Raw genomic sequence first — 57671 nt, forward strand, 5'->3', positions numbered from 1 at the left:
CCCCGGTGCGGCTCGACGTCTCGGGCCTGCTGCTCACCGCCGACGGCAAGGTCCGCTCCGACGACGACTTCATCTTCTACAACCAGCCCTCCGGCCCCGGCGTGACGTACCGCTCGGGCGGCGGCTCCGCGCCCGACGCGATCGTCGTGGACACCTCCGCGGTCCCGCCGGGCATCGAGAAGATCGTCGTCACCGCGAGCCCCGACGCCGCGGGCCAGACCTTCCAGGGGGTCGAGCCGACCGCGACGGTGCGCAACGCGGACGACGGCAGCGCGCTCGCCACCTTCACCCCGCCCCAGCTGGGCGCGGAGACGGCGCTGGTGGTCATCGAGATCTATCTGCGCAACGGCGCCTGGAAGGCACGCGCCGTCGGCCAGGGCTACACGAACGGCCTGGCCGGCATCGCCACGGACTTCGGCGTGTCGGTGGAGGAGCCGGCAGCGCCCGCCGCACCGGTCGCGCCCCCCTCACCGGCGCAACCGCGGAACGTTCAGCCTGCTCCGCCCGCTCCCCCGGTGCACACCCCCGTGGACCCGCGGATCGCTCCGCCCGCCCCGCCGGCCCCGCCGGCCGCCGCACCGGCTCCCGCCGCCTCCGGCAAGATCAACCTCGACAAGGGCCGGATCAGCCTCCAGAAGAACCAGACAGTATCCCTGGTCAAGGGCGGCAAGCCGCTGCTGTCCCAGGTCAAGATGGGCCTCGGCTGGGAGCCCGCGTTCCGTGGCAAGGACATCGACCTCGACGCCTCGGTGATCGCTTTCGGCCCCAACCGCAACCACCTGGAGAGCTGCTACTTCGGCAAGCTCTCCATCCTCAACGGCGCGATCCAGCACTCCGGCGACAACCTCACGGGTGAGGGCGCGGGTGACGACGAGGTGATCGTCGTGGACCTCGGGCGGATCCCCGCCGACGCGACCGGTCTGGTCTTCACGGTCAACTCGTTCACGGGCCAGAAGTTCACCGAGGTCGCCAAGGCCTACTGCCGGCTGATCGACGCGGCGACCGGCGAGGAGCTGGTCCGCTTCGACCTGACGGGTGCGGAGCCGCAGACCGGCGTGATGATGGCCAAGCTGATCAAGCAGTTCACCGGCGAGTGGGAGATGACCGGCATGGGCGAGTTCGTGAAGTCGCGGACCGTTCGCGGCATGGTGAAGCCCGCCGCGAAGGCGCTGTAGGCCGCAGCCGCCCGCGTACCCCTGGAACGGCTTCCGGGGCACCCGACGGATTTCTCCTCAGGTGCCCCGGATCCGGAGAGTATCCGGTCGGACGCTGTAGGTGCTCGTCCTCCTTCTCAGAGCTTGGTCAGCTTGGAGTACGGGCTCAGGATCCTCCCCTGTCGCCCCGAGAAGTCGATGAGCACTGCGTCGTTGTCGCCCTCGACAGCAAGGACTCGGCCGAGTCCGAACTGGTCATGCGACACCCTGTCGCCCACATCGAAGCATTCGACCGGTGGGGCCGCCTGGGCCGGGCGGTTGAAGGGACTGGAAGGCAGGTGACGCCGGGATCCGGCTGACTGTTTCATTACGTTGAGTATGCGCCTTGGGAGCGCCCGACGCCATGCCCGACCACTCCCGGGGCCGCAGTAGTGCCGGATTCGTAATCAGCCGTTCCAGGGCCAGTCGGCGCTCCTGCCCGCTTCCAGCAGGGGCACCATGCGGAATGCCGCGTCGGAAAGACCCCCGAAGGTGTGGCGGTTATCGCTCCCCGAAGGGCCGTGCCCGATCCGGTACCCGGCGAGGTTCCAGGTGTAGACCGGAACGGTCGGCGGGATCCCCTCGGCGACGTCCCCGTAGTACGTGAACGAGGCCTGCTCATCGGTGACGATCAGCACCCTGTCGTGCTTCCTGTAGTGCCTGCGCACGGCCTCCACGGTGTTGGTTCCGCCCAGGCTGTGGAAGCGCTCCAGGATCTTCAGGACCGACTCGCCGCTGCGGTGGCGCACCGGCGCGCTGCTCGTGCCGAACTCCACCAGGTCGGCATCTGCGGCCCGCAGCGCGAGCGCCGCACCGAAGACGGCCGCGGCGTCGGCCCGGTTCAGCTGCGAGCGGTCCGAGAGCCGCGCCCACATGGAACCGGAACGGTCGACGAGGATCAGGGTGCGGCCGGGCAGTGCCGGAATGTTCGCCAGCGAGTGCCCGAGCGCCTGCTCCAGCGGGTAGGCCCAGCGCAGCGAGGGCGCGTGCTGGTAGGCCGCGAGGTAGCGGAAGGGGAACTGCCGGGAGGCCTTGACCGCCACCGGGTCGGAGATCCTCGCTGCCACCTCGGCCGCGACCGCGTCGGAGACCCCGGCCTCGTCGAAGTTGCGGAGGTTGCGTACGAGCGCCATCGCCCCCATGGAGGGAATGACCGCTTCCCAGACCGCGGCGTCCATCGGACCCTGCAGCCAGCCCGCGAGTGCCTCCCAGGTCATGCCTGCGGCGGCCAGCCGGTCCGCTCCACCGGGTCCTGTGACGACGGCGCGACGCTCGGCGACCGGCAGGTCCATCAGCGCCCGGTGGGCGGTCAGGGTCCGGTTCGAGACGGGCGGCACGGCGTCCTCGGGGTGGTGCCTGCGGTCCAGCGCGTACCGGAACAGCTCGCCCTGCCAGGCCTTGGCCGGGTCGGGCGCGGCGTGCACCAGGTTGAGGATGTCGCCGAAGCGGTACCCCTTGGACGCGGTGTCGTACTTCAGCAGCGCCTTGCCGTTGTAGAGCCGGCGTACGGCGTCGGCGATGCCGCGCTTGACGGGCTTGGGCACGGCACGGCCGTACTGGGAGGTCCAGTAGCCGAGCAGCTCACCGGGCTCGTCCGCACGCAGCAGCACCGAGTCCACGACCTGCCGGTTGGACGGGCCGTCCACGGTGCCCGCGTCGAGCCGGGCCTTCACGTACTCGGCGGCGCCGACGATCGACGCCGTACGCATCCCGCCCTCGCGGCGCAGCCAGTGCAGCAGCCCCGCGGTCCACTGCGGGTCCTCGACGGCGAGCTCCCGCACCAGCGCCGCGAACCGGCTGTCGCGCTCGTCGCCTCCCTCGTGGAAGGTCTGCTGCGACACGAAGTTCGCGACCGCGAGGAGGAAGAGCTCGGAGCGGCTGTCCCGGACATGTCCGACGGCGCCCTGGTGGTTGCGCGCGGTGCGCCCGGTGGACTTCACGGGCGAGGTGACGCGGGGCCTGCTGAGACGGGTATTGAAGCGTGCCATGTGAATTCCCCCCGAATTCGTGGGAGAAGGCACAGCGAATGGGGTGCCCGAGATCAGGAGTCGGCGACGGGCTCATGTCTGATGCTCTGTCCGATTGAGCTACCGGCCGTGGCCGGACGGGATTCGAACCCGCAACCTTCGGATCCGGGAAGTATCCGTTGCCTGCGCACCGGGCACCCCGACGCTTGTGCCTCCCGAGGTCAGGACGGCTGCGGCGTGATTTCTGGAAAGGAAGTAGCCGCTGCCTTCGCACCGGGAGGTGCATGGCCCTGACTCTAGGAGAACAACTGCGCGGCACGCGAGGGAATTTCCCTCGCGTGCCGCGCACCGGGCGGATGTCAGTGCCGGTTCGGCTGGCGCTTCCACGGGCCCGTGATGGCGAGCATGATTCCGGGCGACTGGATATTGGCGAACAGTGTCCTGCCGTCCGGCGAGAAGGTGACACCGGTGAATTCGCTGTACGAGGGGTCGTCCTCGGTGCCCGCGTTCAGGTCGTTGCGTGCGATCGCGTACGTACGACCGCTGTCCGTGGCACCGAAGAGGTGCTGGATGCCTTCGCCGTCCTCGGAGATGACCAGACCGCCGTACGGGGACACGGTGATGTTGTCCGGGCCGTCGAGGGCGCCGTCCTTGGACGGGTCGGGGTTGACGCCGAGGAGCACCTTCAGGGTGAGCGTGCGGCGCTTGGGGTCGTAGAACCAGACCTGGCCGTCGTGCTGGGCGGGGCTCTCGCTCCGGGCGAACGAGGAGACGAGGTAGGCACCGCCGTCTCCCCACCACATGCCCTCGAGCTTGCGGGCGCGGGTGACCTGGGTGGCGTCGAACTGCTTGCGCACGGGGACGGTCCTCGCGTCACGGTCGGGTACGTCGACCCAGTCCACGCCGTAGACCGTGCCGATCTTCGTGGCCCGGGCCAGGTCGTCGACGAACGCGCCGTTCTTGTCGAAGCACTTGGTGGCCTGCAGGACACCCGCGTCGTCGGCGAGGGTACGCAGCTTGCCGCGGCCGTGCTCGAAGCCGTGCGGCGGGACCCAGCGGTAGAGCAGGCCGTTGGGGCCCGACGCGTCCTCCGTCAGATAGGCGTGGCCCCGCTTGGGGTCGATGACGACGGCCTCGTGGGCGTACCGGCCGAACGCCTTGATCGGGCGCGGGTCGCGGTTGGCGCGCCTGTCGTAGGGGTCGACCTCGAAGACGTAGCCGTGGTCCTTGAGCAGACCGTTCTTGCCGGCCTTGTCCTCGGTCTCCTCACAGGTGAGCCAGGTGCCCCAGGAGGTGCTGCCGCCCGCGCAGTTGGTCGACGTGCCGGCGATGCCGACCCACTCGGCGGTGCGTCCGTCGCGGCGGGTCTCCACGACGGTGCAGCCACCGGCCGCGACCGGGTCGTAGACGTAGCCCTCGATGAGCGGGACGGGGTGCTCCCAGCCGGCCCTGGTACCGCTCAGCTCATGGTTGTTGACGAGGAGGGTGACACCGCGCGGGCCCTCGAAGGCAGCGGTGCCGTCGTGGTTGGAGGGGGTGGACTCGCCGGTCTCCAGCTTGGTGACACCGCTGTGCGTGACGATGCGGTACGAGAATCCGGCGGGCAGCGCGAGGATGCCCTTCGGGTCGGGGAGCAGTGGGCCGTAGCCCAGCTCCTTGCTGTGTCCGTGCCCGTGGTCGTGGTCGTCGTGGTCGTTCCCGTGTCCGTGCCGTGCGTCCTCGGCGGCCAGGGCACCCGGTGCGGTGGCCAGCGCGCCGACGGTGCCGGTGAGAGCGATACCGGCACCGGTGAGGGCGGACTGTCTGGTGAATTCCCTGCGAGTGAACGACATCACGGACTCCTGGTGCGACGTGGCCGGGTGGTTGGCGCGATCACACTCCCGCCCTCGCACCAACACCAGTTGAACGCCGCACGACTTCGAGCGGGCCCTGACGCCAAGCCCGTACGGCGTTTAAGGACGAACCCGGCATCCGGCCGTATCCCGGCCGCTCTCCGCTGGCCGAAAAGGCTCCCGCTCAGCTCCTGCCGCGCGACCGCGCCTTGAAGGCGGCCTTGCGTGCGGCCTTCGCTGTCCTCCTGTCGCGGTGCAGCCGTCCGATCGCCTCGAGCACATCGGCCGTCGCCGGGTGTTCCACCCGCCACGCCTCGTCGAAGAAGCCGCTGTGCTGACCGGAGAGCCCCTCTACCAGTTCCTGGAGCTCGTCCATGTCGCCGTCGGCGTCCAGTTGCGCGGCGATCGTGTCGACGGCGAGCCAGAAGATCATCGACTCCGGCGGGGCGGGCACGTCGGCCGCGCCCCGTTCGGCGAGCCAGACCCGGGCCAGCCCGCCGAGCTCCGGGTCGCCGAGCACCGCGCGCACCGCGGGTTCGGCCTCCGGGCCCACCAGGGCGAGGGCCTGCTGGCAGTGGAGCCTGCGCAGCGGGCCGCCCTGGTCCGCGCCGCGCGCCGCGACCAGCAGCTCGGCCGCGGCGGCCACCGCTCCGTCCGCTCCGTGCCGGCCGAGCCACAGCCCGACCTCGGCCAGGAAGGCGCCCTCGGGGTAGTACGCGATGCCGTCGAGGAGCGCGTCGGCACCCTTGTCCGCGAGGTCACCGACCGCGGGTGCGTCCACTCCGGCCTCCAGCATCCGCTCCCGGATGCCGTAGAAGCCGAGCGGCGTCAGTTTCACCAGCCCGTACCGGGTGACGTCCTCGTCGTCGGCGGGCGGCTCCGCCTCCTCGCCCTCCTCTGCCAGCAACGCCTCGTCCACCGGCCGGTATTCGACGATCCCGATGGGCTCGAGCAGCCGGAACTGGTCGTCCAGCCGCATCATCACCTCCGACACCTGTTCAAGGACGTCGTCGGTGGGCTCGCCCATGTCGTCGGGCACGACCATCGAAGCGGCGAGGGCGGGCAACGGCACGGGGCGCTCGCCCGGTCCACCGTCGGAGAGGCTGAGCAGGTACAGGTTGCCGAGCACCCCGTCGAGGAATTCGGCCTCGACGTCCGGGTCCCAGTCCAGGGCCTCGAAGTCGACGCTGCCGTCCTCACGGATGAGATCGGCGAAGTCGTCGAACGCCGGCGCGGTGGCGTCCGCGTGCACGGCCTCCAGACCGTCGAGCCAGATCGCGAGGACGTCCTGCGGGGATCCGGCGGTCAGCAGCGCCAGGTTCTCTCCGGCGGTGACGGTGCCCTCCGCTCCGTCGTCCGGCTCGCCGTCCTCGTCCTGCGGGTCCTCGACGTCCACGAGCCCGGCGTCGACAGCGAGGCGCCACGCCTCGCTGGCGGACGCGGCCCCGTCCTCGTCGTCGGTCAGACCGAGGTGCTCGGCCGCCGCGGGCAGCTGCGCTTCGACGAGCTCGCCACCGGCGCCGACCCGGGTCGCGGGTCCGGCCCAGCGGGCGAGCCGGACGGCGCGGGCGAGCAGCGGAGCGGCCAGCGCGTCCCGTGCCAGCTCGGCCTCGGTGTGCAGCCGCACCGGCGGCAGGGAGGGGCGCTCTGCGGACATCTGGGGGTTCTCCTCGGGCGTGCTCGGGACAGGTGCGGGGCGGAGCCGTTGCGCGGGCCCGGACCCGTTGCGCCGGGCCCCCGTGCGTACGGGCGGATCCCGTTGCGCACGGCGCGGGCCCTTGCGTACGGGCCTGGCGCCGCAGCCCCAGCGTAGACGCATTTCGTCCCGAGCCGCCCGGTTCTGCTACAGGCCCGCTCCGAGGCTGAGCACCGGGGTGTAGCGGTGCACACCGCCGCCGCTCGTACCCGGGTAGTTCCGGACCCGCTGCCACTGCGGTGTCGGGGACCCGACGCCCTCACCGGCCGAGGCGAGCGCGTCCACGTGGGCCTGCGCCGTCTCCCACTCGGCGTAGTTGAGCACGCGGTCGCCCCCCGTACCGAGGTGGAAGTACGCCGCGATGCCGCCGGGTGCCGGGGCCGGATCGGTGCCCAGTGCCTCGAACACCGCGTCCACCCAGGCCCGTTGGCGGGCCGGGTCCGGTCCGTCGAACTCGACGTCGACGATCACCACGCAGCCCGGCTCTCGGGTGTCGCCCTCCGTGACCCCCGAGCGGTACAGCTCGAACGTGCGCGGCCCGAGCCGTTCGATACCGGGGACGGCCGCGTCGATCTCTGCGTTGCGCGCGTCACGGCCGCCGCGCACGAAGTCCTGGTAGGCCTCCTCACCGGTCCACTGCGAGTAGTGGAGCAGCGTCCTGCCGTCCTCCCCGGTGTGCACGGTGTACGAGAGCAGGCCCGGGTGCGGCCAGTCACGGCCGGCCCATGCCGAGCGCACGGCTTCGACCGTCTGCCGCTGCCGCTCGGGGGAACCGACGTCCCAGGTGCTGACGTTGACGAGGCCCGAGTCGGAACGCCGGATCTCAGGGCGGGAGTTGAACTGCGTGGACGGCATGACGGTGCTCCTCTCCGCGCGCACTCCTTCGGTGCGCCGCCGGTTCACCCTCGTACGTCAAGCGCGCTCGAGGTCAAGGGCGGCGGGCCCTCGGCCGGGTGCTCGTGCCAGACTGCGCACCTGTGAACCTCCGACCGGCGACGCGCCACGATCTCCCTGCCGTTCTCGCACTCCTCGCGGACGAGGACCGGGTGGTGGACCCGGCGTCGGTCGTCGTCGACGCGGCCTACGAGACGGCCTTCGCGGCCATCGACAGCGATCCCAGGAACGAGATGCTGGTCCTGGCAGACGGCAACGGCGTCCTGGGGTGCCTGCAGATGACGTACATCCCCGGTCTCGGGAAGCACGGAGCCGAGCGTGCGCTGGTCGAGGCGGTGCGGATCAGGGCCGACCTGCGGGGCGGCGGTCTGGGGCGTGACCTCATGCGGCAGGCCGTGGAGCGAGCCCGGCTGCGGGGCTGCGCGCTCGTGCAGCTGACGAGCAACAGACAGCGGACGGACGCCCACAGGTTCTACGAGTCACTGGGCTTCGCCCGCAGCCACGAGGGCTTCAAGCTCCCTCTCTGACTCCGGCCGTCCCCCGGCTCATTCCGGCAGTTCGGTGCGCCACGCCGTCGTGTTCAGCTCGTCCATCAGGCGCAGGTCGTGGCCCTCCAGCGGGAAGACCCGGGCTCCCGTGTCGGGGGCGGGAGCGATCTCCAGGGCGTACCCCTCGATGAGGTCGCCGCCCTCCTTGGTGGAGACCCAGGCCAGGATCGACCTGACGGTTCCGCCCGGCTTCAGGGTGACGCCCTTCGCTCCCTGGTCGTTGCCGAACATCGAGCCGCCCGCGTTCACGGGGACGGGAATCCGCTCGCCGTCCTCACCCAGCGCCCGGACGGACGGATAGCCGTTCACGCGGTAGGGCTTCGTACCGCAGTTCACGAGCGTGAGGGGGACGGCCCGGTGGAACATCGCGGTCTGCACGGGGCCCACGTCGACCCGGACCCCGGAGGCGGGGCAGTCCGCCGTCGACTCGGCAGGGCTCGGAGCACCCTGGGCGGGTACGTCCGCCGTGACGGAGGGCGTGGGAAACGGCTCGGCGCGCACCCCGCCCGCGCCGGCCTGCGCGCTTCCGGTGCCCGCCGCGCTCGACGTCGGGCCGGGCTCCCCCTCGCCCGCGGGGACGAGGAAGCCGGAACAGCCGGAAAGCGCCAGCGCACCGGCCATGATCACTACCGCCGACATCGTTTTCCGTACCCGCATACCCGTGTACCCCCACCCCTGGAACGGTCTGCCGCCTGTCTGTTCGATCATGCCAGACGGTGAGTTCAGCATCTCTTCACCATCACTCCAAGCAGAACTAAGTGGACCTGTACGGACAGCCGCCCGGACACTTCCGGCATGACAGAAACCCCGGCCAGGCCCTTCGGCCGCGCCCTCTGCGCCATGATCACTCCGTTCGCGGCCGCCGGTGACCTGGACCTGGCCACCGCCCGCGAACACGCTCTGCGCCTGATCGGGGAAGGCTGCGACGGACTCGTACTGAGCGGCACCACGGGCGAGTCCCCGACCACCACCGACGAGGAGAAGACCGCCCTGCTGCGGGCGGTCCGCGAGGCGGTCGGCGACAGCGTCCCGCTCCTCGCGGGGGTCGGGAGTTCCGACACCCGGCACACCGTCCGGCTGGCCCAGGAGGCGGAGGCAGCCGGCGCGGACGGGCTGCTGGTGGTCACCCCGTACTACAGCCGCCCCCCGCAGGCCGCCGTGGAAGCGCACTTCCTCCGGGTCGCGGAGGCCACGGGCATTCCCCTGATGCTGTACGACATCCCGGGCCGCACGGGAACGAGGATCGAACCGCGGACCCTGCTGCGGCTGGCGGAGCACCCGCGCATCGTGGCGGTCAAGGACTGCGCGTACGACCTGCTCGGGGCGACGAAGGTGATGGCACGCACCCGGCTGGCCTACTACTCGGGCTGCGAGGAGATGAACCTTCCGCTGTACGCGGTCGGCGGCGCCGGCTACGTCAGTACGGTGGCGAACGTGGTGCCGCGCCGGATGCGGGCCGTCCTGGACGCCTTCGACGCCGGTGACACCGCGGAGGCGGCCCGCCTGAACGCGCTCACCATCGGCCTGATCGAGGCCATGATGGCCTCCGGTCTGCCCGGCACGGTCACGGCGAAGGCACTGCTCGACGCGGGCCCGGTCCGGGAACCGCTGCAGCCCGCCGGCCGCGAGGCGACCGACGGGCTGCGCAGGGTGTACGAGGAACTTCTCGCCGTTACCGGTTAGTTGTGGCTGTGCAGTACGTCGTTGAGGCCGCCCCAGACCGCGTTGTTCGGACGGGCCTCGACGGCGCCGGAGACCGAGTTGCGGCGGAAGAGGATGTTCGAAGCACCGGAGAGCTCCCGGGCCTTGACGACCTGCCCGTCCGGCAGCGTGACCCGCGTGCCGGCCGTGACGTACAGCCCGGCCTCCACGACGCACTCGTCGCCGAGCGCGATCCCGATGCCGGCCTCGGCGCCGATGAGGCAGCGCTGTCCGATGACGATGCGCTCCTTGCCGCCGCCCGACAGGGTGCCCATGGTGGACGCGCCGCCGCCGATGTCGGAGCCGTCACCGACGACGACGCCCGCGGAGATGCGGCCCTCGACCATGGAGGTGCCGAGCGTGCCCGCGTTGAAGTTGACGAAGCCCTCGTGCATCACGGTCGTGCCGGCGGCCAGGTGCGCCCCGAGGCGGACCCGGTCGGCGTCGGCGATCCGTACACCCTTGGGCGCGACGTAGTCCGTCATCCGGGGGAACTTGTCCACCGAGGTGACCTGGAGGTGCAGGCCCTCCGCGCGGGCGTTGAGCCGCACCTTCTCCAGGTCGTCGACGGCCACGGGGCCGAGCGAGGTCCAGGCGACGTTGGCGAGGAAGCCGAAGATGCCGTCGAGGTTCTGCCCGTGGGGCTGGACGAGGCGGTGCGAGAGCAGGTGCAGCCGCAGGTAGGTGTCGTGCGCGTCGAGCGGCTTGTCGTCGAGCGAGGAGATGACCGTGGCGACGGCGACGACCTCCACCCCCCGACGGGCGTCCACACCGATGGCCCTGGCCGCGCCCTCGCCGAGCCGGTTCACCGCCTCGTCTGCGCCGAGGCGCTGCGTGCCTGCCGGCCCGGGGTCGGCGACGAGCTCGGGGGCGGGGAACCAGGTGTCGAGGACGGTGCCGTCACCGGCGATGGTGGCGAGGCCGGCGGCGACGGCGCCGGTGGTGCGGGCGGAGCCCTGGGAAGTCGTGTCGGTCATGAACAGAACCTAACCGCCCGGGCGGTGCGCGGGCGAACCGGTCTCAGGACGGGGAGGCCGCCCGTCCGGTCCCGGCGCACGCTAGGCCGACGGGGTCGCCGCCCCCGGCAGGCCGGTGGGCGGACAGGTGCGCGGCGTCGTGGAGGCGCGGCTTGCGGGGGCCGCCCGCCGTGCCGCCAGCACGGCCACCCCCGCACCGCACGCCACGGCTGCGCAGACCGGCCGGAGCAGGGCGGGCGAGGCCACGCAGAGCGCGCCACCGCGACGCGGCGCCAGGACCTGGCCGCTGATGGACGCACCCCCGTACAGGCTCTGGAAGCGGCCCTGCGCGTGGGCGGGTGCCTGGTCGGCGGCCGTCCGGCGGCGGTGATCAGCGCGCGGCACCGTCCACGATCCTGGCCAGCATCTCCCGGGCGTACTCCGGATCGAAGTCGCTCCCGGTAAGGAGCACCTGCAGGCTGATCCCGTCCAGCAGGGCGACCACGGCCCGCGCGGTGGCCGGGTCGGTGCGGTCGGCCAGCAGGCGGCTCACGCCGTCGGTCCACTCCGCGGCGACGGGCCGCAGGGCAGGCCTTCGCAGGGCGGCCAGATACAGCTCGTACTCCAGCTCCAGCGGGCCGCGGCCGCCCTCGAAGCACTCCGTCAGCAACCGTGTCAGCTCGTCGGCGAGATCGGCGTCCGGGTCCGCGAGGTACGCACTCTCCCTCGCGACGCGGGCGAAGTCGTCGTTGCACCGGCGCAGCGCCGCGATCAGCAGTTCGTCGAGCGAGGCGAAGTGGTAGGTCGTCGAGCCGAGCGGCACGTCGGCCTCGGCGGCCACGGAGCGGTGGCTGAGGCCCGCGATACCCCGGTCCGCGACGACACGGATCGCCGCGTCGATGATGCGGTCGCGCCGCTCGGGGTCGTAACGGCGCACCATCAGTGGGCACCGCCGAGGTTGAGCACCACGACCCCCGCGATGACGAGCGCGATGCCGGCCAGCTTGGCGGCCCCCGCGGACTCGCCCATCCACAGGATCCCGATGGCGGCGACGGCCGCCGTGCCCGCACCCGCCCAGATGGCATAGGCGGTGCCGACGGAGAGCGTCTTGAGGGTCTGGGCGAGCAGCACGAACGCCAGCACGTAGCCCACGACCGTGATGAGCGAGGGCCACAACCGGGTGAATCCTTCGCTGTACTTCATGGCCGTCGTCCCGGCCACCTCGGCCGCGATCGCGACGGCCAGCAGTCCGTATCCCATGCGTACGAGTGTACACATCGTTGTGTACGACCGTACACAACAGCTGGGGTGTCCTCCCCGGACGCACTGTCGTCACGGGACGCTACGGTGTCCCGACCGGTCGTACCGGATGATGAATGCACGACAACAACACAACGGAGTAGCAGTGGCGCAGGACGCAGGGTGGGGCGGCGGCGCGCACGGGGGCGCACCGTACGGCGGATTTCCGTACGGGGGGCCTCCGGGGCCGCCGGGATGGGGCGGCTGGGGTCCGCCGTCGAAGCCAGGGGTGATACCCCTCGCGCCTCTCAGGCTCGGGGATGTACTCAACGGTGCGTTCTCGACGATGGGCAAGTACTGGAAGCAGCTGTTCGGCCTGGGCATCGCCCTGTACGGCGGCGCGGCACTGCTGATGGCGGCGGCGGTGGCCGTCGCCTACTCCGCGGTCGCCGATCCGCTGGAACGGGTGGTCTCGCTCGACTACGAGGAGGAGGCGGTCTCGTCGGACGTCGTCTCGCTCGTGACCGCGGTGGGCGCCCTCGCGGTACTCGGGATCGTCACGATGATGATCGTCTCGGGCCTGATGTACGCGGCGGTCCCCACGGTGCTTCAGGAGGCGGTGCTGGGCAGGCCCGCCGACTTCTCCACCGTGTGGCGCCGGGCCTGGTCCCATCTCACCCCGGTGATCGGCACGCTGCTCCTCACGGCGCTGATCGTGGTCGTGCCTGTGGCGCTGATCATGACGGCCTTCGTCGGGGTGATCATCGCTGCGGTCACCCTGGAAAGCGACTCCGGCGCGGCCACGGCCATGACGGTCGGCATCCTCGGCGCCCTGGCGACCGGGCCGCTGGCCGCCTGGCTCTGGGTCAAGTTCTGCCTGGCACCGGCGATCGTGGTCTTCGAGGGCCAGCGCCCGGTGGCCGCCCTGCGCCGCTCCGCCCAGCTGGTACGCGGCGACTGGTGGCGGATCTTCGGCATCACGCTGCTCGTCTACGTCATGGCCGCGACGGCCGGCTACTTCATCCAGATGCCGTTCTCGATCCTCGGCATGTTCCCCGGCATCATCAGCACGTCCTCGCTGGACGACGACCCGAGCCCCACGGCGATCGTGGTCGCGATGAGCGGCTACTTCGTCGCGATGATGCTGGGACAGATGCTCAGCCAGATCATCTCGACGACGTTCCCGCAGCTGGTGACCGGTCTGCTGTACGTGGACCGGCGGATACGGACGGAGGACCTGGGCCCGGTACTGGCCGAGGCGGCCGGCGTACCGCAGCAGGGCGGGGCCCCGTACGGAGGCCAACCCGGCCGGGCCCCGTACGGAGGGCAGCAGGGCGAGGCCCCCTACGGTCCCCCGCGGTAGCGGACGGACTCAGTCCACGAGGGAGTTCTTCGGGCGCAGTACGCAGAACTCGTTGCCCTCGGGGTCGGCCAGCACCACCCAGGTCACGTCCTCGCCCTGCCCCACGTCCAGCCGCCGGGCACCGAGCGCGATGATCCGCTCGACCTCGGCGGCCTGGTCGTCGGGCGCCAGATCGATGTGCAGCCGGTTCTTGACCGTCTTCGCCTCTGGTACGGGGAGGAAGCACATGCCCGGCATCGCGAACTCGTCGGCACCGATGACGATCTCGCCCTCGTCCTCGAACAGCACCTGCCAGTCCATGACACGGCACCAGAAGCGTGCCAGCGACGGCAGATCGTGGGCGTCGACGGCGAGGTGGTAGAAGCGAACGGCCATGCCCGCCAGTCTGCCTGGCGGGCATGGCCGTTCGTCGTACCGAAACGGGGCGACGACTGGACTCAGACGTTGAAGCCCAGTGCGCGAAGCTGCTCGCGGCCGTCGTCGGTGATCTTGTCCGGGCCCCACGGCGGCATCCAGACCCAGTTGATCCGCAGCTCGTTGACGATGCCGTCCGTCGCGGACTTCGCCTGGTCCTCGATGACATCGGTCAGCGGGCACGCCGCGGACGTCAGGGTCATGTCGAGGGTGGCGATGTTGGCGTCGTCGATGTGGATGCCGTAGATCAGGCCGAGGTTGACGACATCGATGCCCAGCTCGGGGTCGACCACGTCGTACAGCGCCTCGCGGACCTCCTCCTCGGAGGCCGGCTTGGTCGTAAGAGTCTCGTTCTCGCTCATGCCGTCTTCCCTTCGGACAGCGCCTGCGCCGTCGCGTCCTTCCACGCCATCCAGCTCAGCAGCGCGCACTTGACCCGGGCCGGGTACTTGGAGACACCGGCGAACGCGACCGCGTCCTCCAGCACCTCCTCCATCGCGTCGTCCGGCTCCAGCTGGCCCTTGGACTGCATCAGTTCCAGGAAGGTCTCCTGGATCTTCTGCGCCTCGCCGAGCTGCTTGCCGACCAGCAGTTCGTTGAGCACGGAAGCGCTGGCCTGGCTGATGGAGCAGCCCTGGCCCTCGTAACTGACGTCGGTGATGGTCTCGCCGTCGTACTTCACACGGAGCGTGATCTCGTCGCCGCACGTCGGGTTGACGTGATGCACCTCGGCGTCGCCCTCCCGCAGGCCACGCCCGTGGGGGTGCTTGTAGTGGTCCAGGATCACTTCCTGGTACATGGAGTCAAGCTTCACCAGTCAACCCTCGCCATTAACCGAAAAAGTTCCGCACGTGCTCCAGGCCGTCCACCAGGGCATCGACCTCGGCGGGCGTGGAGTACAGATAGAACGACGCTCGCGTCGTCGCAGGAATTCCGTACCGCAGGCACACCGGCCGTGCGCAGTGGTGTCCGACCCGGACCGCGATGCCCAGCTCGTCGAGTACCTGGCCCACGTCGTGCGGGTGGATGTCGCCGAGCGTGAAGGAGATCGTCGCGCCGCGGTCCTCGGCCGTCGCAGGACCGATGATCCTGAGGTCGGGGACCTCCAGGAGCCGCTTCACCGCGTACTCCGTGATCGCCTGCTCATGGCGGTGGATGTTCTCCATGCCGATGGCCGAGAGGTAGTCCACGGCCGCGCCGAGGCCGACGGCCTGCGCGATCGGGGGCGTACCGGCCTCGAACTTGTGCGGCGCCGGAGCGTACGTGGACGAGTGCATCGACACGGTCTCGATCATCTCGCCGCCACCGAGGAACGGCGGCAGGTCCTCCAGGAGCTCCTGCCGCCCCCAGAGCACGCCGATGCCGGTCGGGCCGACCATCTTGTGGCCGGTGAAGGCCACGAAGTCGGCCTGCAGCGCCTGCACGTCGAGCACCATGTGCGGGGCGGCCTGCGAGGCGTCGATGCAGACCAGCGCGCCGACCTGCTGCGCGCGACGGATGATCTTCTCGACCGGGTTGATCGTGCCCATGATGTTGGAGACCAGCGTGAAGGAGACGATCTTCGTCTTCTCCGTGATGATCTCGTCGATGTTGGACAGGTCCAGCCGGCCGTCGTCCGTGATGCCGAACCACTTCAGCTTCGCGCCCGTGCGCTGCGAGAGCAGCTGCCACGGCACGATGTTGGAGTGGTGCTCCATCTCCGTGGTGACGATCTCCGTGTCGCTGTCGACCCTGTAGGGCTCGTCCGCCCAGCCGAGCATGTTGGCGACGAGGTTCAGCGACTCCGAGGCGTTCTTGGTGAAGATCACCTCGTTGCGGCTGGGTGCGTTGATGAAGGCCGCGACCTTGTCGCGAGCGCCTTCGTACAGCGCGGTGGCCTCCTCCGCGATCGTGTAGACACCGCGGTGGACGTTGGCGTTGTGCCGCTCGTAGTACTCGTTGAGCGCGTCGAGGACCTGGCGCGGCTTCTGCGAGGTCGCCGCACTGTCCAGGTAAACGATCTTCTTGCCGTCGTGGACCGTGCGGTCCAGGATCGGGAAGTCCTTGCGGATCGCCTCGGTGTCGAGGAGGCCGGAGAGCCCCTGTCGGGCGTCAGTCACGCGGAAGCGCCACCCTTCGTGTAGGCCTCGTAGCCCTCGTTCTCCAGCGTGTCAGCGAGCTCGGCGCCACCGGAGGCGGCGATCCGGCCGTTGGCGAAGACATGCACGTAGTCGGGCTTGATGTACTTGAGGATGCGTGTGTAGTGCGTGATCAGCAGGGTGCCGACCTCGCCGGTCTCGCGGACCCGGTTGACGCCCTCGGAGACGGTCTTCAGCGCGTCGACGTCCAGGCCGGAGTCGGTCTCGTCGAGGATCGCGATCTTCGGCTTGAGGAGCTCCAGCTGGAGGATCTCGTGGCGCTTCTTCTCACCGCCGGAGAAGCCCTCGTTGACGTTGCGCTCGGCGAAGGCGGGGTCCATCTGGAGCCCGGCCATCGTCTCCTTGACCTCCTTCACCCACGTACGCAGCTTGGGCGCCTCGCCGCGGACGGCGGTGGCGGAGGTGCGCAGGAAGTTGGAGACCGAGACACCGGGGATCTCGACCGGGTACTGCATGGCGAGGAACAGGCCCGCGCGGGCGCGCTCGTCCACGGACATCTCCAGGACGTCCTCGCCGTCCAGGGTCACCGTGCCGCTCGTGATCGTGTACTTGGGGTGACCCGCGAGCGAGTAGGCGAGGGTCGACTTGCCGGACCCGTTGGGGCCCATGATGGCGTGGGTCTCGCCCTGCTTCACGATCAGGTCGACGCCCTTGAGGATCTCCTTCGTGGCGTTGTCGGCCTCGACGGAGACGTGCAGGTCGCGGATTTCAAGCGTTGCCATGGGTGACTCAGGACTCCTGGGTGACGGAGACGAGCACATCGTCCCCTTGGATCTTTACGGGGTATACGGGGACGGGGCGCGTCGCGGGAAGACCGGACGGCTTGCCGGTGCGGAGGTCGAAACTCGATCCGTGCAGCCAGCACTCGATCGAGCAGTCCTCGACCTCGCCCTCCGACAGCGAGACGTTCGCGTGCGAGCAGATGTCGTTGATCGCGAACACCTCGCCCTCGGTGCGGACGACGGACACCGGCGTGCCGTCGAGCTCCACCCGCTTCGGGGTGTCGTCCTCCAGCTCGCTCAGCGCACAGGCTTTGACGAAGGCCATCAGACCGACGCCTTCAGCTCGGTCTCGATCTTGTCGAGGAGACGGGCTTCGACGTCGGGCAGACCGATCTGCTGGACGAGCTCGGCGAAGAAGCCGCGCACGACGAGCCGGCGGGCCTCCTCGGCCGGGATACCCCGGGACTGCAGGTAGAACAGCTGCTCGTCGTCGAAGCGGCCGGTCGCCGAGGCGTGTCCGGCGCCGACGATCTCGCCGGTCTCGATCTCGAGGTTCGGTACGGAGTCGACGCGGGCGCCGTCGGTGAGAACCAGGTTGCGGTTCATCTCGTACGTGTCGGTGCCCTCGGCGGCGGCCTGGATGAGGACGTCACCGATCCACACGGCGTGCGCGCCGTCGCCCTGGAGCGCGCCCTTGTAGGCCACGTTGGACTTGCAGTGCGGGGCGTTGTGGTCGACCAGGAGGCGGTGCTCCTGGTGCTGGCCCTTGTCGGTGAAGTACAGACCGAAGAGCTCCGCCTCGCCACCGGTGGACGCGTAGGCGACCCGGGGGTGGATGCGGACGACGTCGCCGCCGAAGGTGACGACGATGGACTTGAACGAGGCGTCCCGGCCGATCAGCGCGTTGTGCTGACCGACGTGGACGGCGTTCTCGTCCCAGTCCTGGACGGAGACGACGGTGAGCTTCGCTCCGTCACCCAGGACGTAGTCGACGTTCGCGGCGAGCACCGCGTCGCCGGTGTGGTCGATGACGACGACTGCCTCGGCGAAGGCACCCAGCTCGATGACCTGGTGGCCGTAGGCCACACCGCCCTGGCCGTGCACGGCGATCCGGACCGGCTCGGTGAGCACGGCCTCCTTGGCGACCGTGACGACCGAGGCCTGCTGGAAGGACGAGTACGCCTGGGCGGCGACCCGGTCCACGGGCGTGCCGGCCCTGCCGAGCCGCGCGTCGTCGCGGCCGACGGTCTCGACCGTGACGCCGGAGGGCGCCTCGATCACGACCTTGACCCCGTCGCCGGTGGCGACGGCGGTGCCGTCGTGCAGTCCGCGCAGCCGCTCCAGCGGCGTGAACCGCCACTCCTCCTCGCGGCCGTGCGGGACCGGGAAGTCCGCGACGTCGAAGGAAGGGGGGGCGCTCATGCGCGTGGCGACGGTGGACTCGGCCGCCACCGCGATGGACCCGGCGGTGGTGGAGCCCGCCGGAATGTTCTGAGCCTCAGCCATGGCTGTCGTAGTGCTCGCTTTCTCAGTCAAATGTCAGGGGGTTCCGGTCGGCGGGCCTGCTAGCCGACCGAGCCCTCCATCTGCAGCTCGATCAGCCGGTTGAGCTCCAGGGCATACTCCATGGGCAGCTCCTTGGCGATCGGCTCGACGAATCCGCGCACGATCATCGCCATGGCCTCGAACTCGGTCATGCCGCGGCTCATCAGGTAGAAGAGCTGGTCCTCGGAAACCTTCGAGACGGTCGCCTCGTGACCCATCGACACGTCGTCCTCGCGGACGTCGACGTACGGGTAGGTGTCGGAGCGCGAGATGGTGTCGACGAGCAGTGCGTCGCACAGCACGTTCGACTTGGCGCCGGGGGCGCCCTCACCGATCTCGATCAGACCGCGGTAGGAGGTGCGGCCGCCGCCTCGTGCCACCGACTTGGAGACGATGTTGGAGGAGGTGTTCGGGGCCATGTGCACCATCTTGGCGCCGGCGTCCTGGTGCTGGCCCTCGCCCGCGAAGGCGATGGACAGGGTCTCGCCCTTGGCGTGCTCGCCCATCAGGTAGATGGCCGGGTACTTCATGGTGACCTTGGAGCCGATGTTGCCGTCGACCCACTCCATGGTCGCGCCCTCGTACGCCACGGCGCGCTTGGTGACGAGGTTGTAGACGTTGTTCGACCAGTTCTGGATGGTCGTGTAGCGGCAGCGGCCGCCCTTCTTCACGATGATCTCGACGACCGCGGAGTGCAGCGAGTCCGAGGAGTAGATCGGCGCCGTGCAGCCCTCGACGTAGTGGACGTAGGCGTCCTCGTCGACGATGATCAGCGTCCGCTCGAACTGGCCCATGTTCTCCGTGTTGATACGGAAGTAGGCCTGGAGCGGGATCTCGACGTGCACGCCCTTCGGCACGTAGATGAAGGAGCCGCCGGACCACACGGCCGAGTTCAGCGAGGCGAACTTGTTGTCACCGACGGGGATGACGGTGCCGAAGTACTCCTGGAAGAGCTCCGGGTGCTCCTTCAGCGCGGTGTCGGTGTCCATGAAGATGACACCCTGCGCCTCGAGCTCCTCGTTGATCTGGTGGTAGACCACCTCGGACTCGTACTGCGCGGCGACACCGGCGACCAGGCGCTGCTTCTCCGCCTCGGGGATGCCGAGCTTGTCGTACGTGTTCTTGATGTCCTCGGGCAGGTCCTCCCAGGACTCCGCCTGCTTCTCCGTGGACCGCACGAAGTACTTGATGTTGTCGAAGTCGATGCCCGACAGGTCCGAGCCCCAGTTCGGCATGGGCTTCTTGCCGAACAGCTTCAGGCCCTTGAGACGGAGCTTCAGCATCCACTCCGGCTCGTTCTTCTTCTCCGAGATGTCGCGGACGACAGCTTCGGACAGGCCGCGCTTCGCCGCCGCGCCTGCCGCGTCGGAGTCGGCCCAGCCGAATTCGTACGTGCCCAGGCCATCGAGCTCAGGGTGGGCAGTCTCCGTAGGGAGCGTCATGCGGGGTTCCTCCCGGCCGTACTTGCAGATGCTGATGGGGTGGTCTGTGGTGCTGCGGGGCTGCTGCGCGGAACGAACGTCGTGCACACCCCGTCGCCGTGGGCGAGGGTGGCCAGACGCTGTACGTGCGTCCCGAGCAGGCTGGAGAAGAATTCCGTCTCCGCCTCGCACAGCTGCGGGAACTGCTCGGCGACGTGCGCCACCGGGCAGTGGTGCTGGCACAGCTGCTCGCCCTGCTGGGGGCCCGGCGCGCTGCGCGCCGTAGCAGCGTACCCGTCGGCCGACAAGGCCTTGGCCAGCGCCTCGGTCCGTGCCTCGGGGGCCACGGCGTCGACCGCGGCGCGGTACGTCTCCCACTGGGCGGCCATCCGCGCGCGGGCGAAGGCGACGAGCGCCTCGTCCCCGCCCGTTTCGGCGATCCAGCGCAGGGCGTCGGCGGCGAGCTCGTCGTAGGACTGGTCGAAGGCGTCCCGGCCGCAGTCGGTCAGCGCGAACACCTTGGCCGGGCGGCCACGGGTGCGCGCTCCGTACACCCGCTGTTCGCGGGCCTCGACGACGTCGTCGGAGACGAGGGCGTCGAGATGGCGGCGTACGGCGGCCTGGGTCAGGCCGACGCGCTTGGCCAGATCGGCGGCGGTGGACGGGCCGTGATCCAGGATGGAGCGCGCGACACGGTTGCGCGTCGAGCGCTCACCGGTCGCGAGTTCCTCCTGAGGAGCCTCGCCAACGTATTTCACAACGCCATTGTTGCGTAATTCATCCGGGCCTGACAACCCGCCCCCGGATCGGGCGCGGTGCGCTTCATCACTTAGGCGAACCTAAGTTGACCTGCGGAAATGATGATCTCCGGCAAGGCTTCGCAGGTGGGAGGTCCAGACCACGGGCAGCGGCCGGGCCTGCGAAGACGCGGGACCGGCCCCCGGCGGAAGGAGATCCGCCGGGGGCCGGTCGAGTGACTGCGGGCCGGTCAGCCCGCCGCGAGGTCGGACCGCTCGGTCACTCTGATCGAGTTGACCAGCGTCCTGCCCTCATTGGCCACGAACCGGAGGTTCAGCTGGCCGTCGGTGACCGTGACGGTGAACGCACGGTCGTGCGCGGTGTACCGCCCGGCCTCCAGCGCCAGGTCCAGGTTGGGCACGACCTGCGCCCCCTCCGCCATCACGTCGAAGACCCGGTCGGTCGGATCGTTGGAGGCGAGCTCGGCGAAGCCGAGCTCGATCCGGTACGTGCCCGAGGGCAGCCCGTCGAAGCGGTACTCGTACATGCCCTGCCGCGCCGTCGCGTAGCGCGCCGGGTCGACGGTCCCCGAGACGGTCCTCGACGTGGTGACACGCGAGGTGCTCCCGAGGTACCCGAAGGCGCCCGCGGTGTAGGCCGGGTCGACCGCCCAGGTGTCACCCAGCGCATCGACGGCCGAGTTCCTGGCGCCGGTGTCCAGCGCCGTCTGGTACGCCGGAACGACGACGCTCACCGGGATCTCGACCACCGGCGCACGGCCGCTGCCGCTGGTGAGCACCAGGGTCGCGGTGAGAACGGTGCCGGGCGTGGCGCCGCTCGTGTCGAAGGCGAGCGGAACGGATGCCTCCGCTCCCCGGGCCAGTGTGCCCTCGGCGGAGGACAGCCCGAGCCAGCCCGCGTCCTGCTTCTCGGTCACGGCGTAGGCCGACTCCGTTCCGGCGTTCGCCAGGTCCAGCGTCCGGGTACGGGACTGCCCTGCCGGAACGACCAGTTTCACGGCGTCCTGCGCGGACCGCACCAGCGGGGTGCCGAGCGCCGTCGTGGTGTACGCGACGTCGCCCGCCTTCGCGTCGACCGGTGCGGAGGCGGTCGCGTAGCGGTCGGCGGACACCTCCACGGTGTACTCCCCCGCGGCCGGCTGAAGCGCGTACGTACCGTTGCCCGCCGTGGTCACGCTCTCCCCGGCGACGGTGACCGTGGCACCGGCCAGTGGCTCGTCGTCGTTGGCGTCGACCACCTTGCCGGCCACGACGCCGCGGGCCTTGGCACCGAAGGACAGGGTGGTGCCGTCCGTGATGACCGGGGCGTTGAAGGAGTAGAGGAGCGCGTCCGTGCCCGTGGCGTTCTCCAGGCCCACCGTCGCGGTGGCGCCGTTGCCCGGCACGCTCTTGTAGTGGTACGAGATCGAGCCGTCCTCGCCGATCACGGCGGAGAACGTGGCGCGCGTGCCGCCGGTCACGACCAGGGCGTCCCGCCACTCGACGACGGCCCTGCGGTGCGGCGCGGTGCCGGTGACCGCCCAGTACACGCCTCCCGAAGCGTCGACCGTCATGTTGTCCCACAGCGGGTAGAGCGCCCCGTTGGGGGTCCCGGTGCTGGGCAGCGTGGCGTTGGTGCTGCTGGTGGACGAGGTGCCGAACGCCAGCACACCCTCCAGAGTCGCGGTCGCCGTCGTGTAGCCCTTGCCGTACAGCGCGAAGGTGAACGGCAGGCTGAAGGAGGCCGCGCCCGAGGTGGTGGAGGTGTAGGTCAGCTTCTCGGTGCCGGCCGGGAAGTCGGCGGCGCTCTCGGTGCTGCAGGAGTAGCCGAAGGTATCGGTCCGGTCGTCCAGGACGATGTCCTGGGTGAGGTCGGCGGCGATGTCGACCGTGAGCGAGGTCGCGGTGGCACAGGCGCCCGCCGGGGTGACCGCCAGGGTGTACGAGCCCTGCGGGAGCGTGAGGCTGTACGAGCCGTCGGCCCCGGCCGTCGTGGTGACCGGGGTTCCCTGGGCGGCGACGACGGCGCCCGCCTCGGCGCCCGCGGAGCTGGTGACCTTGCCCGACAGGGTGGCCTCGGGAGCCTGGGCCAGCGGGAAGTCCTTGACCGCCGCACCGTTCTCGACGACGGTCACCGCACCCTTCGCCGGGAGGTACCCGAACTTGGTGACGGAGACCTCGTAGTCGCCGACCATCAGCTTGGGCAGGGCGTAGGCGCCGTCCGCCGCGGTCGTCGCGGTCGCGCGCATCGGCCCCGCGAAGGTGACGACGGCGTCGGCGACGGCCGCGCCGCCGGAGGTGACGCTGCCGCTGACTGCTCCGAGCGCTCCGCGCGGGGTGGCGTCGACCGCCTCGAAGGCGTCGAGCCGGCCCTCGCCGAAGACGTTGTTGCGGGCGGGCGTGCCGCCGCACTGGTCGGCGGCGGTGTCGATGGCGGTGGAGTCGAGCAGCGCCTCCGTGGCCGCGACGTCACCGGCGATGGCGGGCGAGGCCGCCCACATCAGGGCGACGGTCGCCGCGGTGTGCGGCGAGGCCATCGACGTACCGGAGATCGTGTTGTAGCCGCCGCCCGCCCAGGAGGAGCGGACGTTGACTCCCGGCGCCGCGAGGTCGGGCTTGATCTCGGCGTTCTCGCCGGTCCCGCGGGCGGAGAAGGAGGCGATGGCGTTGTTGATGTCGAACGCGCCCGAGGAGTAGGAGTTGGTGTACGAGCCGGGGCTGCCCGAGGTGGTGCAGCTGGGGCCGTTGTTGCCGTTGGAGAAGGCCGGGAAGATGCCGGCGTCCCTCCAGGACCGGACGGTGTCCCGGTACCAGGCGTCGTAGACGTTGGCGCCCCAGGAGTTGTTCACCACGTCGGGTGCCAGCTCCGGGCGCGGGTTGGCGCCGGCGGAGTCGGTGGGGGCGACGACCCACTGACCGGAGGCGAGCAGGGTGTCCCGGGCGCAGGAGCTGGTCGCGCAGCCCTTCGCGGCGATCCACTTGGCGCCGGGCGCGACGCCGATGCCGTCGGCGCCCACCATGGTGCCCATGGTGTGCGTGCCGTGGCCGTTGTTGTCGCACGGTGCGGCCGTGGCGCAGACGGAGGCCGGGTCGAACCAGTTGTAGTCGTGGCTGTACGTGCCGTCGGCCTTGGTGCCGCGATAGGCGGCCTGGAGCGCCGGGTGGTCGAACTGGACGCCGGAGTCGATGTTGGCGACGACGACGCCCTCGCCCTTGACGCCGAAGCTGCTCCACACCTTGGGCGCGTTGATCCGGTCGATGTTCCACTCGACGGCGTCGACCTCGGGCTCGCCGGTGCCGGGCAGCGGGTCGGGAAGCGTGACCGGGTCGTCGGCCTCGATGCTGGCCACGTCGGAACGGGCCGCGATCTTCTCGGCTAGTGCCTTGTCGCCGGTGATCTGCACGGTGTTGGCGATCCAGAACGACGTGTACCGCGCTCCGGCGTCCTTGGCCAGTCCGATGACCCCGGCCTGGGACTTCTTGGCGAACGCGGTCTTCGTTTCGAGAACGGCGCGGGCCTTGGCCGTCTTGCCCTTCGCCTTGTGAGCGGACGTGACATCCGCTTCCGCCTTCAGGCCGACCCAGAAGGTCACCTCGTCCTGCACGGCGAACTGCTTGAGCAGTTTGCCCTCGGACTTGGCCTGGTACGCGGACTGCGGCGCCGGCTCGGCCTCCCTGGCCTGGGCCGGGGATGCGCTGATCAGGAGCGGTATCGCGGTCGCTGCCGCGGTGAGGAGTGCGGCGGCGGACCGCCGTCTGAGACGCGTGGAACGTCTGGTCACGAGCTCTCCTTCAGGAACAGGCGGGGATCGCCCGCCGTAGGGGATGAAGGAACAGGCGCGGGTGCCACTCACAACTGCCGCTGCCCGTGTACGTGTGGGGGGCGCAGCAACCGCATGAGCTCAGGAAGGAGCATGGGGGACGTGACGCAGGACACGGAAGGGGGCAGCGGGGCGCCTGGGGCGTCATTGGCCGAGCTTTGAGGTGTACCGAGGTATCGCCCAGGGAAGTACGCCCGGCTCCCGGAGGGGACTCCCGGCCCCGGCCCGGCCCCACATTGGCCGATTCGCGCTCCACGGGACCCAGGCCCCGGGGTCCTTCGGTCACTGCCTAGACTTACCCGCCATGAGCAGCGAGCCCGTCGTACAGGTCAAGGCCCTGGTGAAGCGCTACGGCACCAAGACCGCCGTGGACGGCCTCGACCTGGAGGTCCGGGCGGGCGCGGTGACCGCGGTCCTCGGCCCCAACGGCGCCGGCAAGACCACCACCGTCGAGACCTGCGAGGGCTACCGCAGGCCGGACGACGGGACCGTGCGGGTCCTCGGCCTCGACCCGGTCGCCGACGCGGCCGATCTCCGTCCCCGTATCGGCGTGATGCTGCAGTCCGGCGGCGTCTACTCCGGTGCGCGCGCCGACGAGATGCTCAGGCACATGGCGAAGCTGCACGCCCACCCGCTGGACGTCGGCATGCTCATCGAACGTCTCGGGCTCGGCAGCTGCGGCCGCACCACCTATCGCCGGCTCTCCGGTGGCCAGCAGCAGCGCCTCGCCCTGGCGATGGCCGTCGTCGGCCGGCCCGAGCTGGTCTTCCTGGACGAACCGACCGCGGGCCTCGACCCGCAGGCCCGCCGCTCCACCTGGGATCTGGTCCGGGAGCTGCGCACCGACGGCGTGTCGGTCGTCCTCACCACCCACTTCATGGACGAGGCCGAGGAACTCGCCGATGACATCGCCGTCATCGACGCGGGCCGGGTCATCGCCCAGGGCAGCCCGGAGCAGCTGTGCCGCGGCGGCGCCGAGAACACCCTGCGCTTCACCGGCCGGCCCGGGCTGGATCTCGCCTCGCTCCTGAAGGCTCTGCCCGACGGCACCGAGGCGGCCGAGCTCACCACGGGCGCGTACCGCATCACCGGGAGGATCGACCCGGAGCTGCTGGCCACCGTGACCTCCTGGTGCGCCCAGCACGGCGTGATGCCGGACGGCATCGCGGTGGAGCGGCACACCCTCGAGGACGTCTTCCTCGAACTGACCGGCAAGGAGCTGCGCGCATGAGCGCCGGTACGTACTCCCCCCGCCCCGGCGCCGCCCCGCTGCCGCGCATGATCGCCGCCCAGGCCGCGCTGGAGACGCGGATGCTGCTGCGCAACGGCGAGCAGCTGCTGCTGACGGTGGTCATTCCGACGCTGCTGCTGGTGCTGTTCAGCGCGGTCGACATCGTGGACACGGGAGCGGGCGAGCCGGTCGACTTCCTGGCGCCCGGCATTCTCGCGCTCGCGGTGATGTCCACGGCCTTCACCGGCCAGGCCATCGCGACGGGGTTCGAGCGGCGCTACGGGGTACTCAAGCGACTCGGCGCCTCACCGCTGCCGCGCTGGGGCCTGATGGCGGCGAAGACCCTCGCGGTGCTGGTCACCGAGGTGCTGCAGATCGTCCTGCTCACGGTGATCGCCTTCGCGCTGGGCTGGTCGCCCGAGGGCAATCCGTTCGCCGTCCTGCTGCTCCTGGTGCTGGGCACCGTGGCCTTCTCCGGCCTCGGACTGCTGATGGCGGGGACGCTGAAGGCCGAGGCGACCCTCGCGGCGGCCAACCTGGTCTTCCTGCTCCTGCTGGTCGGCGGCGGGGTCATCGTGCCGCTGGACAGGTTCCCCGACGCGGCGCAGTCGGTCCTCGGGCTGCTGCCGATCTCGGCGCTCTCGGACGGCCTCAGGGACGTCCTCCAGCACGGCGCCCCGATGCCCTGGGGCGACCTGGGGATCCTTGCCGTGTGGGCGGTGCTCGGGCTGGGCGCGGCGGCGAAGTTCTTCCGCTGGGAGTGAGCTTGCGGTGACATACCGCTGATGTCGCGAGACATCCGGGAATGACCACCACCCCTCGTGAAAACATGCACAAGCCGTTGCCTACGATGGTGCGCGTGGAAACCCCCCTCTCCTACATCGCCAAGCGCTGGACGCCGTCCATGACGACGGCCCGGCGTGCCGCACTGTCCGCAGTCGTCATGACGGTGTTCATCATCGTCACCGGCGGTGCCGTCCGGCTGACCGGTTCCGGTCTGGGCTGCGACACCTGGCCCAAGTGCACGGACGACAGCCTCTTCGCCACGCCGGAGCAGGGCCTGCACGGCGCCATCGAGTTCGGCAACCGCATGCTCACGTACGTCCTGTCGGCCGCGGTCGGCTGGGCGATCATCGCGGCGCGCTCCCTGAAGCCCCGCCGGCACGGTCTGACCCGGCTCGCCTGGTCGCAGTTCTGGCTCGTGATGGGGAACGCCGTCATCGGCGGTATCACGGTCTGGGCGGGCCTCAACCCGTGGTCGGTGGCCGGGCACTTCCTGCTCGCCAACTGCCTGCTCACCGTGGCCGTCCTCACCTGGGTGCGGATCGGCGAGGGCGACGGCCCGCGCCGCCCTCGCGCCCCGAAGCCGGTGCGCACCCTGTCCGGGGCGATCGTGGCGACCTCGGTCGTCCTGATCGCTCTCGGCACCACGGTGACCGGCTCGGGCAAGCACGCCGGGGACAGCAGCGACGTACCGCGCATGCCGTGGGACTGGTCCGCCGCGGCCCATGTGCACGCCGTCGCCGCCTGGGTGGTCTGCGCCCTGGCCATCGCGATGTGGCTGGCCTTGCGGATCGTGGACGCCCCCGCCGACACCCGGGCGCGCTCCCGCGACCTGCTGATCGTCCTGGTGGCACAGGGCACCATCGGGTACGTGCAGTACTTCAGCGACGTCCCCGAGATCCTGGTCGGCCTCCACATGCTCGGCTCGGGCCTGATGTGGATCGCCGTGCTGCGGCTGCTGCTGTCGCTGCGCGAGCGCCCGGTGGCGACGGCCACCGTTCCCGCCCCGGCGGCCGGACAGCGGCCTGAGCACACGCCCGTAGCCTGATCCGAGCAGACAACGGCCTCCGCCGTCGTACCCGAGCGGGTACGACGGCGGAGGCCGTTGCCGTGTGCTGGTTCAGCCGTTCGACGGGCCGCCGAGCTGGATACCGGCCATCCGGGTCCACTCGTACGGTCCCGTGCGGATCTTGGAGGCGAAGTCGCCGTCGAAGCTCTCGTGCATCGTGATCCCGGACTTCTGCGCGGCGCTCTCGGCGACGGCGTAGGAGGGGGCGACCAGGTCGCCCCAGCCGCCGTCCTCACCCACGAGGACGATGCGGGTGCCCGTCTGGCCGAGGTAGGCGAGCTGCCCCTCGGCGCCGCCGTGCGCCTTGGCGAAGGCGCCGATCTGCCTGGCGAGCTTCGCAGCCCTGCGCTCCGCGCGGGCCGCGTGCTTGCTGTCGTCCGTCTGCTGGGTCTGGGGCTCTGCCGTCTCTGCCATGAAAATGATGCTACCGACGGGTACTTCAACGGGCGACGGGCGGGGACGTGGCATAGGCCACGTCCCCGCCCGTCGGCGGCGCTTCGTACCTGCGGGACTACCGCAGGAAGGGGTCCACCGCGATGGCGACGAAGAGGAGGGAGACATAGGTGATGGACCAGTGGAACAGCCGCATCTCCTTGAGCTTGCCGCCGGTCACCCCGGCCCTGGCCCGGTTCTGCAGGCCGTGCGCCTCCCAGAGCCAGAAGCCGCCGGCCAGCAGGGCCACCGCCGTGTAGAACCAGCCGGTGTAGCCCAGTGGGGTGAGGAGCAGCGAGACGCCGACCATCACCCAGCTGTAGATGACGATCTGGCGGGCCACCACCCGGTTGGAGGCGACGACCGGGAGCATCGGGACGCCGACCCGGGCGTAGTCCTCCTTCACCTTCATCGACAGCGGCCAGTAGTGCGGCGGCGTCCAGAAGAAGATGACGGCGAAGAGAATGACCGCGGCCCAGGACATCGAATTGGTCACGGCGGACCAGCCGATGAGTACGGGCATACAGCCGGCGATTCCGCCCCAGACGATGTTCTGCGAGGTCCGGCGCTTCAGCAGCATCGTGTAGACGACGACGTAGAACAGAAGTGCGCCGAGCGAGAGCGCGGCCGAGAGCCAGTTGACGAGCAGGCCGAACCAGACCGTGGAAATCACTCCGAGGGCGATTCCGAACACCAGGCACTCGCGCGGGCTCACCATGCCCGTGACCAGCGGCCTCTGGGACGTGCGGTCCATCAGTGCGTCGATGTCACGGTCGATATACATGTTGAGCGCATTGGCACCGCCCGCGGAGAGATATCCGCCGATGGTGGTGGTGACTACGAGCCATAGGTCGGGCACGCCTTGAGCGGCAAGAAACATCACCGGAACGGTGGTGATCAGCAGCAACTCGATGATGCGCGGCTTGGTAAGTGCCACGAATGCCTTGATGCGGGCCCCGAACGGGCGCTGGCCCACTGGGCTCGGAGTCAAGGCGACCCCTGCGGGTCGGGACTCGACGGCCGTCACGCACACCCCTGACAGAGAAATCCCAGCAAGCTCCGGGCATGAAGGCCCGGTAAAGACTTGCGCGAACCAGACCACTGTAGACGTTGCGGATACGCCCCTCTTCGCGGGGGTGGGGTCGTGTTGGGGTGGCGCAGAAGTGAACGGTGGCGCTCATACGGGAGGCGAACTCCGCAGGTCGCCCGCACTGTGGAAAGGGCAGAAGTGAGGCCTTGTTCCGGGGGTAGGCTCGGCAATGCCCGGTGCGGTAACAGCCACCGGTTTACAAACAGTGGAGAGGAGCCCTGACTCAGGGTGAGCACCAAGCCGACCACCACAGACCTCCAGTGGACCGAATTGGACCAGCGGGCCGTGGACACTGTCCGCGTCCTCGCCGCGGACGCCGTACAGAAGGTCGGAAACGGCCACCCGGGTACGGCGATGAGCCTGGCTCCTGCCGCGTACACCCTCTTCCAGAAGGTGATGCGCCACGACCCGGCGGACGCCGACTGGACCGGCCGTGACCGGTTCGTCCTTTCCGCGGGCCACTCCAGCCTGACGCTCTACATCCAGCTCTACCTGGCCGGTTACGGCCTGGAACTGGACGATCTCAAGGCCTTCCGCACCTGGGGCTCCAAGACCCCCGGCCACCCGGAGTACGGCCACACCACCGGTGTCGAGACGACGACCGGCCCCCTCGGCCAGGGTGTCGCCAACGCCGTGGGCATGGCGATGGCCTCCCGTTACGAGCGCGGCCTGTTCGACCCGGAGGCGGCCCCCGGCACCTCCCCGTTCGACCACACCGTCTGGGTCATCGCCGGTGACGGCTGCCTCCAGGAGGGCATCTCCGCCGAGGCGTCCTCGCTGGCCGGCCACCAGAAGCTCGGCAACCTGGTGCTCCTGTGGGACGACAACCACATCTCGATCGAGGGCGACACGGAGACCGCGGTCTCCGAGGACACCCTCAAGCGGTACGAGTCCTACGGCTGGCACGTCCAGCGCGTCGACCAGTCGCCCAGCGGCGACCTGGACCCCGAGGGCCTCTACCGGGCGCTGCTGGCCGCCAAGGCCGAGACGGAGCGCCCGTCGTTCATCGCGGCCCGTTCGATCATCGCCTGGCCCGCCCCGAACGCCCAGAACACCGAGGCCGCGCATGGCTCGGCGCTCGGCGACGAGGAGATCGCGGCCACCAAGCGGGTGCTCGGCTTCGACCCCGAGAAGACCTTCGAGGTCTCCGACGAGGTCATCTCGCACACCCGTGAGGCACTGGACCGCGGCCGCGAGGCCAAGGCCGCGTGGGAGAAGTCCTTCGCCGCGTGGCGCACCGCCAGCCCCGAGCGCGCCGCCGAGTTCGACCGCATCGCCGCCGGCGAGCTGCCCGAGGGCTGGGAGGACAAGCTCCCCGTCTTCGAGGCCGGCCACGGTGTCGCCACCCGTGCGGCCTCCGGCAAGGTCCTGCAGGCGCTCGGCGGGGTCATCCCCGAGCTGTGGGGCGGCTCGGCCGACCTGGCCGGCTCGAACAACACCACGATCGACAAGACGTCGTCGTTCCTCCCGGTCGGCAACCCGCTGCCCGAGGCCGACCCGTACGGCCGGACGATCCACTTCGGCATCCGCGAGCACGCGATGGCCGCGGCCATGAACGGCATCGCGCTGCACGGCAACACCCGCATCTACGGCGGCACCTTCCTGGTGTTCTCCGACTACATGCGCAACGCCGTGCGCCTGTCCGCGCTGATGCACCTGCCGGTGACGTACGTGTGGACGCACGACTCGGTCGGCCTCGGCGAGGACGGTCCGACGCACCAGCCGGTGGAGCACATCGCCTCGCTGCGCGCCATCCCGGGTCTCAACGTCGTCCGCCCGGCCGACGCCAACGAGACCACGATCGCCTGGCGCGAGATCCTGCGCCGCTACACCAAGGTGTTCGGCAAGGGCGCCCCGCACGGTCTGGCGCTGACCCGCCAGGGTGTGCCGACGTACCCGCCGAACGACGACGCGGCCAAGGGCGGCTACGTCCTGTTCGAGGCCGAGGGCGGCGAGCCGCAGGCCGTTCTGATCGGTACGGGCTCCGAGGTCCAGCTGGCCGTCGAGGCGCGGGACGAGCTCCAGGCGGCCGGTGTGCCGACCCGTGTGGTCTCGATGCCGTGTGTCGAGTGGTTCGAGGAGCAGGACCAGGAGTACAAGGACAGCGTGCTGCCGCCGTCCGTCAAGGCCCGTGTCGCGGTCGAGGCCGGTATCGGTCTGACCTGGCACCGGTACGTGGGCGACGCGGGCCGGATCGTCTCGCTGGAGCACTTCGGTGCCTCGGCCGACGCCAAGGTCCTCTTCCGCGAGTTCGGCTTCACCGCCGGCCACGTGGCCGCCGCCGCCCGGGAATCTCTCGCCGCCACCGCGCGCTGACCCGGTCATACGACAAGTAGGAGATGCAATTCTCATGACAGACGCACTCAAGCGCCTCTCCGACGAGGGCGTGGCGATCTGGCTGGATGACCTGTCCCGTACACGGATCACCTCCGGCAACCTGGCCGAGCTGATCGACCAGAGCCACGTCGTGGGTGTCACGACCAACCCGTCGATCTTCCAGAAGGCGATCTCCGAGGGCCACGGTTACGACCAGCAGCTCACCGACCTCGCCACCCGCAAGGTCACGGTCGACGAGGCCATCCGCATGATCACGACGGCCGACGTCCGCGACGCGGCCGACATCCTGCGCCCGGTCTTCGACGCCACCGACGGCCAGGACGGCCGGGTCTCCATCGAGGTCGACCCGCGCCTGGCCCACCGCACGGCGGCCACCGTCGCCGAGGCCAAGCAGCTGGCCTGGCTGGTGGACCGGCCGAACACACTCATCAAGATCCCGGCGACGAAGGCCGGCCTGCCGGCGATCACCGAGGTCATCGGCAAGGGCATCAGCGTCAACGTGACGCTGATCTTCTCGCTGGAGCGCTACCGCGAGGTCATGGACGCCTATCTGGCGGGCCTGGAGAAGGCGAAGGCCGCGGGCCTGGACCTCTCCAAGATCCACTCGGTGGCCTCGTTCTTCGTGTCCCGTGTGGACAGCGAGATCGACAAGCGTCTGGACGCCGTGGGCACCGACGAGGCGAAGGCGCTGAAGGGCAAGGCCGCTCTGGCCAACGCCCGCCTCGCCTACGAGGCGTACGAGGAGGTCTTCTCCTCCGACCGCTGGGCGGCCCTGGACAGGGCCCGCGCCAACAAGCAGCGTCCGCTGTGGGCCTCCACGGGCGTGAAGGACCCCGCGTACAAGGACACCCTGTACGTGGACGACCTGGTCGCCCCCGGCACGGTGAACACCATGCCCGAGGGCACCCTGAACGCCACGGCGGACCACGGACAGATCACGGGCAACACCGTCGCCGGCACCTACGAGCAGGCACGTGCCGAGCTCGACGCCGTCGGGAAGCTCGGGATCAGCTACGACGACGTCGTCCAGCTCCTCGAGGACGAGGGCGTCGAGAAGTTCGAGGCTGCCTGGATCGACCTGCTCAACTCCACCGAGGCCGAGCTCAAGCGCCTCGCTCCTTCGGAGGGCTGACCACCTTGTCTGGTGTTCCCGGAGTGAACCCGCTCCGTGACGCACAGGACCGACGGCTCCCGCGTATCGCGGGGCCGTCGGGCCTGGTGATCTTTGGCGTCACGGGCGATTTGTCCCGTAAAAAGCTGATGCCCGCCGTCTACGACCTGGCCAACCGCGGCCTGCTGCCGCCGGGCTTCTCGCTCATCGGTTTCGCACGCCGCGAGTGGCAGGACGAGGACTTCGCCCAGGAGGTCCACGACGCCGTCAAGCAGCACGCGCGTACGCCGTTCCGTGAAGAGGTCTGGCAGCAGCTCATCCAGGGGATGCGCTTCGTCCAGGGCAACTTCGACGACGACGACGCCTTCGAGACCCTGAAGGACACGATCCAGGAGCTCGACAAGGCACAGGGCACGGGAGGCAACTTCGCCTTCTACCTGTCCGTACCGCCGAAGTTCTTCCCCAAGGTCGTCCAGCAGCTCAAGAAGCACGGGCTGGCGGACCAGAAGGAGGGCTCCTGGCGGCGTGCCGTCATCGAGAAGCCGTTCGGGCACGACCTCACCAGCGCGCAGGAGCTCAACCAGCTCGTGCACGATGTGTTCCCGCCGAACGAGGTCTTCCGTATCGACCACTACCTCGGCAAGGAGACGGTCCAGAACATCCTGGCGCTGCGCTTCGCCAACACGATGTTCGAGCCGATCTGGAACAGGTCGTACGTCGACCACATCCAGATCACGATGGCCGAGGACATCGGCATCGGCGGCCGGGCCGGCTACTACGACGGCATCGGCGCGGCCCGTGACGTCATCCAGAACCACCTGCTCCAGCTGCTGGCGCTGACCGCGATGGAGGAGCCCGGCTCCTTCCACCCGAAGGCCCTGGTCGCCGAGAAGCTCAAGGTGCTCACGGCGGTGGAGCTGCCGGAGGACCTGGGCAAGCACACCGTGCGCGGCCAGTACGCGCACGCGTGGCAGGGCGGCGAGGAGGTCCCCGGCTATCTGGAGGAGGACGGTATCGACCCCAAGTCGAAGACCGACACCTTCGCCGCGATCAAGCTGACGATCAACAACCGCCGCTGGGCGGGCGTGCCGTTCTATCTCCGTACCGGAAAGCGGCTCGGCCGCCGGGTCACGGAGATCGCGGTCGTCTTCAAGCGCGCCCCGTACCTGCCCTTCGAGTCCGGTGCGACGGAGGAGCTGGGCGGCAACGCCCTGGTCATCCGGGTGCAGCCGGACGAGGGCGTCACGGTGCGGTTCGGCTCCAAGGTGCCCGGTACCTCCATGGAGGTACGGGACGTCACGATGGACTTCGCGTACGGCGAGTCCTTCACGGAGTCCAGCCCGGAGGCGTACGAGCGGCTTCTCCTGGATGTCCTGCTCGGCGACGCCAACCTCTTCCCGCGCCACCAGGAGGTCGAGCTCTCCTGGAACATCCTCGACCCGATCGAGGAGTACTGGGACAAGCACGGCAAGCCCGCCCAGTACGCGGCCGGCACCTGGGGTCCGGCCGAGGCCGACGAGATGCTCGCACGCGACGGACGGAGCTGGCGCCGGCCATGAAGATCGATCTCACGGAAACCACGTCCAGCAAGATCAACCAGGCCCTGGTGTCGGCCCGCCGTTCCATCGGCACCCCGGCCATCGGAATGGTGCTCACCCTCGTCGTGGTCACCGACGAGGAGAACGCCTACGACGCCCTCCGGGCGGCGGCCGACTCCTCTCGCGAGCACCCCTCGCGGATCATCGCGGTGATCAAGCGGATCAGCCGTTCGCCGCGCAGCCGGCGTGACGCCCGCCTCGACGCCGAGGTGCGGGTCGGTTCCGACTCGGGCTCCGGCGAGACCGTCGTCCTGCGTCTGCACGGCGAGCTGGCCAACCACGCCCAGTCGGTCGTCCTGCCGCTGCTGCTGCCGGACGCCCCGGTCGTGGTGTGGTGGCCCGAGGACGCCCCGGCGGACCCGGCCAAGGACCCGCTGGGTGCGCTGGCCCAGCGCCGTATCACCGACACGTACTCGGCCGAGCACCCGCTCGACGAGCTCGCGGTGCGTGCGGCGACGTACCAGCCGGGTGACACCGACCTGGCGTGGACCCGCATCACGCCGTGGCGCTCGATGCTGGCGGCCGCGCTCGACCAGCAGCCCGCCCAGGTCGTCTCGGCGACGGTCGAGGGCGAGTCGGACAACCCGAGCTGCGAACTGCTGGCCATGTGGCTCGCGGACCGGCTCGGTGTCCCGGTGGAGCGCACCCTGTCCGCCGGTCCCGGTCTGACGGCCGTGCGGCTGGAGACCAGGAACGGTGTCATCGTTCTGGACCGGGCCGACGGTTCCCTGGCCACGCTCTCCATGGTGGGCCAGCCGGACCGTGCGGTGGCGCTGAAGCGGCGGGAGACCGCCGAGCTCCTCGCGGAGGAGCTGCGGCGGCTGGACCCGGACAACATCTACGAGGCCACGGTGAAGTTCGGCGTGGAGCGTCTCGGCGGTCCCACCGAGGCGTCCTCGGTCGGTGCCGGTCACAAGCCGTCGTCCCCGGCCGGTGCCGCGGCCCCGGCCGCGAAGAAGGCCGCGGCCAAGAAGGCGGCCTCGAAGTGAGTGCTCCGCAGCTCGTCGTGCACCGCGACAAGGAGCTGATGGCCCAGGCCGCGGCGGCCCGGCTGATCACGAAGATCGTGGACGCCCAGGCCGCGCGCGGATCGGCCTCGGTGGTCCTCACCGGCGGGCGCAACGGCAACGGCCTGCTGGCCGCGCTCGCCGGTTCGCCCGCGCGGGACGCGATCGACTGGTCGCGGCTCGACCTGTGGTGGGGCGACGAGCGGTTCCTGCCCGAGGGCGATCCGGAGCGCAACGTCACGCAGGCCCGCGAGGCCCTGCTGGACGCGGTGGCCCTGGACCCGTCCCGGGTGCACGCGATGCCCGCGTCGGACGGTCCCTATGGCGGTGACGCGGATGCCGCCGCCGCGGGGTACGCGGCCGAACTGGCTGCCGCGGCGGGCCCGGAGGACCACGGGCCCGTACCGACGTTCGATGTGCTGATGCTGGGCGTCGGCCCGGACACGCATGTCGCGTCGCTCTTCCCGGAGTTGCCGGCGGTACGGGAGACCGAGCGCACCGTCGTCGGTGTGCACGGCGCTCCCAAGCCGCCGCCCACCCGTGTCTCGCTCACGCTGCCCGCCATCCGGGCCGCGCGCGAGGTGTGGCTCCTGGCGGCCGGTGAGGACAAGGCCGAGGCGGCGGAGATCGCGCTGTCCGGTGCCGGGGAGATCCAGGCCCCGGCGGCGGGCGCGTACGGCCGCAGCCGCACGCTGTGGCTGCTGGACGCGGCGGCGGCCTCGCGGCTGCCGCGTGCGCTCTACCCGCCTGCCTCCGCGTAGGCACTGGTCGTCCGAGGCCCGGTTCCGCTCCCAGGAGCGGGCCGGGCCTCCGTCGTGCCAGGGTGGCACCATGGTGCGAATCGGGACTGTGGTGATGGGCGCGTCGGACGTACGGCGCGCTGCGGACTTCTGGATGGCGGCGCTGGGCTATGTGGAGCGTGAGCCGCTCGAGAACGACTGGGTGGTGCTGGTCCCGGCCGAGGGGCCGGGCGCCGGACTGGCCCTGGGGCGGAGCGAGTCGCCCGTGCAGGAGGTGCCGCGCGTCCACCTCGATCTGTACACCGACGAGCAGGACGCCGAGGTGGCCCGGCTGACGGGGCTGGGGGCGCAGCCGGTGGCGTGGGAGCTCTATCCGCCGGATCCGGACTTCGTGGTTCTCGCGGACACCGAGGGCAACCGCTTCTGCGTCATCGATACGACGCACGGCTGACCACCCGCGCGCCTCAGGTGCGCTCCAGGAACGGCTCCAGCAGGCCGGGCACGGCCTCCGCGGCGAAGGTGAGGCCTTCGGAGGCGTCGGTGTCGTGCGCGGTGTACGCACCGGCCCCGGCTGCCGTCGTGGCGGTGACGCTCAGCAGTCCTGCCCGGCGCTGGAAGCAGGACTGCTTCACCGTCCAGCCGATCACCCCGGTCCGCTGCAGGGCTGCCGTGGAGCGCCGGACGGTGCCGGACCGGGTCACGAGGTAGTCGCCGCTGACGGTGTGCCCCAGTGCCCGGTACGCGTCGAGGGCCAGCAGCACGGCGAGGGGGAGGAACACCACGGCACAGGCCGTCGCGATCCACAGCAGTACGGGCGTGAGTGCGGCGCCCAGAACAGCCAGGGTCAGCACGGGGACCAGAACGGCCCCCAGCGCGCGGCGCAGCCGCCTGCTCCGGGCCGCGCGGGGGTGGGCGGTCAGCGTGGCACCGGTCGGGGTCCTCGTCTCGCGCAGGACCTCGCCCGCGATCGTGTCGGCCAGCGGGCGGGGCGCCGCCGGGAGCAGGGTGTTGTGGTCGGCGCCCTGTGATTCCTCGTCCTTGGTCAGCCCCGTGGTGATCGCGTCCACCCGCGCGGCGCCGAACAGCCGTACGCCGAGCGGTTCCACCAGGTCCACGCCGCGCAGCCGCTGTTCCTCGACGGAGAGGGAGCGGGAGGTCAGCAGTCCCCGCCGCACGCGCAGGGTGCCGCCGGGTTCGCGTTCCAGACGGTAGTTCCACCACATCTCGACCCAGAGGCCGAGTGCCCCGACGACACCGGCGGCCAGGGCGGCTCCCGCCATGACCGCGATCGCCCGGACCAGCGGGGTGTCGAGGAACCGGTCGGCGACCCAGTCGATCACCTCTCCCTGCACCCCGGCCCATTCGCTGATCTGCAGCAGACCGCCGACCGCGGCACCGCCCAGCGCGGGGGCGACGAAGGAGACCGGTGCGTAGCGGATCCAGCGCGGGTCGAGCGTGGCCAGTTCGCCCTCGCGGTGCGTCCCGGAGCCTGACTCCGCGGCACGGTCGAGGAGTTCGTGGCGAAGCCGCTCCCCCTCCGCCCGGGAGACGGGGTCCAGCTCCAGGGTGGATTCGCCGCCCGTATGTTCGCCGGTGCCGATGCGCACCGTGACCAGGTCGAGGAGCCGAAGGTGCACGGGGGCGGTGAGGTCGACGCTGCGGATCCGCGTCCGGTCCAGTGAGCGCCGTCTGACCAGCAGAAGTCCGGTGTGCAGATCGACGCGTTCGGGGCCGATGCGGTAGCGGGTGCGCCGCCACCGCACGTAGTCACCGGCGGCGGCGCACCCGATCAGGACGGCCGCCCCGGCCAGCGCCCAGCCGATGGCCCGCGTGTATCCGAACCGGCCGGACAGCGCGAGGACGGCCGGTACGGCCGCGCCGGCCACGACTCCTGCCGTGACGAGCGCGGTGACCAGCACCGTGCGCGGGTGGATCCGCCGCCACCGGAGGTCCTCGGCCGCGGCGGTGCTCACGTGGCGTCCCCGGGCGTGGCCTGCGTGACCCTGGTCAGCCGTTCGACGAGCTCGGCCGCGGCCTCGTGGCCGAGGCCCTCGATCCGCACGGCCCCCTTGGCGGACGCGGTGGTGACCGTGACCGTGGCCAGTCCGAAGAGCTGCTCCAGCGGGCCGCGCACCGTGTCCACCGTCTGGATGCGGGACATCGGCGCGATCCGCCACTCCTGCAGGAAGACACCGGTCCGTACGTAGACCGCGTCGTCGGTGACCTCCCACCGATGGGTGCGGAACCACCAGAGGGGGAAGAGGACGGCGCACAGCAGGCCGATGACCGCCAGCGCCGCCGCGGGCACCAGCAGCCACAACCTGGCCGGAGCGATGAAGGCTCCCAGCAAGCCCAGCACGGCCACCGGAGCGGCCGTCAGCAGCAGCCACTGGGCCCGCCACCATCCGACGGCCCGCGGAGCCGGTGTGTTCCGTGGCGGCCTGAGTGCTACCGTCCCCGCCCCCCAGCCCATCGGCTCAGCGACCCCGCAGCGTGCGGTACGCGGAGACGAGGGCTGCGGTGGAGCTGTCGAGCTCCTCCGCGCCGGTGCCGTCGGTCAGGACCGGCTCGATCTTCCTGGCGAGGACCTTGCCGAGTTCGACGCCCCACTGGTCGAAGGAGTCGATGTTCCAGACGGCACCCTGGACGAAGACCTTGTGCTCGTACAGCGCGATCAGCTGGCCGAGCACCGACGGGGTGAGCCGGTCGGCGAGGATCGTGGTCGTCGGGTGGTTGCCGCGGAACGTCTTGTGCGGAACGAGCTCCTCGGCGACGCCCTCCGCGCGGACCTCGTCGGGCGTCTTGCCGAAGGCGAGGGCCTGGGTCTGGGCGAAGAAGTTGGCCATCAGCAGGTCGTGCTGGGCGATCAGGCCGGGCAGCAGGTCGCCGACGGGCGCGGCGAAGCCGATGAAGTCCGCCGGGATGACCTTGGTGCCCTGGTGGATCAGCTGATAGTAGGCGTGCTGGCCGTTGGTGCCGGGGGTGCCCCAGACGACGGGGCCGGTCTGCCAGTCGACCGGATTGCCGTCCCGGTCCACGGACTTGCCGTTGGACTCCATGTCCAGCTGCTGCAAGTACGCGGTGAACTTGGACAGGTAGTGGCTGTAGGGCAGCACGGCGTGGGACTGGGCGTCGAAGAACGCGCCGTACCAGACACCCAGCAGACCCAGCAGGAGCGGGGCGTTCTCCTCGGCGGGCGCGGTGCGGAAGTGCTCGTCGACGAGGTGGAACCCGTCGAGCATCTCGCGGAACCGGTCCGGACCGATGGCGATCATCAGCGAGAGGCCGATCGCCGAGTCGAAGGAGTAGCGGCCGCCGACCCAGTCCCAGAACTCGAACATGTTCGCCGTGTCGATACCGAAGTCCGTGACCTTCTCCGTATTGGTCGACAGCGCCACGAAGTGCTTGGCGACGGCGTCCTGACCGGCCCTCAGCTCGGTGAGCAGCCAGTCGCGGGCGGAGGTGGCGTTGGTGATCGTCTCGATCGTGGTGAAGGTCTTGGACGCGACGATGAACAGCGTCTCCGCCGGGTCGAGGCCCTGTACGGCCTCGTGCAGGTCCGCGCCGTCGACGTTGGACACGAATCGGACGGTGAGCGAGCGGTCCGTGAAGGAGCGCAGCACCTCGTACGCCATGGCGGGGCCGAGGTCGGAGCCGCCGATGCCGATGTTCACGATGTTCTTGATGGGCTTGCCGGTGTGACCGGTCCACTCGCCCGCCCTGACCCGGTCGGAGAAGGCGGCCATCTTGTCGAGGACGGCGTGCACGGCCGGCACCACGTTCTCGCCGTCGACCTCGATCACGGCGTCGCGCGGGGCGCGGAGCGCGGTGTGCAGGACGGCCCGGTCCTCGGTGGTGTTGATCTTCTCGCCGCGGAACATCGCGTCCCGCAGCCCGGCGACGTCCGTGGCGACGGCGAGCTCGCGCAGCAGGCCCAGCGTCTCGTCGGTGACCAGGTGCTTGGCGTAGTCGATGTGGAGGTCGCCGACCCGGAGGGTGTACGCGCTCCCGCGGTCCGGCGCGTCCGCGAACAGCTGACGCAGATGGGTGCCGCCGAGCTCCTCACGGTGCTTGCCGAGAGCCGTCCACTCGGGAGTCTGATTGAGCTTCGTTCGGCTTTGTGCGTTCATCCGGGAAATCGCCCACTTCTTCTCGTACCTGCAACATCCCCGCTGCCCCTCCAACCTAATTGATCTGAAGGGCGCGACGGGGCAGCAGCGGACCGTGGGACGACATACGGATTCCGGCCGGGCACCCGTGGGGTGACCGGCCGGTGAACAGCTCTCAGATTTCGCCGCGGAGTTTCGCGAGGGCTTCGGCGAGGATCGCTTCGCCGTCCGCGTCGCTGCGCCGCTCGCGCACGTACGCCAGGTGCGTCTTGTACGGCTCGGTGCGCGGTGGTGCCGGCGGATTGTCCCGGTCCTGGCCGGCCGGGAAGCCGCACCGCGGGCAGTCCCAGGTCTCCGGTACCTGCGCGTCATGGGCGAAGCTCGGCTGCGTCTCGTGCTCGTTCGAGCACCAGAAGGAGATGCGGAGGCGCGGCGCGGACTCGCCGCGCTCGGCCTCCCCCATCGGCCCCGCTCCGACCCGGCTTCCCCGGATCGCGTTGCCACTTGCCACGGTCGTAACTCCCTGCGTGATGGTGCTCGAAGATGCCCCAGTCTACGTAAGGCCCAACGCGCGTCCAGTGGAAGGAGTTACACCCTCACCGGGAATCGCGAACGACGGGTCAGCTGTCCAGCTTGATGAGCAGACCAAGGACGACAATGCACGCGAACCAGGCCAGACCAACCACAACGGTGATGCGGTCGAGGTTACGCTCGGCGACCGACGAGCCGCCCACGGACGACTGCATTCCGCCACCGAACATGTCGGAGAGGCCGCCGCCCTTTCCCTTGTGCATCAGCACCAGCAGCATCAGCAGCAGGCTGAAGACGATCAGGGCGATCTCGAACGCCAAAATCACGGCTGGTCCCTACTTTCCGGAATCTTTAGGACTGCATGTACGAACAGCGGGGGCCTGAGGGGGATACCCCTCTCGGCCCCCGCAAGGGTACGACGGATCGGCGCTACCGCATACTCACTGGTCGCGGAAGCGGACGATCTTGACGAACTCGTCGGCGTCCAGGGCGGCGCCGCCGATGAGCGCACCGTCCACATCGGGCTGCGCCATGATGGCCGCGACGTTGCCGGACTTCACCGAGCCGCCGTACTGGATACGGACGGCGTCGGCCAGTTCCTGCGAGTACAGCTCGGCGAGCCGGCGGCGGATCGCACCGCAGACCTCCTGGGCGTCCTCGGGGGTGGCGACCTCGCCGGTCCCGATGGCCCAGACCGGCTCGTACGCGATCACGATGGACTCGGCCTGCTCGGCCGGGACGTCCTTCAGGGCGCCGTCGAGCTGCGCGAGGGTGTAGGAGACCTGCTCACCGGCCTTGCGGATGTCCAGGCCCTCACCGACGCAGAGGATCGGCGTCAGACCGTGCTTGTAGGCGGCCTTCACCTTGGCGTTGCAGATCTCGTCGTTCTCGCTGTGGTACTGGCGGCGCTCGCTGTGGCCGACGGCCACGTACGTGCACTTCAGCTTGGCGAGCATCGGGCCGGAGATCTCACCGGTGTACGCGCCGGAGTCGTGCGCGGAGATGTCCTGGGCGCCGTACTTGATCTTCAGCTTGTCGCCGTCGATCAGGGTCTGCACGGAGCGCAGGTCGGTGAAGGGCGGCAGGACGGCGACCTCTACGGCGTCGTAGTCCTTGTCGGCCAGCGCGAAGGCGAGCTTCTGGGTGTGGGCGATGGCCTCGAGGTGGTTGAGGTTCATCTTCCAGTTGCCCGCCATCAGCGGGGTGCGGGTGCTCATTAAGGGTCAGTCCTCCAGTGCGGCGAGGCCGGGAAGCGTCTTGCCCTCGAGGTATTCGAGGCTGGCGCCGCCACCGGTCGAGATGTGGCCGAATGCGTTCTCGTCGAAGCCCAGGATGCGGACGGCGGCTGCGGAGTCCCCGCCGCCGACGACGCTGAAGGCCGGGGAGTCGACGAGGGCCTGGGCGACCGCCTTGGTGCCCTCGGCGTAGTCGGGGTGCTCGAAGACGCCCATCGGGCCGTTCCAGAAGACGGTGGCCGCGTCGGCGAGCTTCGAGGCGTAGAGCTTGTTGGTCTCCGGGCCGTTGTCCAGACCCATCACGCCGGCCGGAATGGCGTCGGCGGCGACGGTGGTGGGATGGCCCGGGGTCTTGGCCTTGAGGTCCGGGAACTGCGCCGAGACGACGACGTCGACGGGGAGCACGAACTCCACGCCCTTCTCCTCGGCACGCTTGAGGTAGCCGAGCACCGCCGGGATCTGGTCCTCCTGGAGGAGGGAGCTGCCGACCTCGTGGCCCTGGGCCTTGAGGAAGGTGTAGGCCATGCCGCCTCCGATGAGGATGCGGTCCGCCTTCTCCAGCAGGTGGTCGATCACGCCGAGCTTGTCGGAGACCTTGGAACCGCCGAGGACCACGACGTAGGGGCGCGTGACGTCCTCGGTGAGCTTCTTGAGAACGCCGACCTCGGTGGCGATCAGGCCGCCGGCCGCGTGCGGCAGCCGGGCCGGAAGGTCGAAGACCGAGGCGTGCTTGCGGTGGACGGCACCGAAGCCGTCGCCCACGTACACGTCGGCGAGCTCGGCGAGCTGATCGGCGAAGGCGCCGCGCTCGGCGTCGTCCTTCGACGTCTCGCCGGCGTTGAAGCGGAGGTTCTCGATGACGGCGACCCGGCCGTCGGTGAGGGCGCCGACCGTGGCGCGGGCGGACTCGCCGACGGTGTCGGTCGCGAAGGCGACCTCGGCACCGAGCAGCTCACCGAGGCGCGCGGCCGCGGGAGCCAGCGAGAACGCCGGGTCCGGGGCGCCCTTGGGGCGGCCGAGGTGCGAGGCGACGACGACCCGCGCGCCGGCTTCGGCGAGCCTGGCGACCGTCGGCTGGACGGCGCGGATGCGGCCGTCGTCGGTGATCGTGGTGCCGTCGAGCGGCACGTTGAGGTCGGCGCGGACGAATACCCGCTTTCCGGCGACCCCTTCGGCGAGAAGTTCGTCGATCGTCTTCATCTTGTTTGCGGTACTCCTTGGAAGGACGGATGAGCACGCAAGGGGCTCGGACGGCGCCACGTTGCGCCGCCCGAGCCCCTTGCTCACATCGAGATGCCTGCCGATCCGAGGATCAGAGCTGCTCGCCGACGAAGACCGTCAGGTCGACGAGGCGGTTGGAGTAACCCCACTCGTTGTCGTACCAGCCGAGGATCTTCACCGACGTACCCTCCTGGACCATGGTCAGGGAGGAGTCGAAGGTGCAGGACGACGGGTCGCCGACGATGTCGGAGGACACGATCGGGTCCTCGGTGTAGGTCAGGAAACCCTTGAGGTCGCCGTCGTCGGAGGCCTTCTTGAACGCGGCGTTGACCTCGTCCTTGGTGACCTCGCGCTGCAGCGTCACGACGAGGTCGGTAGCGGAACCGGTCGGGACCGGGACGCGCATCGCGATGCCGTCGAGCTTGCCCTTGAGCTGCGGCAGGACCAGAGCGGTCGCCTTGGCGGCACCGGTCGTGGTCGGAATGATGTTCTCGGCCGCGGCGCGGGCGCGACGCAGGTCCGAGTGCGGGAAGTCCAGGATCCGCTGGTCGTTGGTGTACGCGTGGACCGTCGTCATCAGGCCCTTGACGATGCCGAAGTTCTCGTCGAGAACCTTGGCCATCGGCGCCACACAGTTGGTGGTGCAGGAGGCGTTGGAGATGACGTGGTGGTTGGCCGCGTCGTACTTGTCCTGGTTGACGCCCATCACGATGGTGATGTCCTCGTCCTTGGCCGGAGCCGAGATGAGGACCTTCTTGGCGCCACCCGCGATGTGCTTCGCCGCGTCGGCCTTCTTGGTGAAGATGCCGGTCGACTCGATCACGATGTCGACGCCCAGCTGACCCCAGGGGATGTCGGCCGGGTTGCGCTCGGAGAGCACCTTGATGGTGTGACCGTCGACGGTGATGGTGTCGGCGGTGTGGCTCACCTCTGCCTTGAGACGACCCAGAATGGTGTCGTACTTCAGCAGGTGGGCCGTGGTCGCAGTGTCACCCAGGTCGTTGACAGCCACGATCTCGATGTCCGCACCCTGCTCCAGCAGCGCGCGGAAGTAGTTACGACCGATGCGGCCAAAGCCGTTGATGCCTACGCGGATCGTCACGAACCGATCTCCTCGTTAGGTACGCCGGTTTTCGACGCCGGCGAGTTGTATGGGATGTCCCCGACCGCCTCCGACCCTACCTCTCCGAGGGCCCGGTAGTGACATCGAGTAGGGACGGAACGGACGGCGAGGTCCGTACTCCCGAGTAGGAATACGGACCTCCGTCACTGCGCCGATCGCACGGGCGGGGCGCCGGCCCCGCCCGTGCGATCGTTACGGAGCGTCAACGCCCCAGGCTTCTCAGCGCCTTTCCGATCAACTGCTTCCGCTCGACGGCACCGGCCACGTGTTCGAGGCCGAAGCCGAGCAGCACGGTGTCACGGGTCGTGACGGCGGCCTGCGAATGGAACAGCGGTCCGGAACGGGTCCAGTCGGCCGTGTTCTGCGGGCTGCCGGCCGGCGCCCCGGGAGTGCTCCAGGGGCCGAGGGCGGTCTCGAAGCCCTCGGTGTCCCGGGACGTCCCGCCGACGACGAGCTCGGTGTCGTCCACGAAGACCCCGATGCCGCCCGAGCCCGGGTCGGTGACGTAGGAGACCGAGAGCTCGACCTGCTTGCCCGCGTACGCGCCGAGGTCCACGGAGACCTGCTGCCAGCCGTTGGAGCTGCCCGTGAACCGGTGCCAGCCGCCGGTGGTCCCGGTACCGGTGCAGGCGTCTCCGCCCACGGTCAGGTAGTGGGTGAGGAAGGGGTGGAGCTGGGCGTAGTAGCCCTCCTCGCAGTCCGTGGGCAGGCCGGTGTCGGTGCCGCCGTTGGCGTCGGGCAGGGTCGTCCAGTCGTCCTGGCCCACGGTGCGGGCCTCGACGACGACGTTGTCGTACCCCTCCTCGGTGTCGTAGCTGAGCTGGAACCGCAGGCCGGGGTCGTCCGCCGCGGTGGTGCCCGTCAGGTCGACGGTGCGCGAGAGCCTCTTGTAGGAGGCGTCCTGGTGGGTGGCGGCGGCGAACCAGGAGCCCTCGTACGGCTCGAAGGGTGTGCGGACCCCCGGGTAGTCACCCGCCGCGGCGCTGCGGAACTGGGGGAACTCCTCCGGGTCCAGCGTGTCGGAGGTGACCGTGTACGCGCCCGCCGCCTCCAGGGCGTTGTCCGGGACGTCGCCGAGCGTTCCCGTCGCCCCGGACAGCCGTCCGGAGCCTGCGAAGGAGGGCGGGGACTTGAGCCCGACCCTGTTGTACGCACCGAGGTAGTACTGGGAGAAGTCGTCGGTGCCCCCGGCGCCGGTGACGTTCCCGCCCGCCTGCTCGCCGGCGTTGATCAGCTTCCCGCCCTCGTTGACGTAGGAACGGACCGCGAGCATGGTCGCGGCAGCCGGGCGCTGCGCTCCGGTGTACCAGAGGACGGTGCGGAAGTGGCCGAGCACCCCGAGGGCGTGCGGGGCGCCGTTCGCGGCGACGTCCCAGACGGCCGCTCCGTGCCCGTTGGCCGCGAGCGCCCCGGTGTACGCGGCGGTGTGCCGGGCGGGGGCGCCCTCATCGGCGATCACCAGGGTGTCGCCGCGCGGCCGGTCGGCGACGGTGTAGGTGAAGGGGGTGCTGGAGGTGCGCTTGCCGGCCGTCGTGCGGCCGGTGAACCAGACCGTGACGGTGTCGCCCTCGTCGGCGTCCTCGACCTCGGCGCGGTACTGGTCGAAGTGGAGGTTGTCCTCGCCGCCGTAGGTCTCGCCGCCCTCCCAGGCCTTGAGCCGCTCGGTGTGCGTACGGCCGCCGTCGATGCGGTAGTTGAGGCGCTTGTCGCGGACGGACTTGCGGACGGTGACCGCCACTTCCTGGTCGCCGCCGCGGGCGTAGGAGGTGGTGAAGGCGTCAGGGGTGAAGTCGGGCGCGTCGATGCCGACCGGGGAGACCGGCCGGTCGGGGTGAGCGGCGGACTCGGCGACCGCGAGCGCGAACGGGACGTTCTTGGCGAACTCCTGCTGGATCAGCTTCTCGTCGTCCGGGAAGCGGAAGATCGAGCCGCAGTCGGCCGGTTCCCACGCGTCGTCGGGGTCGACCCGGGAGGCGGTTGCGCACGTCGACATCTCCGGCGTGAACATCATCATCCTGTTGACGTTGGCCGCGTGTCCGTCGGCCTCGCCGTTGGTGACGTACAGCTCGGAGGAGACCTGTGGGCGGTATCCCGGGACGGCGGACTTCTCGGGCGTTCCGGCGAGCGCCTTGTAGACGATGTCGTCGGGTGTGTCCGTGGCGACCTGCCAGCCCACCCCGTACAGCAACAGCTGTGCGGCGGAGTGGTAGTTGATCCCGTACTGGAAGCCGATGCGCTTCTGGAAGGCGTCCAGCGCCCTGGTCTCCGGCTCGGAGGAGGGCGCGGTGCCGCGGAAGGTCTCGTCGCCCGGGTCCGGCGACGAACCCTCGTTGTCGTAGCCCCACTTGTAGCGGAAGTTGCGGTTGAGGTCGACGCCGTCGCCGGGGGTGACGGTGCCGTCGCCGTTGTTGTCGCGGAGGTTCTTGCGCCAGTCCCGTTCGCCGGTGAAGGTGAAGTCGTAGCCGTCGGGGTTGGCGGAGAGCACGAACCACAGTTCGGTGGTGTCGACGATCCTCGTGATCCTCGGGTCCTTGCCGTACCCGTCGAGGTAGTGGTGCATCAGCCGGCGGGTCATCTCCGGGGTGATCCACTCCCGGGCGTGCTGGTTGGACATGTACAGCGTGGCGGGCCTGGAGCCGTCCTTGGCCTTCTTGGCGCCCTTGGTGACCTTCAGGGCGAGGATGTCCTGGCCGCGGACGGTTCGGCCGATGCTGACGACCTTGGTGAGGCCGGGGTTGGCCTGTGCGGTCGCGAGGATCTCCTTCTGCAGGCCGTTCTCGCCGCTGTACGGGCGGAAGACGCCGTCGCCGGCTGCCGCGACCCGCTTCGAGGCCTTGGCGGAGAGGGTGTGCTCGGTGATCTCGACGCCCTTGCCGCGCAGCTCCCCGGCCTGCCCGTCGGTGAGGTAGAGCTCCACGGTGGCCGAGCCCCGTTCGGGCACCTGCTCGCTCAGCTCGTGGCTGTCCGTGCCCGCGTCGGCCAGCAGCGGCAGCTGGGCCGCGGAGACCTCCGCGTGCCAGACGCCCAGGCCGTCCGCGCCGCCGCCCCTCCCCTGGTCCGCCTGGGCAACGGGTACCGCCAGTCCGGCCATCAGTAATGAAGCCGCGGCGAGGATCGCTCGCGCTCTGCGTCTCATGAGCCCCCCATGCAGTTGTCTGTCACTTCCGTCCGCCCGGTCGGCGGACAGAGGACAGGTTCGTGATGGTCCATGGCCATGTCAATAGGGCCTCGTTGCGGCACAAAGAGCGTGTACCGGGCAAGCATGAGGGCTGGCCCGAGGGCTGTCCCGGCCATGCCGTCGCCGACACCCTCGGGAGGTGCGCCGGCGACGGGAGGTGCGCGACCGCTCAGCCGACGAGACCGTCGGCCAGCTCCTCGCTGAGGGTGGATTCCGTGCCCGGGATACCGAGGTCCTGGGCCCGCTTGTCGGCCATGGCCAGCAGCCGCCGGATCCGGCCCGCGACCGCGTCCTTGGTCAGCGGCGGGTCGGCGAGGGCACCCAGCTCCTCCAGGGAGGCCTGCTTGTGCTCCATGCGCAGCCGTCCGGCCGCCGCGAGGTGCTCCGGGACCTCCTCGCCCAGGATCTCCAGCGCGCGCCCCACACGGGCCCCTGCGGCCACCGCGGCCCGGGCGGACCGCCGGAGGTTGGCGTCGTCGAAGTTGGCGAGCCGGTTGGCGGTGGCGCGGACCTCGCGCCGCATCCGGCGCTCCTCCCAGGCCAGCACGGACTCATGGGCGCCGAGACGGGTCAGCAGCGCTCCGATGGCGTCGCCGTCCCGGACGACGACGCGGTCCACCCCACGCACCTCGCGGGCCTTGGCCGCGATCGAGAGCCTGCGGGCGGCTCCGACCAGGGCGAGGGCGGCCTCCGGGCCGGGGCAGGTCACCTCCAGCGAGGAGGAGCGGCCGGGCTCGGTGAGCGAACCGTGGGCCAGGAAGGCCCCGCGCCAGGCGGCCTCGGCATCACAGGTGGCCCCCGAGACCACCTGCGGGGGCAGTCCGCGGATCGGCCGGCCGCGGCCGTCCACCAGCCCGGTCTGGCGCGCGAGCTGATCGCCGCCCGCCACCACGCGTACGACATAGCGGGAGCCCCGGCGCAGTCCGCCGGGAGCCATCACGATCAGCTCCGAGCTGTGCCCGAAGATCTCCAGGATGTCCCGCTTCAGCCGGCGCGCCGCCATCGCCGTGTCGAGTTCGGCCTCGATCACAATCCGGCCGCTCACCAGGTGCAGCCCGCCCGCGAATCGAAGAATCGCCGAAACCTCTGCTTTTCTGCAGCAGGTCCGGGTCACGGGAAGCCGAGAGATTTCGTCCTTCACCGCTGGCGTCATCGCCATGGGCCGATCCTTCCATGCATCCGAAAAATACGGTCGTACGCGGCAGCCAACAGCTCCGGATCGTGAATCGGAACACCGTCGGGCGAAGCCACCGGGGCCAGCTCGACCGCGGCTCCGAGCCGCTTGGCGGCGTCGGCGAGGGACTCACGGTCGGGCACGGCAGCCTCGTCGGCCAGCACCACGTCCAAGGCGAGTTTAGGGGCGTGTCGTCCCAAAACCTCCAAATGACGCTGCGGTGAGAAGCCTTCTGTTTCACCGGGTTGCGGTGCGAGGTTCAGCGAGAGGACCTTTCGGGCCTTCGTGGAGACCAGCGCGTCGAGCAGTTCGGGCACCAGCAGGTGCGGAATCACGGAGGAGAACCAGGACCCCGGGCCGAGGACCACCCAGTCGGCGTCGAGGACGGCCGCGACGGCCTCCGGGACCGCCGGCGGGTCGGCGGGCACCACATGGACGGACTGCACCTCACCGGGGGTGAGCGCCACGGTGGCCTGCCCCCGCACGGTGACTATGTCCTCTGGGCGCTCCGGGTCGTGACCCCGTACGAGCGCCTGGAGCTCCAGGGGTACGGCGGACATGGGCAGCACCCTGCCGTGGGCGCCGAGCAGCTTGCCGACCAGGTCGAGCGCCTGCACGTGGTCGCCCAGCTGTTCCCAGAGGGCGACGATCAGCAGGTTGCCCACCGCGTGCTCGTGCAGATCGCCCTTGGACTCGAAGCGGTGCTGGATGACCTGGGCCCAGGTCTGGCCCCATTCGTCGTCCCCGCACAGCGCGGCCAGCGCCTTGCGCAGGTCGCCGGGCGGCAGGACGCCCAGCTCCTCGCGGAGCCTGCCGCTGGATCCCCCGTCGTCGGCGACGGTGACGACGGCCGTGAGATCGCCGGTGATCCGGCGCAGCGCCGTGAGCGACGCCGACAGGCCCATGCCGCCGCCGAGGGCGACGACCTTGGGCTGCGCGCCCCGCTTGCGGCCGGAGAGCGCGGAGGTGGCTCTGCTCAGCCTGCGCAGGCGCATGTTGCGACTGGTCACTCGCGCCCCATGTCCCGGTGTACCAGCACGGTCTCGATCCCCTCGGTGGCCAGCCGGGCGGCCAGCTTCTCCGACATCGCGACGGAACGGTGCTTGCCGCCCGTACAGCCGACCGCGATGGTCACATAGCGCTTGCCCTCGCGGCGGTAGCCCGCGGCGATCAGCTGGAGCAGCTCCGTGTACTGGTTGAGGAACTCCTTGGCGCCGGGCTGGTCGAAGACGTAGTCGGACACCTCCTCGTTGAGCCCGGTGAAGGGACGCAGCTCGGGGACCCAGTGCGGGTTCGGCAGGAAGCGGCAGTCGACCACGAGGTCGGCGTCGACGGGCAGGCCGTACTTGAAGCCGAACGACATCACCGTGGCCCGCAGCTCCGGTTCCTCGTCGCCGGCGAACTGCGCGTCCATCTTGGCCCGCAGCTCGTGCACGTTGAGGCTGGAGGTGTCGATCACCAGGTCGGCGTCGCCCCGCAACTCGCGCAGCAGATCGCGCTCGGCGGCGATGCCGTCGACGATCCGGCCGTCGCCCTGGAGGGGGTGCGGACGGCGGACCGACTCGAACCGGCGTACGAGTGCGTCGTCGGAGGACTCCAGGAAGACGATCCGCCGGGTGACGTGCTTGGCCTCCAGGTCCGCGAGGGACTGCCGGAGGTTGTCGAAGAAGCGGCGGCCCCGTACGTCGACGACGACCGCGATACGGGCGACGTTGCCCTGGGACCGGGCGCCGAGCTCCACCATCGTGGGGATCAGCTCGGGCGGGAGGTTGTCGACGACGAACCAGCCGAGGTCCTCCAGACACTTGGCGGCGGTACTGCGCCCGGCGCCCGACATACCCGAGATGATCACCAGCTCGGGGATGGCCGGCACTGCGGCCTCGGCCTTCTCCTTGGTGCTTCCCGTACTCACGTCTGCTGCTCCGTCTGCTCGGTCGTCCTGGCGTTCATGCGCGTGCTCGGTCATGACGTGCTGCCCCCGTCGTCCTCTTCAATGATCTCTCCTGTGGCCGTGTTCACGGCGGGCGCGGCCGGGGCGGCCGTGGCGAGGGCCGCGGCCACTGATTCCGCCGTCCTGCGGCCTATCCCCGGAACCTCGCAGATCTCGTCGATTGTCGCCTGCCGCAGCTTCCTCACGGAGCCGAAATGCTTGATCAGCGCCTGCTTGCGGGTCGCGCCGAGACCGGCGACGTCGTCCAGCGGGCTGCTGCGGATGCGCTTGGCCCGCTTGGCGCGCTGATAGGTGATCGCGAAGCGGTGGGCCTCGTCGCGGATGCGCTGGAGGAGGTAGAGGCCCTCGCTGGACCGCGGCAGGACCACCGGGTCGTCGTCATCGGGCAGCCAGACCTCTTCGAGGCGCTTGGCGAGGCCGCAGACGGCGATGTCGTCGATTCCCAGCTCGTCCAGGGCGCGCTTGGCCGCGGCGACCTGGGGCTGCCCGCCGTCGACGACGACGAGCTGCGGCGGGTAGGCGAACCGCTTGGGACGGCCGTCGTCCTCACGGGGCTCCTCACGGGGCTCTCCGCCGGGCTCGGCGGGGGCGTCGGCCAGGGCGGTGGGTGTGCCCCCGGCGGCGCCCGCGGGTGCGGGCTCCACGGACGGGGCGGACGCGGGCGACCCGGGTGCGGGCTCCACGGGCGCGGCGGACGCGGGTGCCGGTACGGGGCCGGTGGCGGCCGGAGTCTCCTCCCACTCCCCCGTCCGTTCCTTCTCCTGGAGGTAGCGCTTGAAGCGGCGGCCGATGACCTCGTGCATCGACCGGACATCGTCCTGGCCCTCGAAGCCCTTGATCTGGAAGCGGCGGTACTCGCTCTTGCGCGCGAGTCCGTCCTCGAAGACCACCATGGAGGCGACCACGTCGTCACCCTGCAGATGCGAGATGTCGAAGCACTCGACCCGCAGCGGTGCCGTGTCCAGGCCGAGCGCCTCGGCGATCTCCTCCAGGGCACGGGAGCGGGTCGTGAGGTCGGAGGCGCGTTTGGTCTTGTGCAGCCCCAGAGCCTGCTGGGCGTTGCGCTGGACCGTGACCATCAGGTCCTTCTTGTCCCCCCGCTGCGGGATGCGCAGGCTGACCAGGGAGCCGCGGCGGTCCGCGAGCCACTGGGAGACGGCTTCCGGGTCCTCGGGGAGCGCCGGGACGAGGACCTCCTTGGGGACGGAGTCGCCCGTCTCCTCCCCGTACAGCTGCTGGAGCGCGTGCTCGACCAGGCCCGCCGTGTCGACGGCCTCGACCTTGTCGGTGACCCAGCCGCGCTGGCCGCGCACCCTGCCGCCGCGGACGTGGAAGATCTGGACGGCGGCCTCGAGCTCGTCCTCGGCCACCGCGATCAGGTCGGCGTCGGTGGCGTCGGCGAGGACGACGGCGCTCTTCTCCATGGCCCGCCTGAGCGCCTCGGCGTCGTCGCGCAGCCGGGCCGCCCGCTCGTACTCCATCTCCTCGGCCGCCTGCATCATGTCCTTCTCCAGGCGGCGGATGTACGTGCCCGTCCGTCCGGCCATGAAGTCGCAGAAGTCCTCGGCCAGTTCGCGGTGTTCGTCGGGGCTGACCCGGCCGACGCACGGTGCCGAGCACTTGCCGATGTAGCCGAGGAGGCAGGGGCGGCCGGTCCTGGCGGCGTTCTTGAACACACCTGCGGAGCAGGTGCGCACGGGGAAGACCCGGAGCATGAGGTCGACCGTCTCGCGGATCGCCCAGGCGTGACCGTACGGACCGAAGTAGCGCACGCCCTTCTTCTTGGCTCCGCGCATGACCTGCACGCGCGGGAACTCCTCGTTGAGCGTGACCGCGAGGTAGGGATAGCTCTTGTCGTCGCGGTACTTGACGTTGAACCGGGGGTCGAACTCCTTGATCCAGGAGTACTCCAGCTGGAGCGCCTCGACCTCGGTGGAGACGACGGTCCACTCGACGGAGGCGGCAGTCGTGACCATCGTGCGCGTGCGCGGGTGGAGGCCGGCCAGGTCCTGGAAGTAGTTCGCCAGGCGCTGGCGCAGGTTCTTGGCCTTCCCGACGTAGATCACCCGGCGGTGCTCGTCGCGGAATTTGTAGACCCCCGGGGAGTCGGGGATCTGTCCCGGCTTGGGGCGGTAGCTGGAGGGGTCTGCCATGTCTCACACCCTACTTGCGGGTGGTGACAGCGCGGCATTCTCGCAGGGGATCCGCCCTCCGGCGAGCGCGAGGAGGGGGCGGCCCGGGGTTCGCCCGGCGGAGGTCCGGGAGCGGTCCGCCGCTCGCGTCAGGCCTCGGGGCCCGCGACCAGCTTTCCGCCCTCGACCTTCACCGGGACGGCGGGCAGCGGCACGGTGGCCGGGCCTTGGAGCGCCTTGCCGGTCGTCATGTCGAACCGGCTGCCGTGGCACGGGCAGTTGCCCTCGTTGCCCTCGACCTTGTCCAGGAGGCAGCCGGCGTGGGTGCACTGTGCGCTGAACGCCTTGTACTGGCCCTTCGCCGGGCAGCTCACGACGAGCCTCTGCTCCCGGTAGAGCTTCGCCCCGCCGACCGGGACCTCTTCGGCGGCGCCGAGCTCGACGGGCGCGGTGGGCGTCGGCGTCCGTGCGTGGCCGAGCTTCGACTCGGTCGAGCAGGCGGCCACTCCCAGCCCGGCGGCACCGGCGAGAGCGGCGCCCTTCAGTACGGTGCGGCGGGCGGCGGGCAGGCCGGACATGCGGTCTCCACTGGTCGGGGGGACAGAGCGCCGCCGTTCCCGCTCCGGGGTCCTGGATGCCCACGGACATCGGGCACAGGCCGCGCCTGAAGGCATCGGCGACAGACCCGACGATACCGGCGGAGAACGCCGCCCCTTCGACCGGCCCCGCCCGGACCCCGGCGGGACCCGGACCGGCGAAGGCCGGGTACGGGCCGGGGAGCGGGTCGGCCCTGTGACCGGGAACAGCACCGAGGCGGCCCCCGGGGTGCCGGGGGCAGCCTCGTCCGGACGGTGTCAGGCCTTCCGCGTGCGGGTGGCCTTCTTCTTCGATGCGGGCTCCTCGGCCGCGGCCTTCTTGGCCGTCCTGGCCGTGGCCGTCCTGCGGGCCGGGGCCGCCTTCGCGGCGACCGCCTTCTTGGCGGCCGTCCTGCGGACCGGCTTGCGGGCTGCGGGCACCGTGGCCTCACTGATCCGGTCCGCGCCCAGGACGGTCTGCAGGAACTTCCCGGTGTGGCTGGCAGGCACCGAGGCGACATGCTCCGGGGAGCCTTCGGCGATGACCAGGCCGCCGCCCTTGCCGCCCTCGGGGCCCATGTCGATGACCCAGTCGGCGGTCTTGATGACATCGAGGTTGTGCTCGATGACGATCACCGTGTTGCCCTTGTCGACCAGCCCGGAGAGCACCGTGATGAGCTTGCTGATGTCCTCGAAGTGCAGACCGGTCGTCGGCTCGTCCAGGACGTAGACCGTGCGGCCTGTGGAGCGCTTCTGCAGCTCGCTCGCCAGCTTCACGCGCTGCGCCTCACCGCCGGAGAGCGTAGGCGCGGACTGCCCGAGCCTGACGTATCCGAGGCCGACCTCGTTGAGCGTGCGGAGGTGGCGGGCGATCGTCGGGACGGCCTCGAAGAACTCCAGGCCCTCCTCGATCGGCATGTCCAGCACCTCCGCGATGGACTTGCCCTTGTAGTGGACCTCCAGCGTCTCCCTGTTGTACCGCGCTCCGTGACAGACCTCGCACGGGACGTACACGTCGGGCAGGAAGTTCATCTCGATCTTGATCGTGCCGTCGCCCGAGCAGTTCTCGCAGCGGCCGCCCTTGACGTTGAAGGAGAAGCGGCCCGGCAGATAGCCGCGCACCTTCGCCTCCATCGTCTCGGCGAACAGCCTGCGGACGTGGTCGAAGACCCCGGTGTACGTGGCCGGGTTGGACCGGGGCGTACGGCCGATCGGCGACTGGTCGACGTGCACCACCTTGTCGACGAGGTCGTCGCCCTCGACCCGGGTGTGCCGCCCGGGGACCGACTTGGCCCCGTTGAGCTCGCGGGCCAGGTGGGTGTAGAGGATGTCGTTGACCAGGGTCGACTTCCCGGAACCGGAGACACCCGTGACCGCGGTGAGGACACCCAGCGGGAAGGACACGTCGATGTCCTGGAGGTTGTTCTCCCGGGCGCCGTGCACCGTGAGCAGGCGTGTCGGGTCGACGGGGCGCCGGATGTCGGGCATCGCGATGGACTTCTTGCCGGACAGGTACTGCCCGGTGACCGAGGCCTTGTTGGCCAGCAGGTCCTTGAGCGAGCCGGAGTGGACGACCTTGCCGCCGTGCTCACCGGCACCGGGGCCGATGTCGACGACCCAGTCGGCCACCTTGATGGTGTCCTCGTCGTGCTCGACGACGATGAGCGTGTTGCCCATGTCGCGCAGCCTGACCAGGGTCTCGATCAGCCGGTGGTTGTCGCGCTGGTGCAGGCCGATGGACGGCTCGTCCAGCACGTACAGCACGCCGACGAGTCCGGAGCCGATCTGGGTGGCGAGCCTGATGCGCTGGGCCTCGCCACCGGACAGCGTGCCTGCGGCACGGTTCAGCGAGAGGTAGTCCAGGCCGACGTCGACGAGGAACTTCAGCCGCTCGTTGACCTCCTTGAGCACCCGCTCGGCGATCTTCTTGTCGCGGGCGTTCAGCTTGAGGCGGCCGAGGAACTCGGCGCACTCGCTGATCGACATCGCAGCGACCTCGGCGATGGACTTGTCCATCACCGTCACCGCGAGCACGATCGGCTTGAGCCGGGTGCCCTCACAGGTCGGGCAGGGCACCTCACGCATGTAGCCCTCGAAGCGCTCCCGGCTGGAGTCGCTCTCGGCCTCGGAGTGCCGCCGCTTGACGAACTGCACCGCACCCTCGAAGGCGGGGGTGGTGTAGGCGCGCTCGCGCCCGTAGCGGTTGCGGTAGCGCACCTCGGTCTGGATCTTGTGGCCGTGCAGCAGGGCCTTCCTGGCGCGCTGCGGCAGCCCCGCCCAGGGGATGTCCGTACGGAATCCGAGCGCTTCGGCCAGTGCGTTGATCTGGCGCCCGAAGTACTCCTTGGTGTGGCCGTGCGACCAGGGGTGGATCGCGCCCTCGTCGAGCGACTTGTCCTCGTCCGGGACGATCAGCTCCGGGTCGACCTCCATGCGCGTACCGATGCCCGTGCAGTCCGGGCAGGCGCCGAAGGGGGAGTTGAAGGAGAAGGAGCGGGGCTCGAGCTCCTCGAAGGACAGGTCGTCGTACGGGCAGTAGAGGTGCTCGGAGAACATCCGCTCGCGCTCGGGGTCGTCCTCCGGGAGGTCGACGAAGTCGAGTACGACCATGCCGCCGGAGAGGCCGAGCGCGGTCTCGACCGAGTCGGTCAGCCGGCGCTTCGCGCTGTCCTTCACCGTGAGGCGGTCGATGACCACCTCGATGGTGTGCTTCTCCTGCTTCTTCAGCGTGGGCGGCTCGGAGAGCTGGATCGTCGCGCCGTCGACCCGCGCCCTGCTGTAGCCCTTGGTCTGCAGATCGGCGAAGAGGTCGACGAACTCGCCCTTGCGCTCGCGCACCAGCGGGGAGAGCACCTGGAAGCGGCTGCCCTCGGGCAGGCCGAGGACCTTGTCGACGATGGCCTGGGGCGACTGGCGGGAGATGGGCCTGGCGCACTCGGGGCAGTGCGGCTTGCCGATCCTGGCGAAGAGCAGCCGGAGGTAGTCGTAGACCTCGGTGATGGTGCCGACCGTCGAGCGCGGGTTGCGCGAGGTCGACTTCTGGTCGATGGAGACGGCGGGCGACAGACCTTCGATGAAGTCGACGTCCGGCTTGTCCATCTGGCCGAGGAACTGCCGGGCGTACGAGGAGAGCGACTCCACGTAGCGCCGCTGGCCCTCGGCGAAGATCGTGTCGAACGCGAGCGAGGACTTGCCCGACCCGGAGAGCCCGGTGAAGACGATGAGGGAGTCACGGGGGAGGTCGAGCGAGACGTTCTTCAGGTTGTGCTCGCGCGCGCCACGGACGATGAGACGGTCGGCCACGCCGGTCCGCACCTTTCTGGAGAGAAGTGGGGGAACTGAGCCCCTGTCCCAGGGTATGGGGGGCGCCACAGCGATGTAGGGAGTTTCGACTCCGAGCGTATAGCACGCGCATTCGATTTACGGACGACTGACGACTCCTTCACCCGAATGAGTGGCGAGGCTAGGCTCGGCCTCATGATTGATCATGTGCACGACCTGGACGCCGTACGTGAAGCGACCGAACGGCTCCTGAGCGCGACGGGCAAACTGGACGACGCCGCCCTCGCCGAGCCGTCACGGCTGCCGGGCTGGAGCAGAGGACATGTCCTCGCCCACCTGTCACGTAACGCCGACGCGCTCGTAAATGTTCTCCAGGACCGCCCCATGTACGCGAACAGCGAAACCCGGGACGCCGACATCGACCGCGACGCGCCCCGCTCCCTCGCCGAGCACTTCGCCGACCTGCGCGTCAGCGGGGACGGCTTCCTGGCCGCCGCGGCGGCGCCCGCCGACTGGTCGCGCACGATCACGATGCGCAACGGCGTGACGGACTCCGCCTCCCGGGTCCCCTTCCGCCGCCGGGTCGAGGTCGAGCTGCACCATGTCGACCTGGGGATCGGCTACGAGCTGGAGGACCTTCCGGAGGAGTTCGTGATCCGGGAGAACGACTTCCTGGCGGAGCGGTTCGCCGGGCACCCCGATGTGCCTCCCACGACGGCGGTGACCCCGGACGGCCGCCTCTGGACCACCGGCGGGGGCGGGGAAGCCGGAGCGGTCGTCGTCCGGGGCAGCGCGACCGACATCCTCGGCTGGCTCTGCGGGCGCCGCGACGGTTCCGGGCTCACCGCGGAAGGCGGGCCCCTTCCCGCACTGCCCCCGCTATAGGCTGAGACGTATGACGTACAGCGGAGCGGTCAAGGTCGGCGGACCTGCGAATGTGCACGAGCTGACGGATCTGATGATCTCCAAGGTCGCTGTCGGCCCGATGGACAACAACGCCTATCTGCTGCGCTGCCGGGCCACCGGCGAGCAGCTCCTGATCGACGCGGCGAACGAGGCCGGGACCCTGCTGCAGCTGATCGGCGACGACTCGATCACCGCGGTCGTCACCACGCATCGGCACGGTGACCACTGGCAGGCCCTGGGCGACGTCGTGGCGGCCACCGGGGCGCGCACGTACGCGGGACGGTACGACGCCGAGGGCATTCCGGTCCCCACCGATGTACTCGTCGAGGACGGGGACACGATCCGGGTGGGCCGGGTCTCGCTGACCGCCCGCCACCTGGTCGGCCACACCCCGGGCTCCATCGCGCTGGTCTACGACGACCCGCACGGGGCACCCCACCTGTTCACGGGGGACTGCCTCTTCCCCGGCGGGGTCGGCAATACGCGCAACGACCCAGAAGCGTTCGCGAGCCTGCTCCACGATGTGCAGACCAAACTCTTCGACCCGCTGCCGGACGAGACCTGGGTCTATCCGGGGCACGGACACGACACGACGCTCGGCGCCGAGCGGCCACGGCTGCCGGAGTGGCGCGAGCGCGGCTGGTGACACACCGGCGGGCCGGGTGCCTG

At 70.2% G+C, this 57671-nt stretch carries 52 protein-coding genes (1 of these 52 running past the window's edge); 15 read left to right on the forward strand and 37 right to left on the reverse strand.

What is annotated here, in order from left to right; translation table 11 throughout:
* Positions 1-1175: the 3' portion of a TerD family protein gene (locus OG844_RS08645; protein WP_406389270.1), read on the forward strand. The gene continues 67 nt to the left of window position 1, outside the view; 1175 of the gene's 1242 nt are visible here — the last part of the coding sequence; its start codon lies beyond the left edge, outside the window; it ends in the stop codon at positions 1173-1175.
* 116 nt (positions 1176-1291) lie between these two features.
* On the opposite strand, the gene OG844_RS08650 is transcribed toward OG844_RS08645, so the two are convergent.
* From OG844_RS08650 to OG844_RS08670, 5 genes are all read right to left on the reverse strand, one after another.
* Positions 1292-1522: a hypothetical protein gene (locus OG844_RS08650; protein WP_014156926.1), complete on the reverse strand. Its 231-nt coding sequence runs from the start codon at positions 1520-1522 to the stop codon at positions 1292-1294.
* A gap of 78 nt (positions 1523-1600) precedes the next feature.
* Positions 1601-3181 carry a TROVE domain-containing protein gene (locus tag OG844_RS08655; RefSeq protein ID WP_406389271.1) on the reverse strand — a complete coding sequence of 527 codons (1581 nt, stop codon included), beginning with the start codon at positions 3179-3181 and terminating at the stop codon, positions 1601-1603.
* A gap of 338 nt (positions 3182-3519) precedes the next feature.
* Positions 3520-4992, reverse strand: a complete 1473-nt coding sequence (locus tag OG844_RS08660; protein ID WP_406389272.1) for an alkaline phosphatase PhoX — start codon at positions 4990-4992, stop codon at positions 3520-3522.
* Between the two features lie 184 nt (positions 4993-5176).
* Positions 5177-6649: a hypothetical protein gene (locus OG844_RS08665; protein WP_406389273.1), complete on the reverse strand. Its 1473-nt coding sequence runs from the start codon at positions 6647-6649 to the stop codon at positions 5177-5179.
* Between the two features lie 186 nt (positions 6650-6835).
* Positions 6836-7543 carry an antibiotic biosynthesis monooxygenase gene (locus tag OG844_RS08670; protein ID WP_406389275.1) on the reverse strand — a complete coding sequence of 236 codons (708 nt, stop codon included), beginning with the start codon at positions 7541-7543 and terminating at the stop codon, positions 6836-6838.
* Between the two features lie 122 nt (positions 7544-7665).
* Here OG844_RS08670 and OG844_RS08675 point away from each other — a divergent pair, with 122 nt between their 5' ends.
* Positions 7666-8109, forward strand: coding sequence for a GNAT family N-acetyltransferase (locus tag OG844_RS08675; RefSeq protein ID WP_406389277.1), 444 nt, complete (start codon positions 7666-7668; stop codon positions 8107-8109).
* Positions 8110-8127: 18 nt separating this feature from the next.
* On the opposite strand, the gene OG844_RS08680 is transcribed toward OG844_RS08675, so the two are convergent.
* The gene (locus tag OG844_RS08680) at positions 8128-8787 is read right to left on the reverse strand and encodes a DUF4232 domain-containing protein (RefSeq protein WP_406396053.1); all 660 of its coding nucleotides are present in this window, start codon (positions 8785-8787) and stop codon (positions 8128-8130) included.
* 138 nt (positions 8788-8925) lie between these two features.
* Between OG844_RS08680 and dapA the strand changes: the two genes are divergently transcribed.
* Entirely contained in the window at positions 8926-9813 is an 888-nt protein-coding gene (gene dapA / locus OG844_RS08685) for a 4-hydroxy-tetrahydrodipicolinate synthase (RefSeq protein ID WP_406389278.1), read from the forward strand.
* Here the strand turns inward: dapA and dapD are convergent.
* The 4 genes from dapD to OG844_RS08705 all read right to left on the reverse strand — a co-directional run bounded on the left by dapD (position 9810) and on the right by OG844_RS08705 (position 12047).
* Entirely contained in the window at positions 9810-10808 is a 999-nt protein-coding gene (gene dapD, locus OG844_RS08690; protein ID WP_351174238.1) for a 2,3,4,5-tetrahydropyridine-2,6-dicarboxylate N-succinyltransferase, read from the reverse strand. The two genes, dapA and dapD, sit on opposite strands and share 4 nt — an antisense overlap.
* An 81-nt stretch (positions 10809-10889) precedes the next feature.
* Complete coding sequence (locus OG844_RS08695) at positions 10890-11192, reverse strand: hypothetical protein (RefSeq protein ID WP_406389280.1); 303 nt, start codon at positions 11190-11192, stop codon at positions 10890-10892.
* Positions 11179-11727, reverse strand: a complete 549-nt coding sequence (locus OG844_RS08700) for a TetR/AcrR family transcriptional regulator (RefSeq protein ID WP_406389281.1) — start codon at positions 11725-11727, stop codon at positions 11179-11181. Before OG844_RS08700 ends, OG844_RS08695 begins: the two co-directional genes overlap by 14 nt.
* Complete coding sequence (locus OG844_RS08705) at positions 11727-12047, reverse strand: DMT family transporter (protein WP_406389283.1); 321 nt, start codon at positions 12045-12047, stop codon at positions 11727-11729. Before OG844_RS08705 ends, OG844_RS08700 begins: the two co-directional genes overlap by 1 nt.
* A 325-nt stretch (positions 12048-12372) precedes the next feature.
* On the opposite strand from OG844_RS08705, the gene OG844_RS08710 reads away from it, so the two are divergent.
* Positions 12373-13389 carry a hypothetical protein gene (locus OG844_RS08710; RefSeq protein WP_406389285.1) on the forward strand — a complete coding sequence of 339 codons (1017 nt, stop codon included), beginning with the start codon at positions 12373-12375 and terminating at the stop codon, positions 13387-13389.
* 9 nt (positions 13390-13398) lie between these two features.
* Here the strand turns inward: OG844_RS08710 and OG844_RS08715 are convergent, their stop codons facing one another.
* From OG844_RS08715 to OG844_RS08760, 10 genes are all read right to left on the reverse strand, one after another.
* The gene (locus tag OG844_RS08715; protein ID WP_406389287.1) at positions 13399-13764 is read right to left on the reverse strand and encodes a VOC family protein; all 366 of its coding nucleotides are present in this window, start codon (positions 13762-13764) and stop codon (positions 13399-13401) included.
* A gap of 62 nt (positions 13765-13826) precedes the next feature.
* The gene (locus OG844_RS08720; RefSeq protein WP_014156915.1) at positions 13827-14165 is read right to left on the reverse strand and encodes a metal-sulfur cluster assembly factor; all 339 of its coding nucleotides are present in this window, start codon (positions 14163-14165) and stop codon (positions 13827-13829) included.
* Positions 14162-14617, reverse strand: coding sequence for a Fe-S cluster assembly sulfur transfer protein SufU (sufU, locus tag OG844_RS08725; RefSeq protein WP_329212275.1), 456 nt, complete (start codon positions 14615-14617; stop codon positions 14162-14164). Before sufU ends, OG844_RS08720 begins: the two co-directional genes overlap by 4 nt.
* A gap of 16 nt (positions 14618-14633) precedes the next feature.
* Entirely contained in the window at positions 14634-15902 is a 1269-nt protein-coding gene (locus tag OG844_RS08730) for a cysteine desulfurase (RefSeq protein ID WP_384611488.1), read from the reverse strand.
* Complete coding sequence (sufC, locus tag OG844_RS08735; RefSeq protein WP_406389290.1) at positions 15899-16663, reverse strand: Fe-S cluster assembly ATPase SufC; 765 nt, start codon at positions 16661-16663, stop codon at positions 15899-15901. The genes OG844_RS08730 and sufC overlap by 4 nt, the downstream gene beginning before the upstream one ends.
* Positions 16664-16670: 7 nt before the next feature.
* Complete coding sequence (locus OG844_RS08740; protein WP_329212268.1) at positions 16671-16988, reverse strand: bifunctional 3-phenylpropionate/cinnamic acid dioxygenase ferredoxin subunit; 318 nt, start codon at positions 16986-16988, stop codon at positions 16671-16673.
* On the reverse strand, positions 16988-18169 hold the full coding sequence (sufD, locus tag OG844_RS08745; RefSeq protein ID WP_406389292.1) for a Fe-S cluster assembly protein SufD: 1182 nt from the start codon (positions 18167-18169) through the stop codon (positions 16988-16990). Before sufD ends, OG844_RS08740 begins: the two co-directional genes overlap by 1 nt.
* 59 nt (positions 18170-18228) lie before the next feature.
* Positions 18229-19650: a Fe-S cluster assembly protein SufB gene (gene sufB / locus OG844_RS08750; protein WP_329212265.1), complete on the reverse strand. Its 1422-nt coding sequence runs from the start codon at positions 19648-19650 to the stop codon at positions 18229-18231.
* Positions 19647-20387 carry a helix-turn-helix transcriptional regulator gene (locus OG844_RS08755; protein ID WP_406389294.1) on the reverse strand — a complete coding sequence of 247 codons (741 nt, stop codon included), beginning with the start codon at positions 20385-20387 and terminating at the stop codon, positions 19647-19649. The genes sufB and OG844_RS08755 overlap by 4 nt, the downstream gene beginning before the upstream one ends.
* 230 nt (positions 20388-20617) lie before the next feature.
* The gene (locus OG844_RS08760) at positions 20618-24148 is read right to left on the reverse strand and encodes a S8 family serine peptidase (protein WP_406389296.1); all 3531 of its coding nucleotides are present in this window, start codon (positions 24146-24148) and stop codon (positions 20618-20620) included.
* 343 nt (positions 24149-24491) lie between these two features.
* On the opposite strand from OG844_RS08760, the gene OG844_RS08765 reads away from it, so the two are divergent.
* The 3 genes from OG844_RS08765 to OG844_RS08775 all read left to right on the forward strand — a co-directional run bounded on the left by OG844_RS08765 (position 24492) and on the right by OG844_RS08775 (position 27249).
* Positions 24492-25418, forward strand: a complete 927-nt coding sequence (locus OG844_RS08765; protein ID WP_406389298.1) for an ABC transporter ATP-binding protein — start codon at positions 24492-24494, stop codon at positions 25416-25418.
* Entirely contained in the window at positions 25415-26182 is a 768-nt protein-coding gene (locus OG844_RS08770) for an ABC transporter permease (protein ID WP_406389300.1), read from the forward strand. The genes OG844_RS08765 and OG844_RS08770 overlap by 4 nt, the downstream gene beginning before the upstream one ends.
* Positions 26183-26268: 86 nt before the next feature.
* Positions 26269-27249, forward strand: coding sequence for a COX15/CtaA family protein (locus OG844_RS08775; protein ID WP_406389302.1), 981 nt, complete (start codon positions 26269-26271; stop codon positions 27247-27249).
* 72 nt (positions 27250-27321) lie between these two features.
* Here the strand turns inward: OG844_RS08775 and OG844_RS08780 are convergent, their stop codons facing one another.
* Both OG844_RS08780 and OG844_RS08785 read right to left on the reverse strand, forming a co-directional pair.
* Complete coding sequence (locus OG844_RS08780; protein ID WP_406389304.1) at positions 27322-27684, reverse strand: hypothetical protein; 363 nt, start codon at positions 27682-27684, stop codon at positions 27322-27324.
* Positions 27685-27781: 97 nt separating this feature from the next.
* On the reverse strand, positions 27782-28735 hold the full coding sequence (locus OG844_RS08785) for a heme o synthase (RefSeq protein ID WP_406389306.1): 954 nt from the start codon (positions 28733-28735) through the stop codon (positions 27782-27784).
* Positions 28736-29020: 285 nt separating this feature from the next.
* Between OG844_RS08785 and tkt the strand changes: the two genes are divergently transcribed.
* The 6 genes from tkt to OG844_RS08815 all read left to right on the forward strand — a co-directional run bounded on the left by tkt (position 29021) and on the right by OG844_RS08815 (position 36036).
* Positions 29021-31108 (forward strand): transketolase, encoded by a 2088-nt coding sequence (gene tkt / locus OG844_RS08790; protein ID WP_406389308.1) that lies wholly within the window; start codon positions 29021-29023, stop codon positions 31106-31108.
* Between the two features lie 34 nt (positions 31109-31142).
* Positions 31143-32261, forward strand: coding sequence for a transaldolase (gene tal / locus OG844_RS08795; RefSeq protein ID WP_406389309.1), 1119 nt, complete (start codon positions 31143-31145; stop codon positions 32259-32261).
* Positions 32262-32266: 5 nt separating this feature from the next.
* Positions 32267-33799 carry a glucose-6-phosphate dehydrogenase gene (zwf, locus tag OG844_RS08800; RefSeq protein WP_406389311.1) on the forward strand — a complete coding sequence of 511 codons (1533 nt, stop codon included), beginning with the start codon at positions 32267-32269 and terminating at the stop codon, positions 33797-33799.
* Entirely contained in the window at positions 33796-34827 is a 1032-nt protein-coding gene (opcA, locus tag OG844_RS08805) for a glucose-6-phosphate dehydrogenase assembly protein OpcA (RefSeq protein WP_406389312.1), read from the forward strand. Before zwf ends, opcA begins: the two co-directional genes overlap by 4 nt.
* A complete protein-coding gene (gene pgl / locus OG844_RS08810) occupies positions 34824-35606 on the forward strand; it encodes a 6-phosphogluconolactonase (protein ID WP_383182105.1) in 783 nt (260 codons plus the stop codon). The genes opcA and pgl overlap by 4 nt, the downstream gene beginning before the upstream one ends.
* Positions 35607-35676: 70 nt before the next feature.
* Positions 35677-36036: a VOC family protein gene (locus tag OG844_RS08815; RefSeq protein WP_406389313.1), complete on the forward strand. Its 360-nt coding sequence runs from the start codon at positions 35677-35679 to the stop codon at positions 36034-36036.
* A gap of 13 nt (positions 36037-36049) precedes the next feature.
* Here OG844_RS08815 and OG844_RS08820 read toward each other — a convergent pair whose 3' ends face one another.
* The 15 genes from OG844_RS08820 to uvrA all read right to left on the reverse strand — a co-directional run bounded on the left by OG844_RS08820 (position 36050) and on the right by uvrA (position 56117).
* Positions 36050-37558 (reverse strand): PH domain-containing protein, encoded by a 1509-nt coding sequence (locus OG844_RS08820; protein ID WP_406389314.1) that lies wholly within the window; start codon positions 37556-37558, stop codon positions 36050-36052.
* Positions 37555-38058 (reverse strand): PH domain-containing protein, encoded by a 504-nt coding sequence (locus tag OG844_RS08825; RefSeq protein WP_406389315.1) that lies wholly within the window; start codon positions 38056-38058, stop codon positions 37555-37557. Before OG844_RS08825 ends, OG844_RS08820 begins: the two co-directional genes overlap by 4 nt.
* A gap of 4 nt (positions 38059-38062) precedes the next feature.
* A complete protein-coding gene (gene pgi / locus OG844_RS08830) occupies positions 38063-39715 on the reverse strand; it encodes a glucose-6-phosphate isomerase (RefSeq protein WP_406389316.1) in 1653 nt (550 codons plus the stop codon).
* A gap of 154 nt (positions 39716-39869) precedes the next feature.
* Positions 39870-40205, reverse strand: coding sequence for an RNA polymerase-binding protein RbpA (locus OG844_RS08835; protein ID WP_079099553.1), 336 nt, complete (start codon positions 40203-40205; stop codon positions 39870-39872).
* 109 nt (positions 40206-40314) lie between these two features.
* Positions 40315-40551: a preprotein translocase subunit SecG gene (secG, locus tag OG844_RS08840; protein ID WP_069172160.1), complete on the reverse strand. Its 237-nt coding sequence runs from the start codon at positions 40549-40551 to the stop codon at positions 40315-40317.
* 114 nt (positions 40552-40665) lie between these two features.
* On the reverse strand, positions 40666-41442 hold the full coding sequence (gene tpiA / locus OG844_RS08845) for a triose-phosphate isomerase (protein WP_406389317.1): 777 nt from the start codon (positions 41440-41442) through the stop codon (positions 40666-40668).
* Positions 41443-41448: 6 nt separating this feature from the next.
* Complete coding sequence (locus tag OG844_RS08850; protein WP_406389318.1) at positions 41449-42660, reverse strand: phosphoglycerate kinase; 1212 nt, start codon at positions 42658-42660, stop codon at positions 41449-41451.
* Between the two features lie 112 nt (positions 42661-42772).
* Positions 42773-43783 (reverse strand): type I glyceraldehyde-3-phosphate dehydrogenase, encoded by a 1011-nt coding sequence (gene gap / locus OG844_RS08855; protein ID WP_351176312.1) that lies wholly within the window; start codon positions 43781-43783, stop codon positions 42773-42775.
* A 223-nt stretch (positions 43784-44006) separates the two neighbouring features.
* Positions 44007-46940 carry a M14 family zinc carboxypeptidase gene (locus OG844_RS08860; protein ID WP_406389319.1) on the reverse strand — a complete coding sequence of 978 codons (2934 nt, stop codon included), beginning with the start codon at positions 46938-46940 and terminating at the stop codon, positions 44007-44009.
* 211 nt (positions 46941-47151) lie between these two features.
* Positions 47152-48141, reverse strand: a complete 990-nt coding sequence (whiA, locus tag OG844_RS08865) for a DNA-binding protein WhiA (RefSeq protein WP_030919772.1) — start codon at positions 48139-48141, stop codon at positions 47152-47154.
* Positions 48132-49166, reverse strand: a complete 1035-nt coding sequence (gene yvcK, locus OG844_RS08870; protein WP_406389320.1) for a uridine diphosphate-N-acetylglucosamine-binding protein YvcK — start codon at positions 49164-49166, stop codon at positions 48132-48134. Before yvcK ends, whiA begins: the two co-directional genes overlap by 10 nt.
* Positions 49163-50122, reverse strand: a complete 960-nt coding sequence (gene rapZ / locus OG844_RS08875; protein ID WP_406389321.1) for an RNase adapter RapZ — start codon at positions 50120-50122, stop codon at positions 49163-49165. Before rapZ ends, yvcK begins: the two co-directional genes overlap by 4 nt.
* Positions 50119-52260 (reverse strand): excinuclease ABC subunit UvrC, encoded by a 2142-nt coding sequence (gene uvrC, locus OG844_RS08880; RefSeq protein WP_406389322.1) that lies wholly within the window; start codon positions 52258-52260, stop codon positions 50119-50121. The genes rapZ and uvrC overlap by 4 nt, the downstream gene beginning before the upstream one ends.
* Before the next feature lie 128 nt (positions 52261-52388).
* Complete coding sequence (locus OG844_RS08885; protein WP_406389323.1) at positions 52389-52817, reverse strand: Rieske (2Fe-2S) protein; 429 nt, start codon at positions 52815-52817, stop codon at positions 52389-52391.
* A 276-nt stretch (positions 52818-53093) separates the two neighbouring features.
* Complete coding sequence (uvrA, locus tag OG844_RS08890) at positions 53094-56117, reverse strand: excinuclease ABC subunit UvrA (RefSeq protein ID WP_406389324.1); 3024 nt, start codon at positions 56115-56117, stop codon at positions 53094-53096.
* A gap of 174 nt (positions 56118-56291) precedes the next feature.
* On the opposite strand from uvrA, the gene OG844_RS08895 reads away from it, so the two are divergent.
* Both OG844_RS08895 and OG844_RS08900 read left to right on the forward strand, forming a co-directional pair.
* Positions 56292-56981 carry a maleylpyruvate isomerase family mycothiol-dependent enzyme gene (locus OG844_RS08895; protein ID WP_406389325.1) on the forward strand — a complete coding sequence of 230 codons (690 nt, stop codon included), beginning with the start codon at positions 56292-56294 and terminating at the stop codon, positions 56979-56981.
* Between the two features lie 10 nt (positions 56982-56991).
* On the forward strand, positions 56992-57648 hold the full coding sequence (locus tag OG844_RS08900) for an MBL fold metallo-hydrolase (protein WP_406389326.1): 657 nt from the start codon (positions 56992-56994) through the stop codon (positions 57646-57648).
* Positions 57649-57671 lie beyond the last annotated feature (23 nt).

This window comes from Streptomyces sp. NBC_00887 (genome assembly GCF_045207585.1).

Coding starts and splice junctions, on each gene's coding strand:
- OG844_RS08860 (WP_406389319.1), bottom strand. CDS start 46,940: ATGAGACGCAGAGCGCGAGCGATCCTCGCCGCGGCTTCATTACTGATG.
- OG844_RS08900 (WP_406389326.1), top strand. CDS start 56,992: ATGACGTACAGCGGAGCGGTCAAGGTCGGCGGACCTGCGAATGTGCAC.
- OG844_RS08780 (WP_406389304.1), bottom strand. CDS start 27,684: ATGGCAGAGACGGCAGAGCCCCAGACCCAGCAGACGGACGACAGCAAG.
- OG844_RS08650 (WP_014156926.1), bottom strand. CDS start 1,522: ATGAAACAGTCAGCCGGATCCCGGCGTCACCTGCCTTCCAGTCCCTTC.
- OG844_RS08670 (WP_406389275.1), bottom strand. CDS start 7,543: ATGCCGTCCACGCAGTTCAACTCCCGCCCTGAGATCCGGCGTTCCGAC.
- OG844_RS08850 (WP_406389318.1), bottom strand. CDS start 42,660: ATGAAGACGATCGACGAACTTCTCGCCGAAGGGGTCGCCGGAAAGCGG.
- OG844_RS08815 (WP_406389313.1), top strand. CDS start 35,677: ATGGTGCGAATCGGGACTGTGGTGATGGGCGCGTCGGACGTACGGCGC.
- rapZ (WP_406389321.1), bottom strand. CDS start 50,122: ATGACCGAGCACGCGCATGAACGCCAGGACGACCGAGCAGACGGAGCA.
- sufC (WP_406389290.1), bottom strand. CDS start 16,663: ATGGCAACGCTTGAAATCCGCGACCTGCACGTCTCCGTCGAGGCCGAC.
- OG844_RS08705 (WP_406389283.1), bottom strand. CDS start 12,047: ATGGGATACGGACTGCTGGCCGTCGCGATCGCGGCCGAGGTGGCCGGG.
- OG844_RS08715 (WP_406389287.1), bottom strand. CDS start 13,764: ATGGCCGTTCGCTTCTACCACCTCGCCGTCGACGCCCACGATCTGCCG.
- tpiA (WP_406389317.1), bottom strand. CDS start 41,442: ATGAGCACCCGCACCCCGCTGATGGCGGGCAACTGGAAGATGAACCTC.
- uvrC (WP_406389322.1), bottom strand. CDS start 52,260: ATGGCAGACCCCTCCAGCTACCGCCCCAAGCCGGGACAGATCCCCGAC.
- OG844_RS08665 (WP_406389273.1), bottom strand. CDS start 6,649: ATGTCCGCAGAGCGCCCCTCCCTGCCGCCGGTGCGGCTGCACACCGAG.
- whiA (WP_030919772.1), bottom strand. CDS start 48,141: ATGGCGATGACGCCAGCGGTGAAGGACGAAATCTCTCGGCTTCCCGTG.
- OG844_RS08740 (WP_329212268.1), bottom strand. CDS start 16,988: ATGGCCTTCGTCAAAGCCTGTGCGCTGAGCGAGCTGGAGGACGACACC.
- OG844_RS08885 (WP_406389323.1), bottom strand. CDS start 52,817: ATGTCCGGCCTGCCCGCCGCCCGCCGCACCGTACTGAAGGGCGCCGCT.
- tal (WP_406389309.1), top strand. CDS start 31,143: ATGACAGACGCACTCAAGCGCCTCTCCGACGAGGGCGTGGCGATCTGG.
- OG844_RS08660 (WP_406389272.1), bottom strand. CDS start 4,992: ATGTCGTTCACTCGCAGGGAATTCACCAGACAGTCCGCCCTCACCGGT.
- OG844_RS08720 (WP_014156915.1), bottom strand. CDS start 14,165: ATGAGCGAGAACGAGACTCTTACGACCAAGCCGGCCTCCGAGGAGGAG.
- sufB (WP_329212265.1), bottom strand. CDS start 19,650: ATGACGCTCCCTACGGAGACTGCCCACCCTGAGCTCGATGGCCTGGGC.
- OG844_RS08770 (WP_406389300.1), top strand. CDS start 25,415: ATGAGCGCCGGTACGTACTCCCCCCGCCCCGGCGCCGCCCCGCTGCCG.
- OG844_RS08710 (WP_406389285.1), top strand. CDS start 12,373: ATGGGCAAGTACTGGAAGCAGCTGTTCGGCCTGGGCATCGCCCTGTAC.
- sufD (WP_406389292.1), bottom strand. CDS start 18,169: ATGGCTGAGGCTCAGAACATTCCGGCGGGCTCCACCACCGCCGGGTCC.
- OG844_RS08655 (WP_406389271.1), bottom strand. CDS start 3,181: ATGGCACGCTTCAATACCCGTCTCAGCAGGCCCCGCGTCACCTCGCCC.
- pgi (WP_406389316.1), bottom strand. CDS start 39,715: ATGAACGCACAAAGCCGAACGAAGCTCAATCAGACTCCCGAGTGGACG.
- OG844_RS08775 (WP_406389302.1), top strand. CDS start 26,269: ATGGTGCGCGTGGAAACCCCCCTCTCCTACATCGCCAAGCGCTGGACG.
- opcA (WP_406389312.1), top strand. CDS start 33,796: ATGAAGATCGATCTCACGGAAACCACGTCCAGCAAGATCAACCAGGCC.
- dapD (WP_351174238.1), bottom strand. CDS start 10,808: ATGACCGACACGACTTCCCAGGGCTCCGCCCGCACCACCGGCGCCGTC.
- OG844_RS08825 (WP_406389315.1), bottom strand. CDS start 38,058: ATGGGCTGGGGGGCGGGGACGGTAGCACTCAGGCCGCCACGGAACACA.
- OG844_RS08700 (WP_406389281.1), bottom strand. CDS start 11,727: ATGGTGCGCCGTTACGACCCCGAGCGGCGCGACCGCATCATCGACGCG.
- OG844_RS08765 (WP_406389298.1), top strand. CDS start 24,492: ATGAGCAGCGAGCCCGTCGTACAGGTCAAGGCCCTGGTGAAGCGCTAC.
- OG844_RS08895 (WP_406389325.1), top strand. CDS start 56,292: ATGATTGATCATGTGCACGACCTGGACGCCGTACGTGAAGCGACCGAA.
- dapA (WP_406389278.1), top strand. CDS start 8,926: ATGACAGAAACCCCGGCCAGGCCCTTCGGCCGCGCCCTCTGCGCCATG.
- OG844_RS08680 (WP_406396053.1), bottom strand. CDS start 8,787: ATGCGGGTACGGAAAACGATGTCGGCGGTAGTGATCATGGCCGGTGCG.